General features: G+C 42.1%; 58 protein-coding genes (2 of these 58 cut by a window edge). 29 read left to right on the top strand and 29 right to left on the bottom strand.

Going from position 1 to position 57671, the window contains the following annotated elements; genetic code table 11:
- Positions 1-110, top strand: the final stretch of a protein-coding gene (locus H1A14_RS16440; protein WP_194777371.1) for an oligosaccharide flippase family protein. Its footprint begins 1378 nt before the window's first position; the window shows 110 of its 1488 coding nt (coding positions 1379-1488); its start codon lies off the left edge, out of view; the stop codon is at positions 108-110.
- Between the two features lie 296 nt (positions 111-406).
- Here H1A14_RS16440 and H1A14_RS16435 read toward each other — a convergent pair whose 3' ends face one another.
- A complete protein-coding gene (locus H1A14_RS16435) occupies positions 407-2794 on the bottom strand; it encodes an endonuclease MutS2 (protein WP_194777370.1) in 2388 nt (795 codons plus the stop codon).
- Positions 2795-2797: 3 nt separating this feature from the next.
- Positions 2798-3136 (bottom strand): DUF4296 domain-containing protein, encoded by a 339-nt coding sequence (locus tag H1A14_RS16430; RefSeq protein ID WP_194777369.1) that lies wholly within the window; start codon positions 3134-3136, stop codon positions 2798-2800.
- Between the two features lie 105 nt (positions 3137-3241).
- Between H1A14_RS16430 and H1A14_RS16425 the strand changes: the two genes are divergently transcribed.
- From H1A14_RS16425 to H1A14_RS16415, 3 genes are read left to right on the top strand one after another with little or no spacing between them, the layout of a single operon-like run.
- On the top strand, positions 3242-4120 hold the full coding sequence (locus H1A14_RS16425; protein ID WP_194777368.1) for a DUF58 domain-containing protein: 879 nt from the start codon (positions 3242-3244) through the stop codon (positions 4118-4120).
- Positions 4113-5009 (top strand): hypothetical protein, encoded by an 897-nt coding sequence (locus H1A14_RS16420; protein ID WP_194777367.1) that lies wholly within the window; start codon positions 4113-4115, stop codon positions 5007-5009. Before H1A14_RS16425 ends, H1A14_RS16420 begins: the two co-directional genes overlap by 8 nt.
- Positions 4996-6042: a vWA domain-containing protein gene (locus H1A14_RS16415; RefSeq protein ID WP_194777366.1), complete on the top strand. Its 1047-nt coding sequence runs from the start codon at positions 4996-4998 to the stop codon at positions 6040-6042. The genes H1A14_RS16420 and H1A14_RS16415 overlap by 14 nt, the downstream gene beginning before the upstream one ends.
- Here H1A14_RS16415 and H1A14_RS16410 read toward each other — a convergent pair.
- Genes H1A14_RS16410 through H1A14_RS16400 form a run of 3 tightly spaced genes read right to left on the bottom strand, consistent with a single transcriptional unit; the run spans position 6039 to position 8817 of the window.
- On the bottom strand, positions 6039-6641 hold the full coding sequence (locus H1A14_RS16410) for a DUF6992 family protein (protein ID WP_194777365.1): 603 nt from the start codon (positions 6639-6641) through the stop codon (positions 6039-6041). The genes H1A14_RS16415 and H1A14_RS16410 overlap by 4 nt on opposite strands.
- Positions 6638-7273 carry a LysE family translocator gene (locus tag H1A14_RS16405; protein WP_194777364.1) on the bottom strand — a complete coding sequence of 212 codons (636 nt, stop codon included), beginning with the start codon at positions 7271-7273 and terminating at the stop codon, positions 6638-6640. The genes H1A14_RS16410 and H1A14_RS16405 overlap by 4 nt, the downstream gene beginning before the upstream one ends.
- Positions 7270-8817 (bottom strand): GH3 family domain-containing protein, encoded by a 1548-nt coding sequence (locus tag H1A14_RS16400; RefSeq protein WP_194777363.1) that lies wholly within the window; start codon positions 8815-8817, stop codon positions 7270-7272. The genes H1A14_RS16405 and H1A14_RS16400 overlap by 4 nt, the downstream gene beginning before the upstream one ends.
- Positions 8818-8909: 92 nt before the next feature.
- On the opposite strand from H1A14_RS16400, the gene H1A14_RS16395 reads away from it, so the two are divergent.
- The 6 genes from H1A14_RS16395 to H1A14_RS16370 all read left to right on the top strand — a co-directional run bounded on the left by H1A14_RS16395 (position 8910) and on the right by H1A14_RS16370 (position 13827).
- Entirely contained in the window at positions 8910-9578 is a 669-nt protein-coding gene (locus H1A14_RS16395; protein ID WP_194777362.1) for a YggS family pyridoxal phosphate-dependent enzyme, read from the top strand.
- Positions 9579-9584: 6 nt separating this feature from the next.
- Complete coding sequence (locus H1A14_RS16390; RefSeq protein WP_194777361.1) at positions 9585-9980, top strand: DUF423 domain-containing protein; 396 nt, start codon at positions 9585-9587, stop codon at positions 9978-9980.
- Between the two features lie 5 nt (positions 9981-9985).
- The gene (locus H1A14_RS16385) at positions 9986-11299 is read left to right on the top strand and encodes a D-alanyl-D-alanine carboxypeptidase/D-alanyl-D-alanine-endopeptidase (protein ID WP_194777360.1); all 1314 of its coding nucleotides are present in this window, start codon (positions 9986-9988) and stop codon (positions 11297-11299) included.
- Between the two features lie 23 nt (positions 11300-11322).
- A complete protein-coding gene (locus H1A14_RS16380; protein ID WP_194777359.1) occupies positions 11323-12369 on the top strand; it encodes a S66 peptidase family protein in 1047 nt (348 codons plus the stop codon).
- 130 nt (positions 12370-12499) lie between these two features.
- Positions 12500-13126, top strand: a complete 627-nt coding sequence (locus H1A14_RS16375; RefSeq protein WP_194777358.1) for an SGNH/GDSL hydrolase family protein — start codon at positions 12500-12502, stop codon at positions 13124-13126.
- A complete protein-coding gene (locus tag H1A14_RS16370; RefSeq protein WP_194777357.1) occupies positions 13123-13827 on the top strand; it encodes a DUF4377 domain-containing protein in 705 nt (234 codons plus the stop codon). The genes H1A14_RS16375 and H1A14_RS16370 overlap by 4 nt, the downstream gene beginning before the upstream one ends.
- Positions 13828-13875: 48 nt before the next feature.
- On the opposite strand, the gene H1A14_RS16365 is transcribed toward H1A14_RS16370, so the two are convergent.
- Both H1A14_RS16365 and H1A14_RS16360 read right to left on the bottom strand, forming a co-directional pair.
- Positions 13876-14274: a DUF1573 domain-containing protein gene (locus H1A14_RS16365; RefSeq protein WP_194777356.1), complete on the bottom strand. Its 399-nt coding sequence runs from the start codon at positions 14272-14274 to the stop codon at positions 13876-13878.
- Between the two features lie 15 nt (positions 14275-14289).
- The gene (locus H1A14_RS16360) at positions 14290-15738 is read right to left on the bottom strand and encodes an ATP-dependent DNA helicase (protein WP_194777355.1); all 1449 of its coding nucleotides are present in this window, start codon (positions 15736-15738) and stop codon (positions 14290-14292) included.
- Between the two features lie 22 nt (positions 15739-15760).
- On the opposite strand from H1A14_RS16360, the gene H1A14_RS16355 reads away from it, so the two are divergent.
- The 4 genes from H1A14_RS16355 to coaD all read left to right on the top strand — a co-directional run bounded on the left by H1A14_RS16355 (position 15761) and on the right by coaD (position 18206).
- Positions 15761-16264: an NUDIX domain-containing protein gene (locus tag H1A14_RS16355; protein WP_194777354.1), complete on the top strand. Its 504-nt coding sequence runs from the start codon at positions 15761-15763 to the stop codon at positions 16262-16264.
- 57 nt (positions 16265-16321) lie between these two features.
- Positions 16322-16903: a hypothetical protein gene (locus H1A14_RS16350; protein ID WP_194777353.1), complete on the top strand. Its 582-nt coding sequence runs from the start codon at positions 16322-16324 to the stop codon at positions 16901-16903.
- Positions 16904-16977: 74 nt separating this feature from the next.
- Complete coding sequence (locus tag H1A14_RS16345) at positions 16978-17739, top strand: DUF3822 family protein (RefSeq protein WP_194777352.1); 762 nt, start codon at positions 16978-16980, stop codon at positions 17737-17739.
- 5 nt (positions 17740-17744) lie between these two features.
- Positions 17745-18206 (top strand): pantetheine-phosphate adenylyltransferase, encoded by a 462-nt coding sequence (gene coaD, locus H1A14_RS16340; protein ID WP_194777351.1) that lies wholly within the window; start codon positions 17745-17747, stop codon positions 18204-18206.
- Here coaD and H1A14_RS16335 read toward each other — a convergent pair.
- Entirely contained in the window at positions 18194-18880 is a 687-nt protein-coding gene (locus tag H1A14_RS16335; RefSeq protein ID WP_194777350.1) for an NUDIX hydrolase, read from the bottom strand. The genes coaD and H1A14_RS16335 overlap by 13 nt on opposite strands.
- An 82-nt stretch (positions 18881-18962) precedes the next feature.
- Between H1A14_RS16335 and pyrE the strand changes: the two genes are divergently transcribed.
- The gene (gene pyrE / locus H1A14_RS16330) at positions 18963-19613 is read left to right on the top strand and encodes an orotate phosphoribosyltransferase (protein ID WP_194777349.1); all 651 of its coding nucleotides are present in this window, start codon (positions 18963-18965) and stop codon (positions 19611-19613) included.
- Between the two features lie 20 nt (positions 19614-19633).
- Here pyrE and H1A14_RS16325 read toward each other — a convergent pair whose 3' ends face one another.
- The 6 genes from H1A14_RS16325 to H1A14_RS16300 form a co-directional block, all read right to left on the bottom strand.
- Positions 19634-20401 (bottom strand): TIGR02757 family protein, encoded by a 768-nt coding sequence (locus H1A14_RS16325; RefSeq protein WP_194777348.1) that lies wholly within the window; start codon positions 20399-20401, stop codon positions 19634-19636.
- Complete coding sequence (locus H1A14_RS16320; RefSeq protein WP_194777347.1) at positions 20401-20952, bottom strand: hypothetical protein; 552 nt, start codon at positions 20950-20952, stop codon at positions 20401-20403. The genes H1A14_RS16325 and H1A14_RS16320 overlap by 1 nt, the downstream gene beginning before the upstream one ends.
- A gap of 84 nt (positions 20953-21036) precedes the next feature.
- Positions 21037-22146, bottom strand: a complete 1110-nt coding sequence (locus H1A14_RS16315; protein ID WP_194777346.1) for a DegT/DnrJ/EryC1/StrS family aminotransferase — start codon at positions 22144-22146, stop codon at positions 21037-21039.
- The gene (locus tag H1A14_RS16310; RefSeq protein WP_194777345.1) at positions 22136-23419 is read right to left on the bottom strand and encodes a glycosyltransferase family 4 protein; all 1284 of its coding nucleotides are present in this window, start codon (positions 23417-23419) and stop codon (positions 22136-22138) included. The genes H1A14_RS16315 and H1A14_RS16310 overlap by 11 nt, the downstream gene beginning before the upstream one ends.
- A gap of 209 nt (positions 23420-23628) precedes the next feature.
- Positions 23629-24687, bottom strand: coding sequence for a linear amide C-N hydrolase (locus H1A14_RS16305; protein ID WP_194777344.1), 1059 nt, complete (start codon positions 24685-24687; stop codon positions 23629-23631).
- 332 nt (positions 24688-25019) lie between these two features.
- Complete coding sequence (locus H1A14_RS16300; RefSeq protein WP_194777343.1) at positions 25020-25517, bottom strand: VOC family protein; 498 nt, start codon at positions 25515-25517, stop codon at positions 25020-25022.
- A 484-nt stretch (positions 25518-26001) separates the two neighbouring features.
- Between H1A14_RS16300 and H1A14_RS16295 the strand changes: the two genes are divergently transcribed.
- From H1A14_RS16295 to H1A14_RS16280, 4 genes are all read left to right on the top strand, one after another.
- Positions 26002-27030 carry an App1 family protein gene (locus H1A14_RS16295; RefSeq protein ID WP_228527821.1) on the top strand — a complete coding sequence of 343 codons (1029 nt, stop codon included), beginning with the start codon at positions 26002-26004 and terminating at the stop codon, positions 27028-27030.
- A gap of 15 nt (positions 27031-27045) precedes the next feature.
- Positions 27046-27849, top strand: coding sequence for an SGNH/GDSL hydrolase family protein (locus H1A14_RS16290; protein ID WP_194777342.1), 804 nt, complete (start codon positions 27046-27048; stop codon positions 27847-27849).
- 143 nt (positions 27850-27992) lie between these two features.
- Complete coding sequence (locus H1A14_RS16285) at positions 27993-29396, top strand: 3' terminal RNA ribose 2'-O-methyltransferase Hen1 (RefSeq protein WP_194777341.1); 1404 nt, start codon at positions 27993-27995, stop codon at positions 29394-29396.
- Positions 29386-31962, top strand: coding sequence for a polynucleotide kinase-phosphatase (locus tag H1A14_RS16280; RefSeq protein WP_194777340.1), 2577 nt, complete (start codon positions 29386-29388; stop codon positions 31960-31962). Before H1A14_RS16285 ends, H1A14_RS16280 begins: the two co-directional genes overlap by 11 nt.
- 285 nt (positions 31963-32247) lie before the next feature.
- Here the strand turns inward: H1A14_RS16280 and H1A14_RS16275 are convergent, their stop codons facing one another.
- Genes H1A14_RS16275 through H1A14_RS16250 form a run of 6 tightly spaced genes read right to left on the bottom strand, consistent with a single transcriptional unit; the run spans position 32248 to position 38352 of the window.
- The gene (locus tag H1A14_RS16275; protein WP_194777339.1) at positions 32248-33582 is read right to left on the bottom strand and encodes a DUF58 domain-containing protein; all 1335 of its coding nucleotides are present in this window, start codon (positions 33580-33582) and stop codon (positions 32248-32250) included.
- A 2-nt stretch (positions 33583-33584) separates the two neighbouring features.
- A complete protein-coding gene (locus H1A14_RS16270) occupies positions 33585-34604 on the bottom strand; it encodes an AAA family ATPase (protein WP_194777338.1) in 1020 nt (339 codons plus the stop codon).
- A 6-nt stretch (positions 34605-34610) separates the two neighbouring features.
- Positions 34611-35819, bottom strand: coding sequence for a DUF4350 domain-containing protein (locus tag H1A14_RS16265; protein WP_194777337.1), 1209 nt, complete (start codon positions 35817-35819; stop codon positions 34611-34613).
- Positions 35816-36523, bottom strand: coding sequence for a DUF4129 domain-containing protein (locus H1A14_RS16260; RefSeq protein WP_194777336.1), 708 nt, complete (start codon positions 36521-36523; stop codon positions 35816-35818). The genes H1A14_RS16265 and H1A14_RS16260 overlap by 4 nt, the downstream gene beginning before the upstream one ends.
- A 31-nt stretch (positions 36524-36554) precedes the next feature.
- Complete coding sequence (locus tag H1A14_RS16255) at positions 36555-37397, bottom strand: hypothetical protein (protein WP_194777335.1); 843 nt, start codon at positions 37395-37397, stop codon at positions 36555-36557.
- Entirely contained in the window at positions 37375-38352 is a 978-nt protein-coding gene (locus H1A14_RS16250) for a stage II sporulation protein M (RefSeq protein WP_194777334.1), read from the bottom strand. Before H1A14_RS16250 ends, H1A14_RS16255 begins: the two co-directional genes overlap by 23 nt.
- 35 nt (positions 38353-38387) lie before the next feature.
- Here H1A14_RS16250 and H1A14_RS16245 point away from each other — a divergent pair, with 35 nt between their 5' ends.
- The gene (locus H1A14_RS16245; protein WP_194777333.1) at positions 38388-39104 is read left to right on the top strand and encodes an RDD family protein; all 717 of its coding nucleotides are present in this window, start codon (positions 38388-38390) and stop codon (positions 39102-39104) included.
- 208 nt (positions 39105-39312) lie between these two features.
- On the opposite strand, the gene H1A14_RS16240 is transcribed toward H1A14_RS16245, so the two are convergent.
- Positions 39313-39858, bottom strand: a complete 546-nt coding sequence (locus H1A14_RS16240; protein WP_194777332.1) for a hypothetical protein — start codon at positions 39856-39858, stop codon at positions 39313-39315.
- A gap of 289 nt (positions 39859-40147) precedes the next feature.
- Here H1A14_RS16240 and clpB point away from each other — a divergent pair, with 289 nt between their 5' ends.
- From clpB to H1A14_RS16220, 4 genes are all read left to right on the top strand, one after another.
- Complete coding sequence (gene clpB / locus H1A14_RS16235) at positions 40148-42760, top strand: ATP-dependent chaperone ClpB (protein WP_194777331.1); 2613 nt, start codon at positions 40148-40150, stop codon at positions 42758-42760.
- A gap of 145 nt (positions 42761-42905) precedes the next feature.
- Positions 42906-43088 carry a CPXCG motif-containing cysteine-rich protein gene (locus H1A14_RS16230; RefSeq protein ID WP_194777330.1) on the top strand — a complete coding sequence of 61 codons (183 nt, stop codon included), beginning with the start codon at positions 42906-42908 and terminating at the stop codon, positions 43086-43088.
- Positions 43088-43660 (top strand): pyridoxamine 5'-phosphate oxidase family protein, encoded by a 573-nt coding sequence (locus H1A14_RS16225; RefSeq protein WP_194777329.1) that lies wholly within the window; start codon positions 43088-43090, stop codon positions 43658-43660. The genes H1A14_RS16230 and H1A14_RS16225 overlap by 1 nt, the downstream gene beginning before the upstream one ends.
- Positions 43661-43674: 14 nt before the next feature.
- Positions 43675-44163: a peptide deformylase gene (locus H1A14_RS16220; protein WP_194777328.1), complete on the top strand. Its 489-nt coding sequence runs from the start codon at positions 43675-43677 to the stop codon at positions 44161-44163.
- Between the two features lie 22 nt (positions 44164-44185).
- Here the strand turns inward: H1A14_RS16220 and H1A14_RS16215 are convergent, their stop codons facing one another.
- The 8 genes from H1A14_RS16215 to rsmA form a co-directional block, all read right to left on the bottom strand.
- Positions 44186-45544: an acyl-CoA dehydrogenase family protein gene (locus H1A14_RS16215; RefSeq protein ID WP_194777327.1), complete on the bottom strand. Its 1359-nt coding sequence runs from the start codon at positions 45542-45544 to the stop codon at positions 44186-44188.
- A gap of 178 nt (positions 45545-45722) precedes the next feature.
- Positions 45723-47054 carry an alkaline ceramidase gene (locus H1A14_RS16210; protein ID WP_194777326.1) on the bottom strand — a complete coding sequence of 444 codons (1332 nt, stop codon included), beginning with the start codon at positions 47052-47054 and terminating at the stop codon, positions 45723-45725.
- Positions 47055-47124: 70 nt separating this feature from the next.
- Positions 47125-48294, bottom strand: a complete 1170-nt coding sequence (locus tag H1A14_RS16205) for an AIR synthase related protein (protein WP_194777325.1) — start codon at positions 48292-48294, stop codon at positions 47125-47127.
- 140 nt (positions 48295-48434) lie between these two features.
- Entirely contained in the window at positions 48435-50360 is a 1926-nt protein-coding gene (locus H1A14_RS16200; protein ID WP_194777324.1) for an OmpA family protein, read from the bottom strand.
- 50 nt (positions 50361-50410) lie between these two features.
- On the bottom strand, positions 50411-50902 hold the full coding sequence (locus H1A14_RS16195) for a hypothetical protein (protein WP_194777323.1): 492 nt from the start codon (positions 50900-50902) through the stop codon (positions 50411-50413).
- A gap of 61 nt (positions 50903-50963) precedes the next feature.
- A complete protein-coding gene (locus H1A14_RS16190; RefSeq protein WP_194777322.1) occupies positions 50964-51911 on the bottom strand; it encodes an NAD(P)-dependent oxidoreductase in 948 nt (315 codons plus the stop codon).
- A gap of 51 nt (positions 51912-51962) precedes the next feature.
- Entirely contained in the window at positions 51963-53330 is a 1368-nt protein-coding gene (gene mgtE, locus H1A14_RS16185; RefSeq protein WP_194777321.1) for a magnesium transporter, read from the bottom strand.
- Positions 53318-54100, bottom strand: a complete 783-nt coding sequence (gene rsmA / locus H1A14_RS16180) for a 16S rRNA (adenine(1518)-N(6)/adenine(1519)-N(6))-dimethyltransferase RsmA (protein ID WP_194777320.1) — start codon at positions 54098-54100, stop codon at positions 53318-53320. The genes mgtE and rsmA overlap by 13 nt, the downstream gene beginning before the upstream one ends.
- Positions 54101-54294: 194 nt before the next feature.
- On the opposite strand from rsmA, the gene pdxA reads away from it, so the two are divergent.
- The 5 genes from pdxA to efp form a co-directional block, all read left to right on the top strand.
- Positions 54295-55314, top strand: a complete 1020-nt coding sequence (gene pdxA / locus H1A14_RS16175; protein WP_194777319.1) for a 4-hydroxythreonine-4-phosphate dehydrogenase PdxA — start codon at positions 54295-54297, stop codon at positions 55312-55314.
- Positions 55315-55415: 101 nt separating this feature from the next.
- Positions 55416-55985 carry a YceD family protein gene (locus H1A14_RS16170; protein ID WP_194777318.1) on the top strand — a complete coding sequence of 190 codons (570 nt, stop codon included), beginning with the start codon at positions 55416-55418 and terminating at the stop codon, positions 55983-55985.
- Positions 55986-55997: 12 nt separating this feature from the next.
- Complete coding sequence (rpmF, locus tag H1A14_RS16165) at positions 55998-56189, top strand: 50S ribosomal protein L32 (protein ID WP_194777317.1); 192 nt, start codon at positions 55998-56000, stop codon at positions 56187-56189.
- A gap of 303 nt (positions 56190-56492) precedes the next feature.
- Positions 56493-57491 (top strand): beta-ketoacyl-ACP synthase III, encoded by a 999-nt coding sequence (locus H1A14_RS16160; RefSeq protein WP_194777316.1) that lies wholly within the window; start codon positions 56493-56495, stop codon positions 57489-57491.
- A gap of 21 nt (positions 57492-57512) precedes the next feature.
- On the top strand, positions 57513-57671 hold the start of the coding sequence (gene efp / locus H1A14_RS16155; protein ID WP_194777315.1) for an elongation factor P. Its footprint extends 405 nt past the window's final position; the window shows 159 of its 564 coding nt (coding positions 1-159); the start codon lies at positions 57513-57515; the stop codon falls past the right edge of the window.

The following is a 57671-nucleotide window of genomic DNA, read 5'->3' as shown; positions in this document are numbered from 1 at the left end:
TGTCCATTACCCTGCTTTATGGTTTAGGCATCTATTTTTTACGCATCACTCCCCTCCTTCAAGGGCAGCTATGGGAAATGATCTTGAAAAACATAGGGAAAAAAAGTTAAATAAACCCTATTCGTAATAAATGAAAGTGTATGTACACAATGATGCTAGTAAAATGGTAATTCAATAAAATACTCGCCTGGAAACTGAAATGTCCGCCACATCCCTTCCTTCCGAAAGGAAGGGGACTTCCGACTTCCGACCCGTTTGAAAGAAGGGGATAACCATATAGATGAATTTGGAAAACCGAGTACGCCCAATTCATGATTTTAGCTAAATTTGTGAACTCCACTTCATAAATTTAGCTAAAATTGTGAAGTTGAACTCAGGTTACACAAAACTTTAGAGTAATTACCTCCTACCCCTTCAAAGTCACCAAGGTCACCCCAGCTCCTCCCCGATCGGCATGTTCATCAGAAAATTGTTGCACACTGTTCATGTTTCTCAGCAGATTTCTGGTAATGTCTCGGAGGATGCCGTCACCTTTTCCATGGAGAATTCTTAAGTCTTTGATTCCTAGCATATAGCCTTCGTCTACAAAATTCTGAATCAACGAAAATACCTCTTCGCCACGCTTGCCTCTCAGATCCAAGTTGGTTGAAAATTCCATCATCTTGCTACTGGTATCATAACCGGTCCTCTTTGCAGCAGCTTTGGCTTCTTTTTTTAAGGTGGACTTGGAGATTTTTTCCAAGCGGTTGAGCTTGACATTGGATTTCAACTCTCCGATGCTGATTTCTACCTCCTTGTTCCTAATGCCAATCACCTCCGCCACTGCTCCGTTGTCCTTCACTCTCACCTGATCTCCTATTTGTATCTCTCCGCCCAATACCTTGATTTCAGGGGAGCTATGGACTACCTTTTCGGGTTTCACGGCCACCTTTAACTCTTCCAGCTCTTTTCTGGCTTTTTTGGTGACTTCCTTGTCTGCCTGACTTTCTTTGATGGTCTGTATGGTGGCTTCAATTCTCTTATTGGTTTGATCCAGCAGCGCTTTGGCCTCCACCTTTGCTTGCCTAAGCAATTCCTTCTTTTGGGTGTCTAAGGTATCTTTCAGTTGATTGTATTCCTGGAGTCGCTGTTGCAGTAGCCTGTCTTTTTTTTGTGTCTCAGCCAAAAGTTGCTCGTACTGGTTTTTTTCGTTTTCCAGCTTGTTGAGCAGCTTGTCATACCGTACCCGTTCTTCTCCGATATTGGCTTTTGCATAAGCCAAAATTTCTTTGGAAAGCCCGATTTTACCGGCAATTTCCAACGCAAAGGAACTGCCCGGTTTTCCTATTTCCAGTTGGTACAAGGGTTCTAGACGATCGACGTCATACCTCATCGCTCCATTGACCAGACCTTGGCTTTTGGCTGCAATTTGTTTCAGGTTGCCATAATGGGTGGTGATGATGCCATAAGTCCCGGATTTATTCAGAGCCAGCAGGATGGATTCCGCGATGGCTCCCCCAAACTGTGGTTCGGTACCCGTCCCAAATTCATCGATAAAAAGAATGGTATTCTTATCGGCAAACTCGGCAAAATGCTTCATGCTCATCAGGTGTGAGCTGTAAGTACTCAGGTCATTTTCTATGTTTTGTTCATCGCCAATGTCGATGAAAAACTGCTTGAACACCGTGCATTTGGAATGGGCATCAACAGGGATCAAAAGTCCGCATTGCAGCATGTATTGGATCAGGGCTACCGTCTTTAGGGTCACGGATTTGCCGCCTGCATTTGGTCCTGAAATCACCAAAAGCCGCCTGTTGTGGTCTAGATTAAGCTCCAGAGGAACGATTTTCTTTTGTTGCTGTTTGAGCACCGTCTCCAACAAAGGATGGCGGGCATTGTGCCATTCCATGGTTTTTATTTTTTCAATAGTTGGACGTGAAGCATTGATCTTTAGGGCAAACCTGGCTTTGGCCCGGATAAAATCCACCATGCCCAGAAACTGAAAAGCTTTGCGCAGTTCAGGAATAGAAGGGCGCATGCTATCAGTCAGCTCCGTGAGAATTCTCTGGACTTCCCTTCTTTCCATGTATTCCAAATCCCTCAGGTCATTGTTGATGTCCAAGACCTCAGCAGGTTCCAAAAACACAGTTTGACCTGTAGCCGATTCATCATGGATAAAACCCTTGATACGGCGTTTGTTTTCAGCCAGGACAGGCATGACCATCCGACCGCCTCTGATCGTGATAGAAGCATCATCGGGGGTCAAACCTTTGGCTTTGGCCTCCCTGAAAATTCTGTCCATGACTTTTCTCAGACGGGTCTCTTCGTAAAGAATCTGGGATCGAATCATGGCCAATTCCTTACTGGCATTGTTCTTTATTTTGCCTTTTTCATCCAAAACCCGCTCAATGCTTTTCAGCAGACTATGGTCAAGCTGTACCATTCCAATCAATTGAAACAGCTGTATGTAACTTTCTTGGTGTTTCTCAAAGAATTCAAGACAACCTTTAAGGGTCAGCAGTCCCAATCTGACTTCGTGAAATTCATCTTCATATAAAAATGTACCCGGAATCTTCCCTTTCTCCAGGTAGGGATAGATATTGATGAAGTTGGAGGAGGGAAAATATTCACCGGAAAGCAGAATCTGCCTGAATTCTTCAGTTTGATCCAGCAATTTGTTCAGCAGCTGAATGTCTCTTGAAAAATGAATCTTTTCAACAAAATCAATCCCTAAGGAACTGCTGCATTCGGATTTGATCAATTCCTTGATTTTATCAAAATTAATCTTGGATTCAAGATTATGGGGATAGAGCATGGTTTAGTTGTCTCCTATTTTTTCTCTAATGCTCAGGGAATCAATGGTACGACTGTAAATCCGTTCCATCTTTCGAGGACTGAGCATGTAATGTTCCAGACTTTTGGTGAAAACACTGTCATTGACTTGATGTTTTTTAAAAACCTCATATTCAAACATGGGATAGAGTTTTTTGGAAGAATCGTAGGAAATGGGGAAAGAACTCACCAAACCCTCCGACATGTGGATGTCAATAAGCACCTCCACCATTTTATCTTCAGAAATCAGCCACTTTGGGTCTCTGTCAGTGGTACAGGCTGCCAAAAGATACAGCCCTAGAAATAAGACAATTAAGTTTTTCACGTTTCAAAATTAGCTATTTTGGATGAAATTTAGGCAACTTGTTGTCCATTACCCGTTTTATTATTCAAACGAGTCCCTTAAATTAGCCGTTCGGAAAAAACCAAAATGAATCAGCTCCTCAAAAAACTAAGAAAATACGAAATCATGATCCGAAAGGTGGCCAATAACCACCTTCAGGGGGATTATCAATCCATTTTCAAGGGAGCTGGCCTGGAGTTTGACGACCTGAGACCCTATCAATACGGGGATGATGTAAGGACCATAGAGTGGAAAGTTTCTGCCAAAGGTCATGGGACCTTTGTAAAGACTTTCAAGGAGGACAAAGACCAATCGGTTTATTTCCTACTGGATATCAGTGGTTCTCAGGATATCGGAGAGGAAGGTCGAAAAAAAATAGACAAAGGAAAAGAGGTGGCTGGTGTTTTGACCTTAGCTGCCATTCATGAAGGCAGCAAAGTGGCCTTGATCTCTTATTCAGATGAAAAAGAAAAAGTCATCTTACCCGGAAAAGGACCGAGACAAGGTGTCAGAATCATTCAGGGTATTTTCAGCCACAAGAACAAATCCATCAAAACCAATTTGAATGAAATGTTTACCTTCGCCTTGAATTTGATCAAGAAAAGGAGCATCATTATCGTCATTTCGGATTTCATAGACGAGGATTACCAGCGGCCTTTTAAGGCTTTGGCAGAAAAACATGATTTGGTAGCCATTCAATTGACTGACCCCAGAGAGTCGGTTTTGCCTTCCTTGGGAATTATCCCTGTTTATGATAAGGAAGCCAATACCACCACATGGGTGAATACTGCTTTTGGAGCATTTTCCAAGAAAATATCTGAAACATTTACTTCAGAAAGATTGTCTCTAAAAGAACTTTGCAAAAAAAACCAGATCAATTACCTTCCCATGGATACATCTGAGGACATTGTTCTACCTTTGATTGAATTATTCAAGTACCGAAACAAATCCATGAAGCGTGGGTAAATTCAATTTAATCCTACTCAATGTATTCTTAGTATTCAGCCATTTGTCTTTTTCTCAAGAGATCAAGGTGGAAGGATATTTTGTAGAGGATTCTGCCCGGTTGGGAGAGCGGGTCAGTTATATTCTCAAAGCCACCTACCCCACCCAATTGGATGTCCTCTTCCCGGATTCTACCTATCAATATGGGGACTTTGCTTACCTTGGCAAACAAACCTTCACCACTTATACCCAAGACAGCCTTACTCTGGATAGTGCCGTGTATTTTCTTTCGAATTTTTCTTTGGATCCGATAAAATCCTATGCTTTACCGGTTTTTGAGATTCTCAGGTATGATAGTATCCGACATATGGCACCTGAAGACCAATTAGAACTTGTTTTGACGATAGCCGAGATTCCTGAACAGTTGCAGTTCAAGGAAAACAATGTTTACCAGCCTTTGAAGAAAGCATTTAATTACCCCTATTTAATGATCGGCTTGGCCGTCCTAGCGGTCCTTACTTTTGTAATTATTTACTTTTTGGGCAATAAACTTAAATCTCTCTGGCTGGCTTATTTGGAAAAAAATCGACACAACCGGTTCCTCAAAAATTGGCAGCAAGCGGTTATTGAATTTGAAGCAGACCCCAATCTTAATAAAGCGGACGAGTTGTTGGGGATTTGGAAATCCAGAATGGAACACCTCACCGGAGAACCTTATCCCGAATGGACCACCACAGAGATAGCGGAACACCTAGAAAAACCTACAATCCTGGATGACCTTCGTGAAATAGAACTGATCATCTATGCCAACCGACCTTCGCTCAAATTGCACCAGGCCTGTGAAAGGCTCAGCGGGGTTTGTGAGGAAATGTACCATCAAAAAATAAAATCTATCCATGAATACGCTTGATATCTCACAGTTGTTCTCATGGTATTGGTTTCTTCCGGATACTTTCCGCTCTTTTGAGTGGGAGAATTTCGGTATGCTGCATTTGATTTGGATAGTTCCCCTTCTGATGCTCTTGAGAAAATTTATCAAGGTACTCAAAAACCCTGTTTTGGAACTTTCCCTCCCAGGTTCTGTGGACAAAAAAAACCCTTGGACTTACCTGAGACTCATCCCAACATTTTTTTACCTACTCTGCTTGTGGATGGTAGTAATCGCATTGGCCAGGCCACAGCGGACCAATGAGCGGGTGGAACAATATACCGAAGGCATCGACATCATGCTGGTGATGGATATTTCTGAATCCATGGATCTTCAGGATTTTAAACCCAACCGACTCGAGGCAGCCAAAGAAACAGCTATAGATTTTATTAATGGAAGAATGGGTGACCGGATTGGGATGGTGATATTTTCCGGTGAAGCCTTTTCACTTGCACCGCTTACAACCGATTATGAATTGCTCTCTGACCTGATCAAAGACATCTCCTTTAATATGATGGATGCCAAAGGTACAGCGATAGGTAGTGCTTTGGCCACGGCCACCAACCGAATGAGGGAATCGGAATCCAAATCCAAAGTGATGGTCCTTCTCAGTGACGGAGACAACAACGCCGGAAATGTTGAACCAATTTTTGCGGCCCAACTTGCCGATGCATTGGACATAAAAATCTATACCATAGCGGTAGGGAAAGACGGTTTGGTTCCCTATGGAGAGGATTTCTTCGGCAGACCTCAAATGATAGAGAGTTACCTAGACGAAACTACCCTCAGGGAGATCGCAAGAATTGGTAAAGGGGAATTTTTCCGGGCCAATGACGACAACGCCCTCGAAAATATTTTTGAGCGAATTGATGAGTTGGAGAAAGCTGAAATCATCGAGTCCCGGTATCGGGAAACCAATGACTACTACAGGGCTTATCTCTTTTGGGGGATCATTTTCTTTTTCATTTGGCTGGCATTGAAAAATAGTTTTTTCAACAACTTTCTACTCGATTAAAAAGTCAACAATAATCCCAAACCGTTTTCAGTTATCCTGATACTTTCCAGAATTTTCGGTAACTCGACAGCATGATTTCTATGAAAAAGATACAAAATCACATCGAAGCTCATTAGAAAGGCTCCTTGCAAGACCACAGATTTACCAAAACCAATAAATTGGGGCTTATCCAGTCTCTTCCCCCTTTCCTGTAACCAAAAACCTCCCGCCATGTAGGCTACATCCAAGGCAGCATTGACCAACAGAATTTTTTCAATGCTTTGCTGGGCCTGAATGGTTTCCCAAAAATCCTGAGAGGGAATCTCTCTGGTGGCCCCATAATACCCAAATCCTGCAATCAAAAGATTCACAGAATTCCAATATAAATTCATTTGATGAAAAGCTTTGACCTCTCCATAAGTTTTGCCTGCCAGGGCCCCTCCTAAAATCATGTTCCCGACTGCCCAAGACCCTAGGATAAGCATTCCCTTACGGTTGTAGTCGAGCCTTTTTTGGTTAAAGGGAATCCACTCCTCGCCGTTTTGGGCCTGAACAGCTTGTGGCAAGGTCATCAGAAGTGCAAATCCAAAGATAAAGAGTAATTGATGCAGTATTTTCATAATAGAGGTTGGTTTTGTACCGCAAAGTAAATCATTCGGGTTCCGAAGAATACCAACACGGCAGCCACCAATCTGTTCAAATTTAACATCAGTTTAGGGGTGACGAATTGACTGAGCCTTTTGGCAATATAAGCTTTCAGCACATCGATCAGAAAAACGGTACCCAATATCCCCAGGTAATAAAACCAAACATCTTTTGCGCTATAGTCGACCTTCATGTTGACCAAACCTGCCACAGAAATCCAAAAGAGCAAAACAAATGGATTGATCCCATTCAGGGTAAAACCCTTGAGGAACCCTGTCCTTTTTTTGGATTTATCCTTCCCAAATCCTCCTGTATTCGGTCTACTAATGCCTTTTTTGACGAATGTGGCGATGCCAAACCCTATCAAAATCATGCCTCCTGCATAACCCAAAAAACCTTCAATCATGGGGTTTTTGGAAAATGAGGAAACCCCGTAATGAGAGATCAAAACATACATGCTATCACTGAGGAGGATACCAAGGGCCATAAAAACGGCATGTTTGAACCCATAGCTCATGCTATGCTGAATCAAGGCAAAAAACACAGGGCCGATGATCATGGACAGCACCAACCCCATCAAAATCCCTTCTGCCAAAGCTCCGGTCATAAGGAAGGTTGATTTTTCAGAAAATCGATCCAATTTTCCATTTTTTCGCCTTTCAATACCCGAGGAAATTTATTCTGCCCCCCTTCTTTTCCCTGAAGCCGAAGCCATTCATAAAAGTAATTCGGATTTAAAATGGTGACTTTGACTTCTTTCAACGCATGCTGTCTTTCGACCGCATAATCATCATTGATGATTTTGAGTTTCTCATCCAGCTTCTTACAAAAAAGGTCAGGGTCAACTTGATCGTCGGTTCCTATATACCAATGGTGGCCAAAAAGTGTCCCATGGGGGAAACCAACCACGGTATATTCGGATAGAGAAAGCTTAAGTTCTTCCCCTACCAGTTCAACTGCCTTGTTCATGTTGTCTACAGAAAGGTGTTCTCCGCAAAGGCTCAAAAAATGCTTGGTCCGTCCAGTAATGATGATTTCACACTCTGCTTTGGAAACAAAACGGATCACATCCCCAATCAGGTATCGCCAGGCACCTGCACAAGTGCTGATCAGAAGTGCGTAATCCACCCCTTCTTCTACTTGTTCAATATTTAGGGTTTGAGCACCTGCTTTAAGGTCTCCCTGTTCATCAAAATTGGCCTCATGAAATGGCACAAATTCATGGAAAATCCCATTATTGAGCACAAGTCTCATGGATCTCCTGTTTGGCAATGCCTGGAATGCCAAAAAGCCTTCGCTAGCCAAATAGGTTTCCATATAAACCAGGGGCTTGGCCAATAGCTTTTCAAAACCGCGCTTGTAGGGCTCAAAAGAAACTCCTCCGTGAACAAATATCATCAGATTGGGCCAGATGTCATGGATGGTTTCTAGCTGGTAGCGCTCTATGATTTTTTCCATGAGGATCTGAAGCCATGCCGGAACCCCCACAATGATCCCAATATCCCATTTTGGTGCATGCTCCACGATTTCCTCCAGCTTATCACGCCAGTTTTTGTTTTTGGATATTTTCTTGCCTGGTTTATAAAAACGCTGAAACCAAATAGGAAGATTACCGGTAGTGATCCCGCTTAGATCACCGGAAAAATAGGTGCCATTGAATTCAAGATCTGTGCTTCCCCCCAACATCAAAATACCCTTGCTAAAAAGACTTGGAGGCAATTCATATTTAGAAAGAGTAAGAATCTGTCTTACCCCGGTTTTACGGATGGCTTTCACCATCTCTTTGGAAATGGGGATATATTTGGATGAACTGCCTGATGTTCCTGAACTTAAAGCAAAATACCTGATTTTACCCGGCCAAGTCACATCACTTTCCCCTTGTTTGAGCAAGTGCCACCATTCTTCATATATTTTATTATAATCATAGATGGGAACCTGACTTTTGAAGGCCTCATAAAAAGCGTTCCCAGGAGATTTGAATGCGGACAGAATTCCTTTAAAATGGTATTTATCAGCTATTTTGGTGTTTCTTGCGGCAATCAATAGTTTTTGAAGTTCCATTTTTTGAAGCCCCAAAGGCGAAGTATATTCCTGTTCAAGGGACTCTCTTAAACGAATTCCTTTTTTCAATAATGTACCCAGAATGGCCATATCAATGATTTAGATTAAAATCTCACTCCCTGTCAAAAATACTTTGGCTGTTGACTATACAGCCGTATCTTTGGATTTGTAAATTAAAGATAATGCCAATTAAAGAAAACCTTGCCCAAATAAAAAAGAGTTTTATAAATCCCTCCTGTTTGCTGGTAGCTGTTACCAAAACCAAACCAACCACTGATATACAGGAGGCCTATGATGCGGGAATAAGGGATTTTGGTGAAAATAAAGTTCAGGAATTGGTAGACAAACAAGCTCATTTGCCTGAAGATATTCGTTGGCACATGATCGGCCACCTTCAGCGCAATAAAGTCAAATTTTTGGCCCCTTTTGTCTATCTCATACATGGAGTGGATTCCTACCGCCTGCTGAAAGAAATCAACAAGCAGGGAGAGAAAATTGACCGGGTCATTTCATGCCTGCTCCAGGTTCATATCGCCAAAGAGGAAAGTAAGTTTGGATTTGATGAACAGGAACTAAAGGAAATGCTTGATGATGAATTTTTGGTTCAATTGAATCACATCAAAGTAAAAGGATTGATGGGTATGGCCACCTTCACAGAGAACAAAGACTTGGTAAGGGCTGAATTTAAAGGACTTAAAACCCTTATGGATAAGCTCAATCAAATGGTGCTGCCCGAGACATTTGAATTAAAAGAAATTTCAATGGGAATGAGCGGAGATTACCTGATCGCCCAAGAAGAAGGAAGTACCATGGTACGAATAGGCAGCGCAATTTTTGGATCCCGAAATTAACGAAAGATGAAAGCCATCAGTAGCATACAAATAGCATGTATTTTGGGTTTACTTTCTGTTGGGATCGGAGCCTTTGGCGCCCATGGTTTGTCCGAAATCCTCGAATCATTGGGTAGGACAGAAACTTTTGAAACAGCCATTAAATATCAGTTTTACCACAGCCTAGCCATCTTGGCTGTTGGGATCATCCAACTCAAATTCCCCAATAACCGCATCTTGGGATGGGCCAACTCGATATTTTTGGCAGGTATTTTGATCTTTTCAGGTTCTTTGTTAGTGCTGTCTCTTTCAGGTGCCAATTGGCTTGGAGCCATTACCCCATTTGGAGGCATAGCTTTGATGACCGGTTGGTTACTGGTCTTCTTGGGAATCAATAAAGAAAAGAAACATTTTAACCCTTGATTTGCGTGAACTTAACCCCCAACAGACTCCTTTTAGTTTGCTTCCTAACTTTCTTTTTTTCACTGTTTTCACTGCCTTCACGCGGACAAGATCCTAGAGCCCGCTATTTTGGTTTGGACGAAAGGTTGGGAAAAGGATCTTTTTTTGATAAACATACCACTGGTTTCATGCTATATGACCTGGAGGAGCAAACGTTACAGTACGAAAAAAACAGCCACCTTTACTTTATCCCCGCCTCCACGGTAAAACTTTTGACATTCTATGGGGCGCTTATCGTCTTGGGAGACAGCTCTAATCTGATCAGGTATACCACCAAGGAGAATGAGATTACCTTTTGGGGCACAGGTGACCCCAGTTGGAAATATCCCAAACTCCCTCAACCGGCCTTGGATTCCTTTTTGAAAAAATTTGAATCCATCTATTTTTCTCAATCCAATTGGAAATCAGATGCCTTTGGCTTTGGATGGCAATGGGACGATTTTTTCTATTCCTTTTCCGCAGAACGGTCCTCCATGCCCATTTTTGGAAATTTGGTGACGGCAGAAAAAAAAGGCAACCAGCCTGTACTTTCACCTGCTTATTTCAGAAATTCATTGCAAGCCATGGATAGGGATGTTCGCAATGTACAGAGGGAATTTCATTCCAACCAATTCTATTACAATCCCAGAAGCTATAACGGAATGAAAATAGAAGTTCCGTTTATTACCTCTCCTGAACTTTTTGTGGATTTAGCGGGACAGGCGCTACAAAAAAAAGTGGTGTTATCTGCAGAGCGATTACCGGAAAAGCACCAAGTCCTTAAGGGGCTACCCACCCAGATTCTATATAGGGAAATGCTGAAGGAAAGTGATAATTTTATCGCTGAGCAACTGTTGCTTATGGTTTCTGATGTTTTGTTTAAAGAACTCAATCCTGAAAGAGCCATCGATTACATCCAGAAAACCCATCTTTTTGACCTACCGGACAAGCCTCTATGGGTGGATGGATCAGGCCTATCCAGGCACAACCTAATGACACCAAGAAGTATGGTCACTTTGGCTGAAAAAATCTATCGCATCGTGCCAGATCAAACTTTGTTTGACCTCCTTCCGGTAGGGGGAGTGGATGGAACGTTGAGGAATTCTTATAAATCCCTCACGCCATACATCCATGCGAAAACAGGCACCCTAAGCAACAACCATGACTTGGTGGGATTTATCAAAACCAAAAGCAACAAAGTGTATGCTTTTGCCTTTATGAACAACAATTACCCCTACAAAGCCAGTGTGGTGAGAACAGAGATGGAGAAGGTATTATTATATATTCGGGATAATTTTTAACTTCAACATCTAACTGAATGCTTATGAATAAAAGAGATTTTGTCAAGTCCTTGGGTTTGACCCTTGCTGTAGCGCCATTTTTGAGCATGCAGAAGAAATTTCAAGGGAAAGAAACTGTCCTTAAATTACTTCCGAATCGATTGAACAAAGGAGACCGAGTTGGTCTCATCAGCCCTTCAGCAGCTACAGCAGAAAGCATGCAGATTCTCTTTGCCAAAGAGGCTTTGGAAGCTTTAGGTTTTGAGGTAGAGACCGGAAAGCACCTATTCAACCGGCGAGGACACCTTGCCGGAACCGACACCGAAAGAGCAGCAGATCTCAACGAGATGTTTGCCAATCCCGAAATCAAAGCAGTCATCTGCATTAGGGGTGGGTCAGGTGCTGCCAGAATTCTTCCCATGATTGATTATGAGTCCATCTCAGCCAATCCCAAGCCCATCCTTGGCTATTCTGATGTCACGGCTTTGCACCTCGCCATCCATGCCAAAACAGGCCTGATCACCTTTCATGGTCCAAACGGAACCGGGAGCTGGAACAGGTTCAATGTAAAGCAAATTGAAAAAGTGTTTTTTGAAAGGGAATTGGTCAGATTTGAGAATGAATTGGTGAAAGGGGATGACTTGGTGATCAAACAGAACAGGATTCAAACCATCCGACCTGGCATTGCAGAGGGTGAAATTATAGGAGGAAACCTTACGGTCCTGACCGCATTGGCAGGTTCGCCTTATCTGCCCTCTTTTGAAGGAAAAATCTTATTTCTGGAGGATATCCGGGAAGATCCCTATAAAATTGACCGAATGATGAGTACTTTAAAGCTGATGGGGGCCTTGGATCAAATCAAAGGATTTATCTTCGGGCAATGCACGGATTGCTCTCCGAGTGGAGGGTATGGATCCTTGACTTTGGAACAAATCCTGGAGGATTACATCCTACCATTGAACATTCCTGCTTATCGCGGTGCCATGATCGGGCACGTGGACAAGCAATTTGTCATACCCGTAGGCGCAAGGGTGTCCATGGATGCTGAAAAGGGGTTTTTTGAGATGAAAGAGGAAATTTTTACCTCCTAATCTGATGATCTGCTTTTCTTCCTTCATAAAAAGAAATCTTAAAGACTTATACAGAGGTTGGTATGGCTGTGGAATCCTCCTGTTATTTTCATGTGTGGCCCAGCAAAACCCAGCCACAACACCAGATGACATGACAGACACCAAAATGACCTACTTGGCTTTGGGCGATTCCTACACCATCGGGGAGGGGGTACTTGAAGCAGAACGCTATCCCAATCAATTGGTAAAACTTTTGGCAGAAGAAGGAATAGACTGGGACCTAAAAAAAATCATAGCCCGAACTGGATGGACCACTGATGAACTACAAAAAGGCATAGATGATGCGGGAATCTCAGATCAAACCTATGATTGGGTGACGCTGCTGATTGGGGTAAACAACCAATACAGGGGCAGAGATGTAACCAATTTTAAAAAAGAGTTCGAGGAATTATTGGAACAAGCCATCACCTTTGCTAAAGGGAGGCACGATAGGGTCATTGTCATTTCGATTCCTGATTGGGGAATCACGCCGTTTGCAACCGGAAGAAATACAGACCAGAAAAAGGTGACCGGTGAAATTGATGCCTTTAATGCTTCAAAAGAGGCTATTTCAACCGAAAAAGGAGTGGTATTTATGGATATAACCACTAGGTACAGAGAAGTCGGCGCCTTGCCTGAATCTCTGGTTGAGGACCAATTACATCCCAGTGCCCTAATTTATGCAGAATGGGCAGCTGATCTTAAAGAAATCATTTCTAAACGAACTAGAATGCCATGAACCGGACAACAAATCTTAACCTTTATTTGGCTTCAATCCTTTTTTGGGGCATAGCTTGCCAAAACAACCAAGTTACCCAAGTGATTCCCGGAGGGGAAAAAGTGCTTTGGGTCAATAGTTACAAAGTGGATTGTCAGGGCGTGGGACCAATGTCCTGCCTCCAAACCCAGGAATCAGATGAAATTGAGTTTGGAGATTGGAAGAATTTTTACAGTAACATCGAGGGTTTTGATTACCAACCAGGCTACTTGTACCGCCTCAAAGTCAATGTGACACAGCGGGAGGCACCAATACCTGCAGATGCCTGTAGTTTGATATACAGTTTGGTAGAAATTATTGAAAAAAAACCTGATTTTTCTCTACGCATCACGGACATTTGGAAATTGATCGAAATCGAGGATGAGTTGGTAGAACATGATCAATATTCTAAAGCATTGGTTTTTGAAATGAATGCACGGGATAGAAATTTCTTTGGCTATGCAGGTTGTAATAATCTGAGGGGACAAATTGTAGACCTTGATGAGCGAAACATAAAATTTTCCAGTCCAGCCTCCACCATGATGGCTTGCCCTGAGATGCTCACGGAATCCAAGGTGGTAGATCTGCTCAAGGAAGTTCGGAAGTATGATGTTGCCGACCTTAGGCTGATTTTGCAAGATGAATCCGGAAAAAAATTACTGACCTTTATGAAAGTGGACTAAAAGAAAAAAACCGGTTTAAACCGGTTTTTTTTTGTAATGTTTCATACCTTACCTTCCTTTGGGCAGCACATTGGAAATCAAAGATACTTTTTCTATGGGTTCTGATGCATTGGAATAAATCCTGACCACTGAATTTTGTTTACCCATTTTTCCTGCTGAATTAAAAGTGACTTTGATTTCAGCAGAACTTCCAGGTGCGATAGGTTCTTTGGGCCATTTAGGAACAGTACAACCGCATGTAGCAGCCACATTGGAGATGACCAAAGGAGCTGAACCTGTATTTTTCAAAACAAAGGTGTGTTCCACTTTATCCCCTTGGGTAATGTCACCAAAATCCACGGATGTTTCATTGAAATCAATGACGGGGCCATTATTGTTGGAGGCGATCTGGGCGTGTACTGTGGCCGCCATTAGCCCGATAAACAGTAGTAGTGTAAATCTTTTCATCTTATCGTTATTTTGTTATAATTCCTTGTTTGATTCCGCATCGTTAACGTAAAACTTTGCATGAAAGTTTACCATAAATAGTTCTCGAGAAGCCCTAGTAACAGCCGTATACAACCAACGGATATATTCCTGATCAAGTTGGTCCTCTTGAAGGTAGCCTTGGTCCACAAAAACTGCGGCCCATTGCCCTCCCTGAGATTTGTGACAGGTCAACGCGTAGGCGAACTTAACCTGCAATGCGTTCAAATATGGATCTTTTTTTAGGGCTTCACTTTTTTCTTTTGAATTGCTTAGGTCCTGATAATCCTCCAAAACCTGTCGATACAGCGACTGATACTGTTCCCCACTTAGGGAAGGTGTATCCGCATAAAGGGTATCCAGAATAATTTTTGCTTCAAAGAACGGTTCTTCCGGGTAGTCAAGCAATCTCAGCTCGACAGTAGCAAATCTAAAGCCATAAATTTCCTCAAAAGAACGAATTTTTATGATTTCTACAAAATCACCGTTAGCCAAAAAACTGACTTTATCAGATTCCGCCATGTAGGTGTAATTGTTTTTGACAATCATCAAAAGATCCCCAACATCGATTTCATCCTCGAAAAAGTGAATGACTCGCCTTATATATTGGTTGTATTGGACTGCTGATTTATTGGATCGGGTAATGATAATGGTCTGATCCACACCGAATTTATCATAGGCATAGCGTAGTCCTTCTTCTAGTTTTTCCCCAGTCATCCGGAAAAAATCCCGAAAGCCTTTGGACACCAAAGAGATATTGGGTTTTTCCAGCATCACTTCCTGTCGAAGTCGTGTGGCATTATATAGAATACCTGAAGCCTGGTCCTGCCGCATGACTTCCATCAACTCAGTGCCGATTACCTCCAATCCATAATGTCTTACTAGGTGAATCTTATCCAATGCAGGGCTTTTTTGACTCCCTACCGGCGGAAGCTGTGCTGTATCCCCTACCAACAAGAGTCGGTTGGACTCCTGTTGAAAAACAAAGCTTATCAGGTCCTTGAGCAATCTCGCCCCCATCCCCTCATCAGCAAGCATAGAAGCCTCATCTACAATAAAAAGAGTGTCCCGATAATAGTTTTTTTGGATTTCAAATCCTGAACTGACTCCGTCAGTTCCCTGTTTGGGACGATAGATGATCTTGTGTATAGTAAAACCCATCCTTCCAGCATATGCACTCATGACTTTGGCCGCCCGACCAGTGGGAGCCAACAACAGGGATTTCAATCCTATGGCTTGTAAGGATCTGACTACCGCTGAAACCACCGAGGTCTTTCCTGTACCCGCATAGCCTCTAAGCACAAATGTGGGCTTTTTTTGCACGGGAATACCAAAAAACCGATCCATCAACTCAAAAAATCTTTCTTGACCTGGGGTTGGAGAAAAGGGGAAATTTCTTCTCAGGAAAACAGAGGGCTTTGTTTGGGCTTGTGTATCTTTAGGCATTAACAGCGAATCTACTTCTAATATGCCGGATTTAGAAAAGGAAATCAAAGAGAAATTCGGAGAACGCCTCCGTTTAAGGGTCAATGGGGTTTTGATAGAAAACAATGCCCTTCTTATGGTCAAGCACAACATGGGAAGAGGAAGGTACTTCTGGAATGTTCCAGGAGGAGGTATGCAGTATGGAAGTGATGCCATAACCAATCTCAAACGGGAATTTATGGAGGAAACCGGACTCCATATCCAAGTGGAAAACTATCTTTTTGCCCATGAATTGCTCAATCCTCCACTTCATGCTTTGGAATTGTTCTTTGAAGTACGCAGGACAGCCGGAGAGCTTACATTGGGTAAAGACCCGGAGTTATCGAATGACCATCAGCTGATGGAGGAGATAAAGTATATGGAGTTGGATGAATTAAAATCCATCCCCAATACCGAAAAACACCAAATGTTTTGGGGAATAAAATCCATTAAAGATGTAAGAATATGGAAAGGATATTTTAATTTTGAAAATAAATGCATAAAATAGCATTCTGTTTAAGAAAAAACCATCAACCTATATCATAGCAACAAATCAACCTAAAAAATGAATCTAACAAAAATCTTATCGATCGTTTTCCTACTCGGAGCCCTCGGATTGGGCTATGCCTTATACAAGAGTGTGGATAATGTCTTGGAAGAGGAAAAGCGGATTGCTAGAATCGAAGCCAGAGTCATAGAAAAACTGATCATGCTCAGGGATGCTCAGATTGCCTATCAGGCTTCCAACAAGGAATATGCACCCACCTGGGATTCCCTCAGACAATTCATTCAAGATGGTAAAATCTGGTTGGTTCAAAGAACTGAAGAAACCAAATTGCTGGAATATGGAAAAGAGGAAACAACAGTTACATTTGATACTCTTGGTTCTGTAGGAGTTATGGATTCACTTTTCAATGAAAGGAAATATCCTGATTTCAATCTTGAAGCTTTGGCGGTGGTTCCTGGTTCTGGAGGACTTCAATTTGAATTTTTTACCGACAAAGTAGAACGAAGCGGCAGACAGGTTTCTGTATTTGAAATCAGGGATCCTGCACCGGTAAATCCCAACCGAAGACAAAACAACAACGAAAAAGCCCTTCGCGTAGGGTCTAGGACAGACACCTCAACTTCGGGTAACTGGGAATAAGTTTGGACACGGGAGTTAAAAATATACCCAAAAAATATTACAGCGATAAGCTTGACTTGGATCACATCTCAAACTTGTCGCTGTTTTTGTATGACCAGGATTTAGTTATCATGGCCAAAAATGCCAACGATACGGTCATAGCTGTGCATGAATACTTCTTTAAAGATTCGACTGATTTCCTGAAATTTCTATCAGAGGACACCCTTTTAAATGCTTCAAATACACAGGGGAAACTTTTTGTTTTCAATGATGCATTCAATCTGGTGCCGGGGGTTTTGTTTGATCCCATGCAGAAATCCACCTATCTCAATTTCAACACAGATCTGGATCCTGACACCCAAGAAGTTTTTTATGATGGGGTGGACAGCAACAATATACAGGTGGTTGGTTCGGTTGATAAAACCTTGTTAAAGCTTTTGGATGAAATTTTACCAGATATGGAGGTTTATCATGGCGCTTTACCAGTATTGGATTTTCTTTTAAGACAAAGGCAGGACATGGTGGATCAGACCATCTGGATCATGGTTCACCAAAGCCATGTATTCTTGGCCAGTTTTAAAAACCACGAATTGGTTTTATTTAACCGGTTTCCAGTCCGAGATAATAAGGAGCTTTTAAAGTATTTGTTTATTGCCATCCAACAATTGGATTTTGATCGCTTGCATTGCAGAATCAATGTAATTGGTCCCTTGGAGCAAATTGGGGCCGATATAGATCATTTGAGGGATTATTTCAAGAACCTGCATTTCCCTAACCCCACGTCTAATCAAAATTACCTCCCGGGAGTCATAGAATTTCAGGAATCTAAACGGTTTGAGGCCTATTGGACGATCTGATCCCTATGAAACCAAAGAAAATAGCCATATTCCCGGGTTCCTTTGATCCATTTACGAAAGGTCACCATGATATTGTGATCAGATCCCTTCAGCTTTTTGATGAAATAATCATAGGAATCGGGTACAATTCAGCCAAAAAATCAAGGCATTTTGAGATCGATGATATGGTCTCAAAAATCAGAAGTGTTTACAAAGACATTCCAGAGGTCAAGGTTTTGGTTTACAATGAACTTACCTCAACTTTAGCCAAAAAACACAAAGCCAATTTTTTGATAAGAGGTCTTCGCAATACTACAGATTTTGAGTATGAGAATACCATTAGTCAGATGAACCGCTATCTAAATGAAGAATTGGAAACGGTATTTCTCATCACTTCACCGCAATTTGCTGCTGTCAGTTCTACGGTAATCAGAGAAGTACATCGCTATGGTGGGGATGTCCGAGAATGGTTGCCTTACGAGGTCTGAATTTTTGGCACCATCTTTAAAAAACACTTGTACAAGTACCGCATGGATGGATAAGAATTGACCAATGCGGTCTTTGCCTCATGATGGGTCAGCCATCGGATGTCTTCAATTCCCTCCTCTTTTTGGGGTTTCATGTTGGAGTCATTCAGGTTTTCCATCACGTACCAATAAGTTTTTTTGAGTATACTTTTTCTATTGTGCGTATAGGTGTGCCAGGTTTTACAGATTTCCGGACCAAGCTTAACTTGAATGGCGCATTCTTCCTCCACTTCCCTTAGAGCACAATCGGCAGGTCTCTCTCCTTTTTCGAATTTCCCTTTTGGTAGGTCCCACTTTCCAAGGCGATGGATAAAAAGCACTCGATCACCTTTGGTCACTACTCCACCCGCAGCTTTAATGATGGTAAATCGGGCTTTGATAAATTTTTTGAGTTCTGACTTATCTTCTGACACTAGGGTAACTGTATCAAGGTTTTTCAGTTTTCTCGTCCTCAAAAAATAAAGAACTTTGATGATGACATCTTTGGAAGGGTGCAGGATGAGTACATCATCATGAAAATCTGCATAGGGCGGAATATCCTGTGGATTGTCGTAGACACATTCATAAGTTTTATCAAGCGGCAATTCGTCAGGCGATAAAATATCGAGTGGCTTATCATTGATAAAAATCTTCATGTGCATCTGGATTTGATCCAAAAATGCATAAATTTTTTAGGCATCACAACACCCCTTTGTAATTTATCACTTAATTTTGACCATGCAAATATGGAATGACCTCACTGCAGCTTCAGTAGCTGAAAAATTATTGGAAATAAATGCCATCCGATTACATCCTCATCAGCCCTTTACCTGGGCTTCTGGATGGAAATCGCCTATTTATTGTGACAACCGCCTTTCCCTTTCATTCCCATCGGTTCGTACTTCGATCAAAAATGCTTTGGTCCAAGTCATAAAAGCCAATTTCCCTCAAACAGAAGCCATCGCCGGAGTAGCAACGGCAGGAATACCTCAAGGGGCTTTGCTCGCTGATGCCCTGAATCTTCCATTTGTTTATGTGAGGTCCAAGCCCAAAGGTCATGGAATGGAAAACATGATTGAAGGAAAAGTCGTCCATGGTCAAAAAGTGGTGGTTGTAGAAGACCTGGTTTCCACAGGTGGAAGTTCCTTAAAGGCAGTAGCTGATCTTAAATCAGCAGGTTTCGAAGTTTTGGGAATGGTAGCCATCTTCACTTACGGTTTCGAGGTGGCCAAAAACAATTTTGAAGAAGCAGGGATCAAACTTATCTGCCTGAGTGATTATGCCAAAATGTTGCCTATCGCCATTTCCAAATCTTACGTGACAGATGAGGACCTCAGATCCCTTGAAAACTGGCGGAAAGATCCGGCCAATTGGCAGGCAGAGCAATAAAGCCTATTCATGTGCACTTTTCAGTATTTTTCCATAATCCCCAAACCAAAAAGGGCAAAATCGTACCTGACTGGATCTACAGGGTCCAATTTTCTCAGGTTTTGGGTCAGCTCCATAGCCGTCCACCAATCTGTTTGTTTCCTGGTGATTAAACCCAGTTTTCTGGCTACCCGGTCCACATGCAAATCGCAGGGACAAATGAGCTGGTAAGGTTTTAGGATATGCCATAGCCCAAAATCCACGCCATTAGAATCCTTTCTCACCATCCATCTGAGGAACATGTTAAGCCGCTTGCAGGCGGACTTACGCTTAGGAGTGGCGATGTGCTTACGCGTTCTGTGAGGGGCATCTGGTGAACGAAAAAAAAAGTCATGAAATTGAATCAATGCCTTTTCCATTTGATCGGCAGCATCAGAATAATCGATAAGAAAGGCTTCTTCCAGACTTTCATGTTGTTGATAAAAATCCCTGAAAAACTGTATAAAGTAAAGGGTATCGAGGTCATTAAATGTTCTGTGTTTGAACTTTAAAAGCGGCTTAAGGTCCCATTCAGCATGATTGATTACAAAATCGTGAGGAGCATTGTCCATCATTGCCATAAGCTCCATGCATTTATTGATGATGGTTTTCCGCTGTCCCCATGCCAATATGGCCGCAAAAAACCCTGCTATTTCTATGTCTTGTTTCTTTTCAAACAAATGGGGAATGCAAATGGGATCATCCTTGATAAAGGAAGGCTGATTGTACAGGGTTGCTTTTTCGTCTAAAAACGCCTTGACATCCATCATCAGCGGGCGACCCTGACCTCCCCGCCTTGAATCCCATCAAACCATTTGAAATGAAGGCTTTTTTCCTCTTTCTCTGCCAAGTGCCAGTCAAAACACTTGATATTGGTTAATGGGGATAGGGTGTCATTGTCAGGATCATACAAACAAATATCGAAATTCGGTAATTCTTTGGAATCGGTGCTGTTCCACTTTTCCATGATCAGGCCTTCATCCAGCTTTTGGATTTTATTTCCAAAAAAATGGTCCTCCAAAATGGAAGGCACTCCATCGTTTCTCCTTATTTTATAACAGGTAGGACCAAACAAAATCTGTTTGAAAACCTTCACTTCCAGTAATTCAACACCGGGAAGGGTAGTCCATTCACTCTCCTTGCTGGACAAATCGGGCTCTTTGGAACTTAGTCGGGAGAATAAAGATGAAAGGGTAGAAAACAACCAGGTAATCCCTATAAAAATTAAACCGAAAGAAGCCAAAATGGGATAGGAAATCACAAAAATAGCATTCCAAATGAATCTGAAAATATGGTGAATGACGAGCTGTATTTTATTCATGTGGGCAATCTATTCTCCTACAAAAATAGGGTTTAAAACCTTAATATCAAACCACATTGAATCAGGACAAAATTCTCAGCCCATTTAAATTCCCCCGACCTTATTCAAATATGAAGTCAAAACCTGAGATATATAGGCTATGTCATCTTGTCGCATGTATGGGTGCAAAGGAAGCGATAAGGAGGTATCTGCCAACCTCTCAGCCACAGGGTAACCTTGAAGCTTTCCAAAAGCTGGCGTAGACGGGACTGTTTTGGGATAATGGATGGCCGTACCGATTCCGAACTTGAATAAATGTTTTTGTATCCTATCCCGATTTTCGGTCTGGATTTGAAATATATGGGCATTGTGACTGACATCCAATATTCCTTGAGGTAATTTAATCCCTGGAACATCCTTGAGCCCATATAAGTAATCTTTTGCCAGATCCTTCCTTTTTTCCTGCCAAGCTTTAAAATGATCCAACTTAACATTTAGAAAAGCAGCCTGAAGGGTATCAATTCGGCTGTTCCTACCTACTATCTCATGGTGATCTCTTTGGGCTTGTCCATGGTTTCTTAAATGAAGCAACTTGTCAGCCAAGTCTTTTCTATAGGTGGTGACCATTCCAGCTTCACCCAGTGCGCCTAGATTTTTGGTGGGATAAAAGCTGAAGCAGCCCATTTCTCCAAATCCACCAGCAGGCTGTCCATCCATGGAAGCTCCAAAAGCCTGGGCTGCATCTTCAATAACCCACCATCTTTTAAGCTCAGCCAATTGTTTTAAAATCGGCATTTTTACCATTTTCCCGTAAAGGTGGACTGGAATGACCGCTTTAATCCGTGGAGAATCAAGGCCCTGCAACAAATCCAAATCTATCAGCCCATTTTCATCTACATCAACAAAAACAGGTTTGGCCCCAGTCAAAACCACCGATTCGGCAGTAGAAACCCAAGTCAGAGCCGGTACCAAGACCTCATCACCCATCCCTATGCCCAAAACCCTAAGAGCAAGTTCAATGGCATCGGATCCATTGGCACAGGAAATAGCAAAAGGAGATTTCAACAAGTTGGACATCTTGGATTCAAAAATATCGACTTCTTCTCCTCCTGAGAAAATACCTTTTTGCAGCAGCTCCGAAAATTTAAATCCAAGGCTTTTGGAAAGTTCCCGGTGCATGGGAGCCAAATCAAGAAATGGAATCCTAATTTTCATCCAATAGGTCGGCTAATTTTGATGTTAAATTTTTTCTTTCGTATTGTTTCAAAGAAGCTTTGGGGTTGGGCTTGTTTTTGAGTTGCAAATCCAATAAAAATGCTTCTATCTCCTTCTCTTCACTGTGCTTAAAAACTTTCCCCGCATTTGCCTCCCTAATGATCTGGGCACTGTCCCCTTCAGGGTCACCCATTGCGACAATAGGGCGGCCGGTGGCAAGGTACTCAAACAGTTTGCCTGGAATATTTCCTTTGGCATTTTTGGTTTGGGTAAGGATCAACAGCAGAGCTGAAGCATTTTTGTAATAGGCAAAAACTTCCTGATGGGAAACATAACCGGTCAATTGAACATGGGATTTAAGCCATGGGTCCTCGGACACCTTTTCTTCCAGTCCAACACTTATTTTTCCCACAAAAGTCAGTTTTACTTTCTGAACAGAGGTCTGGAAGGCCCTTTTGAAAGCATTCAAGAAAGGGTCGGGGTTTCTTATAGAGTCTATAATCCCAATATAAACAACATGAAAAATACTTAGGTCCACATTTTCTGAATAAAAATCGACGGGCAAGTCATTGCTATCAAACCCGTTGGTGATAAGGTGTACTTTTCTACCGGATAACTCAAAAAGGTCCTGCTGAAAAGTTGGGGAGATGGTGATGATGTGGTCCGCAGCTTTCAGAACATTTTGTTCCAGTTTCTTGTGTCGGCTGAGTACGATAGGGGTAATAGGCAGTTTTTCCAAAAATTCCCAGGATGACCAAGGATCCCGGAAATCGGCAAGCCATTTGATCCCATACCTGCGCTTGAGCGCCAATCCGATCAGGTGCATGCTGTGTGGAGGCCCGGTAGTGATGACTGTAGTGATGCCTCTATCTCTTAAAAAAGCCCCCAAAAATCCTGTAGCTGGCCTAACCCAAAATACCCTGGGATCGGGTATTATTAAATTTGCTCTAATCCAAATGGCCAGTTTGTCAAATAAGGATTTCTCCCCTTGTTCCAGAATTGTGGATGGATTTTTTACTTTGGATTTCTTTGCCTTCCTGAACAACCCATAAGGTTCCCAAATGGGCAATTTTAGTACTTCTAATTCAACTGGGATTTCATTCAATAGGGAATAGTCCTTCAAATCAAAATCAGGATTTTCAGGGGTGAAAATTACCGGATTCCAACCATACTCAGGCAGGTATTTTGCAAACTTCAACCACCTCTGTACACCTGATCCGGCACTGGGAGGCCAGTAATAGGTGATGATCAATACCCCTTTTTTTTTCTGCATTGTCCAAATATAAGGAATTTAGGGATTCTAGGAATTCGGACAGGGTACCCTATTGAAAATAAGTTTGATGATATATATTGGCAGGAAAGGATAATAGGTCACAGAACCATATATCCTTTATGGCCTATTAAAATTATCCTGTGAATATATGGTGGATCAGGACTCTATTGAACTTCTAGCATAGCTATCTTCAGAGTTGCAAGGTGAGATTATAAACCGGCAAATTGAAAAGGCTCGGAAACTACAAAGTTTTTGAGTGCATCTCCAGAATACACCTCGTGGTTGGACACACTTAGCTTTTTAACTTTTGCATTTGGACTAAAGTCTGCTTTGCTGATGTCCACCCAAAAAGCATTGGGGGTCAGCGCTGTCTCGAAATAATAGGTGAGGTTTTTTTGGTCAGATACAGAACGCCATCTTGTCGAGGAAATATTAGGTTCGTTTTCTGTGGAAATTCCAAAAGGCACAGAACAGTTTCTGATCACGCTGAACATACTGGCTACTGCGAGCCGGCTATCAGAAGTTTGAGGTATGGCATCCACATAAAAAGAGGCACGTACGAAGCGATCAGCGGCCCTATTGGTTCCTGGAAGCATGGTGACGCCCCCTATTTGATTCCAGTATTCATTGAGCGCCAATTGCTTGCTAAAAACGGGAGAATTGGTCATTACTTTGTAAGCCTTATCATGGTGAATTTCTAATTTTCCATCTATGTATTCAAATATGGCATTATCTCCGGAGGCATCTGAAATTGAAAGGTGAAGGGTGGCAAACCGATCAGTACCTGGGATATTTTCAGACACAACCACGAATTCATTCTTTTCCATAGCCCGAACTGCCTCTTCAACTGTTTCAAAATTATCCAACATGTATTGGACCCAGGCAGCTACAGATAGCCCTTTTTTACTCTCATCGAATGGAGGATAATCAGATTCAGCCAACCACAATAAATTGGCCACTAAGCCTTTTTCGTTCATTCCATCTGTACTGGATATATCAAAAGCCGATGTTACAATACTTCCGTATTTAGAAGTCCACTTCACTGAGTTTTTACCCACAGCACCATCTCTTTTCATTCCTCTGGGAAACAGCCATATGTCAGCAGGGATTTCATCTTTCCAATCCATAGACCGAGCAGTGATCACCTGACCATCAGGCCCTTCGTAAACTACGCGGGTACAAGATAATACCTCATTTTCAGAACCGATTAGGAACAAAAGAATGAATGAAACAAAGCTTTGGCAAATTGATTTTTTGAAAGTATTCATGGTTCGATTCGATTTAAATAAACATTACATGTAAATAAGATACGACTTGACGGTAAAAGGCGCTGGATTCAGGGTCTTTCATGGTAAAACACAGACAATGAATTTCGAAACTGCTAAACTTATTCTGATTCACTCATTAAAAATAAGGTTTATGGTCTAAAAATTCTTAAATTTTATTGATTTTATGCTAAAAATTGAAGCATTCAAAAATAAAAGCCCTTATATGGATTAGCTGTTATTCAGGTTATCATCTGCGAATTTTTAAGTTTTCACCTGCTACAGGCAGAATTGGTATACATTGTTACCTCAAAAAACACTATGACATTTTTGTGTTATCGTAATTCATCTAACAAATCTGAAAGATCCAGGCCCTTGGTAAACATCTCCAAGGAACCTTCTTTATCTTTTGGCCATTTTTCCATCGGTCTGTCCCAATACAACTCTACGCCGTTCTGGTCAGGGTCATCCAGATAGATGGCTTCCGAAACCCCATGGTCAGAAGCTCCGGAAAGTGGATAGGAAGCTTTAAGGAGTCGGTTCAGTACTTCGGCCAAATCTTTTCTTTCAGGATAAAGGATGGCAGTATGGAACAATCCATCCCCATTTTTTGAAGCTGGGGGTCCATTTTTACTGTACCATGTATTCAAGCCAATATGGTGATGATATCCTCCCGCAGAGATAAATGCAGCATCTTTGCCATACCGCATGGTAATTTCAAAACCCAACAGATCACAATAAAATGCCAAGGACCGATTTAAGTCAGCACCCTTGAGGTGAGCATGGCCGATGCGAGTGGAATTGGGAATGGTATACTTGTCTGAATTTTCCATAATTGATGATTTGAATTCACATGTGGAAATTATTCAATGAATTTAAGCAGATTAGGCTCAATCAAAAAATCAAAACATTTTTCCCGAAACGATTTCACGCCTCGTATTAGAGGTACGTACGGTCAAAAGTGAATGGAGAAACGGAAAATTGAAAAAGTGGATTTGGAATAGTGAAGTAGATCAAGCATTTGAAATTAAAAATTGGTTAATTTGGTAAATTGATTCTCGCCAAACTTTCTGGTTTTTTAATTTAAAACTGTTCTAAACCAGAAAAACATTCATGAGCCACTAGGGAATAAGTTCTAAATGATCTACTGTATGATAAACACGTTTCTACAACTATCCATAACAGCTTTCCAATTGATGCTTCCTTTATCCTCCTATTTTGAAAAAATCCATTCTTCTCATACTCTTTAATATCAAGAGGGGCTACTCTTTCTTAAAACTCAAAATCGGTCTTAATTTGGGGTTGATACGATCCCTGATGATCCTACCCTACATGGGGTTTGGAAACAAAAAGGAAATCTATTTTTTGGGCAGGGTTTTAAGGGACCGCGGCATAGGGATTTCCCAGATCGAAGATAACCGATGGAGAAACTTCCGCACCATGTACAAAAGGTTTGCGACCTGGGAAATTCCCGGAGTAAAAGTTAAGGCCTCATTTGGTAGTCATGAAATGGTTGTCACTACTGATCCGGAAGGTTATTTTGAGGTAAGGATGCCCATAGAAAACTTAGTTGATGCATCTGGGCCTTGGCATTTTGTCCATCTGACTTTATTGGATCAAGTGATCAAAAACCAAGGAGAAGTAACCGCCACCAACAGCATTTTCATACCATCTACGCAGGTTGAATATGGAGTGATTTCCGATATTGATGACACCATCGTGCCTACTGGAGCCACCCGATTATGGGAAATGCTGAAAACAACTTTTCTGCACAATGCCCATACCAGACTCCCCTTTCCCGGTGTAGCCGCCTTTTACCAATCCTTGGCCAAAGGAATGGATGGCATCGAAAGCAACCCGTTTTTCTATGTATCAAGTTCACCTTGGAACCTATATGATTTTTTAATGGAATTTTTAGACGTCCATGGCATCCCAAAAGGTCCCCTTATGCTGAGAGACATTGGCTTATCGAGAGAACAGTTTATTGCAGGAAGCCATTCGGGTCATAAACTTCTCCAAGTCGAAAAAATCTTTGAGATAGAAAAACATCTGAAATTTATCCTGATCGGGGATTCCGGTCAGATGGATCCCGAGATCTACCTTCAGGTCATCAAGGATTTTCCCGGTAGGGTCAAAATGGTTTACATCAGAGACGTGGTGCAAAGCAGGCATGATGAAGTGGAAGCCATCAGCAAGGAAATCAAGGAATTGGGAGTAGAGCTATTGTTGGTGAAAGATACCGTAGAGGCTGCTCAACATGCTCTTGCAAAAGGCTGGATTTTGGCAGGTGAAGTTCAAGAAATTGCCGATGCAAAAACTAAAGAAGAAGAAGAAGAAGAAGAATAACTTTGACTTGAACCTATGCAAATTAAATATCTATTGGGTGCGGTGTTGGCATTTCCATTTTTGCCCCTCTTGTATTTCCAAGGCAAACACATCCGTACCAATATACCAAGATTACCGGAGGCCAAAGGGCCAAGGGGTGAGTCAGGATTGGAATTCAACCAAATTGTCCGGGTGATGTTTATCGGGGAAAGTACCATAGCAGGTGTAGGAGTGGAAACGCATGAGGAAGGTTTTGCAGGATCTTTTGCCCTTGAATTTTCCGATAGGATAGAGAAACAAATTTCTTGGCAGGTTTATGCGAAAAGCGGTTACACTGCACATCAAGTCCACACAAAAATTCTCCCTCAACTCAAAGGACCCAACCCTGACCTCATTGTGATAGGCTTGGGTGCCAATGATGCTTTTCGCTTAAGCTCACCCAAAAAATGGAAGCAGGAGGTCTCTGCGGTCATAAAAGGATTACAGGAAAGATTTGGGCATTGTCCCATCATATTTACCAACATGCCACCGATAAAGGAATTCCCTGCTTTTACCCCTTTGATCAAAACAGTGGTGGGCAATCTGGTGGAACTTTTAGGGCAAGAATTGGAGAAATTAGTGAAGCGATTTGACCAGGTGTATTATGAAGGAAAGCGGATAACCCTGAAGGACTGGAAAGTGCGGTTTCCTGATAAGGCTTCCAAAGGGGAGTTTTTCAGTGATGGAATCCATCCATCCAAACTTACCTATCAGATTTGGGCAAAAGATATGGTAGCCTTTATTATGGATAATCCTAAAATCGCCAGATTATTTAAAGACGAAAGTTACCGCCAATGCTAAAAGACAACGACAGTGAACAAAATGAACGATAGAAACAAAAAGCCAACCGCACATTCAGGCACTTTTGTTTGCCCCAATACACGGGCGACCGCTTCGCTAGCAAAAGAGCCTGAATTTTTGCCAACGCACCATAAAGACATAAGATGATTTTAAATATTACGACAACACATAAACCAGCGACTGACTTAGGTTATTTGCTACATAAACATCCTGACAAATTTCAAACTTTTGATTTATCCGTTGGGAAAGCTCATGTATTTTATCCAGAAAAGGGAGAAGGTAAGACAACTGTAAGCCTTTTACTCGACATTGACCCTATCGACATGGTCCGTGGTGCAAGAAATTTGGGAGGAGACGGTTTTGCACTTGGACACTATGTGAACGACAGACCTTATGTTGCATCATCATTTATGAGTGTTGCTCTTTCAAAAGCATTTTCATCTGCAATGAATGGAAAGTGCAAAGACAAACCTGAACTTGTTGATGTAAAATTGCCATTTGAAGTTTCAATTGCATCAATTCCCGCTCCAAAAGGTGGCGAAATTTTAATTAGAAAATTCTTTGAACCGCTTGGTTATAAAGTGGAATTGAAGCGACATACATTAGATGCTAAATTTCCTGAATGGGGAGACAGTAAATACTTCTCATTAAAACTTGAAAATACAATAACCACAAAGGAATTACTTTCTCACTTGTATGTTTTAATACCAACTTTAGATAACGACAAACACTATTTTGTAAGTGAAAACGAGATTGAAAAGCTACTTCAAAAAGGAGAAGGTTGGTTAAAAGTCCATCCTGAGAAGGAACAAATAATCAGACGCTACTTGATTAATTTAAATTCATTATCAAGACAAGCACTTGAACGACTAAGCGAAGGAGAAGAAATTGAAAATGCAATTGAAGAGCCAATTGAAAAGACTGAAACCGAGAAAAAGAAAGAAACCCTGCATGACAAACGAATAAAATTAGTGGCTGAAAAGCTTATTGAATCGGGAGCCGAAAGGGTTTTAGACTTGGGATGTGGAGAAGGAAAACTCATCAGACAACTACTAAAGCAAAAGCAATTCTCTGAAATTGCAGGAATGGACGTCTCCTACAATGAACTATTGAAAGCAAAAGAGAGACTTCACTTTGACGAAATGTCGCCAAAACAAAAGGAAAGAATCAACCTTTTTCAAGGCTCATTAACCTACAGAGACAAGCGGTTTGACGGTTTTGATGCCGCTGCGGTAGTGGAAGTCATTGAACACTTAGACTTAAACAGGCTTAAATCGTTTGAAAGGGTTTTGTTTGAGTTTGCAAAACCTAAAACCGTTATTCTGACAACTCCAAACAAAGAGTATAATGTAATGTGGGAAAAATTGGATGCAGAAAACATGAGGCATGACGACCACCGTTTTGAATGGACAAGAAACGAGTTTGCCGAATGGGCAAACAAAATAGGAAAAACTTTTAATTACAGCGTGGAGACATTTCCAGTCGGTGACGAAGAGGAAAATATTGGTGCTCCTTCACAAATGGCAATATTTAGATATGGAAATTAAAGTACCCGAACTTTCATTAGTTGTTTTAATCGGTATTTCAGGTTCGGGAAAAAGTAGTTTTGCAAAGAAACTATTCAAACGAACAGAAATATTATCGTCTGACGAATGCAGAGCATTAGTTTCAGATGATGAAAATAATCAGGCTTCAACCAATGACGCTTTTGATGTTTTGTATTACATAGCGGGCAAACGCTTAAAAAATGGCTTATTGACTGTTGTAGATGCAACCAACGTTCAAAAGGAATCAAGAAAAGGTCTAATTGAATTAGCCAGAACCTATCATTGTTTGCCTGTGGCAATTGTATTGGATTTGCCTGAAAAAGTATGCGAAGAAAGAAACCTAGGCAGACCTGACCGAAACTTTGGGGGACATGTGATTCGTCAGCAGGCTCAACAATTGAAAAAGTCAATCAGAGGATTAAAACATGAAGGTTTCAGACAGACTTATATTTTGAAATCTGTTGAAGAAGTTGAAGCAGTTCTTGAAATCAAAAGAGAAAAACTTTACAACGATAAAAAAGTTGAAACAGGTCCGTTCGACATTATTGGAGATGTTCACGGATGTTTTGACGAGTTGAAAGAACTTCTAATCCAACTTGGCTATGGAATAAATCATGTTGAAGCAAATAATTCTAATTTTGGTTTTGAGGTAATCGCTCCTGAAAATAGAAAAGCAATTTTTGTTGGTGACCTTGTTGACAGAGGGCCTGATTCGCCCAGTGTTTTGCGTTTGGTAATGAGTATGGTTAACTCAGGTGCAGCGTATTGCGTACCAGGTAATCATGACTTGAAATTGCAGAAATATTTGAATGGCAAGCAAGTTCAGTTAAAGCACGGTTTAGAAGTTACAGTACAACAATTAGAAAATGAAACTTCCGAATTCAAGAAATCGGTTGAACAATTTTTATACAGCCTGATAAGCCACTATGTTTTTGATAATGGAAAGTTAGTTGTTGCACATGCAGGATTAAAAGAGGAAATGCAAGGTCGTGGTTCGGGTGCAGTTCGTTCATTTTGTATGTATGGCGAAACAACAGGAGAAATTGATGAATTTGGTTTGCCAGTCAGACATAATTGGGCTAAGGAATACAGAGGCAAAGCAAAAGTTGTTTATGGACATACACCAGTTCCTGAAGCAGAATGGTTGAACAAGACAATTGATATTGATACAGGTTGTGTATTTGGCGGTAAATTGACCGCATTGCGTTATCCTGAAGAAGAATTAGTTTCAGTTCAGGCAAAACAAGTCTATTGTGAGCCAATAAGACCTATAGACTTCAACGATTCAGAAAATAAACTTAGCTCACAACAAGAATATGATGATTTACTGGACATTGAAGATGTAACAGGAAAACGCATAGTCCAAACTAGACTAAGAAACAATATAACAATCAGGGAAGAAAATTCTATTGCTGCCTTAGAGGTAATGAGCCGTTTTGCTATCAATCCAAAATGGTTGATTTATCTACCGCCAACCATGTCTCCATGTGCAACAAGTGAATTGCCTGAATTTTTGGAACACCCTTTACAGGCGTTGAATTACTACAAAAAAAGAGGCGTTGAAAAGGTTGTTTGTGAAGAAAAGCACATGGGTTCTAGAGCTGTTTTAGTAATATGTAAAGATGAAGCAACAGCTATAAAACGCTTTGGAATTGAAAATGAAGGCATAGGAGTATGCTATACACGAACCGGTAGAAACTTTTTTAATGATTCAGAAATTGAGAAAGCATTTATAGAAAGAGTCAATCAATGCCTGACAAACACAAACTTTTGGGATAAATTCAATACAGATTGGGTTTGCTTAGATACTGAGTTAATGCCTTGGTCTGCAAAAGCACAGGCATTATTAAAAGACCAGTACGCCTCTGTAGGTTCAGCAGCAGGTGGCGCATTACCAGTAGTTGAGCAGGCATTACAAATGGCACTTAACAGAGGAATTAAAGATGCTCTGCCGTCTTTAGAAAAGTTTGCCACTAAGAATAAAGCTATAGACAAGTATGTGAAGGCTTATCAAAATTACTGTTGGACAGTTGAAAGCATAGATGACTACAAATTAGCTCCGTTTCATATTTTAGCAACAGAAGGACAAGTTCACGTTGATAAAACACATGAATGGCACATGACTAACATTAAAGAAATTTGTCAAGGCGACACCAAACTTTTTATGGCGACACCCTATAAAATAGTTGACTTAAAAAACCAATCAAGTTTTGACGAAGCAGTTCAGTGGTGGCTTGACTTGACAGGTAAAGGTGGAGAAGGAATGGTTGTAAAACCTTACGATTTTGTTGCTTATGGTTCGGACGGACTTTTGCAACCAGCCGTAAAATGTAGAGGAAGTGAATATTTGAGAATTATTTATGGACCTGAATATGACGCTCCTGAAAATATCGACAGACTAAAAAACAGAGGACTTTCAAGAAAACAATCTTTAGCACTAAGAGAATTTGCACTTGGTGTTGAAGGTCTTGAACGGTTTGTGAAAAATGAACCATTAAGACGAATTCATGAAAGTGTTTTCGGAGTATTAGCATTAGAAAGTGAAGATGTTGACCCAAGACTATAACCCAACCCTTTGCAGCCATACACATTGGCAAGCCGCTCAAGCCAACGCACTATCCAAAGCTTGCCAAAGAGTATGTCTGCCCAACCGCACGACTGAAAGAAAAACGGACGAAGAAAAAGAAGCACTAGGCGGTAACATCACCTATACGCAAGCAGGGGTTTCGTTCTTCGTTGGACAGGAAAGTGATAAATTTAAAGTTCAGTTCTTCGTAGGAAGTTTAGTGGTTAAAATCCCTGCCTGCGTATAGCTGAGAAACGAAAAGCTTAAGCAACTTGGAGGAAAAATCTACAAGATACCTCTTGATTTGATTTCAAGGTATTTGTTGATGGTATTGACTGTGAGGTTTTCAGGAGCTGTGAGGATGGTTTGGATGCCATGTTTTTCAAGTTCCTTGACCATCAGTCTTTTGTCATAGTCAAATTTCTGGGCAATGGTTTTCTGGTAAATCCCGGATAGATTTTGTGCCTCTTTATCCAAGAGTTGTTTCAGTTCTGTGTTGTCAAAAAATATCACCACCAAAACATGTTGTTGGGATAGTCCTTTCAGGTAGGGAAGCTGCCTTTTCAATGAACTGATGTGTTCGAAATTGGTGTAAAGCAACAAAAGGCTCCTGTGGGTGATTTTTCGTTTGATTACCCCATAAAGCAATCCGAAGTCACTGTCAAGGAATTTGGTATTCACATTGTAAAGCATATCCGAGATGCTGAGTAAGTAAGACTTTTTGCTACTTGCAGGCAAACTTTGGTGGATTTGATTGGAAAAGGTAAGCAGGCCTACCTTATCCTGTTTTTTCAAGGCAATATTGGAGAAAGCCAACGTGCTGTTGATGGCATAATCCAACAAACTGAGGCCATTAAAAGGCATCTTCATGACGCGCCCCACATCGATGATGGAATAGAGCGGTTGCGATTTTTCATCCTGAAATTGATTGACCATCAGCGCCCCTTTTTTGGCCGTAGCTTTCCAATTGATGGTGCGAACATCATCGCCGGGTATGTATTCTTTGATCTGTTCAAATTCCATGGTATGGCCCAGCCTCCTGATTTTTTTCAGACCGAAATTGGTCTTCCGATGGTCAATGGATAAAAAATCATACTGTTTCATTTGAATAAAAGAAGGATAAACCTTGACCGATTGGTTTTGGTCAAAACTGTATCTTCGTGTAATCAAACCGATGGGGCTGGAAACATACAGATGCAAATAGCCAAAAATATACTCCCCACGCTGCCTTGGAGTAAGTTCATAGGTAAAGGTTTTTGTTTCATTTGGAGCCAATTGCATGGTTTTGATAAAATCCCTTTTCTGAAACTGTACAGGAATTTCATCAATAATGACCAAATCCATCCTCAACCGGTAATTGTTGGTCACCTGAACAGGAACAGGATTGGGATCTGAATTTGAAAACTTCTCAGGCAGTTTCCGAACAGCTAAAATGGCTTCATTAGGCTTATACAGGAGGAGAATGTCCAGCAAGACGGTCAAAGAGATCGCGAAAAGCAATAAGCTGGTCCATAAAAACAAGAATGTAAACCAATAAGAAAACAGGAACAGCACCGACAAAATAGCCAATGCATAAAAAAGATTGGTGTTAAGGAAAAGGGATTTGAAAAATCTGACCAAAATTACCTTGGGATTTGAGTGGACTGCACAATAATGTCAATGACCGACTCAGGGGTCATGCCTTCCATTTCCCGCTCAGGTGACAAAATCAACCTATGCCTCAGGACCGGCACCACTGATTTTTTGACATCCTCAGGAATCACAAAATCCCTTCCTGCGATGGCTGCAAAGGCTTTGGCGGCATTCATGATCGCAAGGGAAGCCCTTGGCGAGCCGCCCAGATAGAGGTGGGGATGGTTTCGGGTTTTTACTACCATTTCAGCTATATATTGGATGATTTTCTCTTCCAAGACTACATTGGCGGTCAAGGTCCGAAATTCAAGTAATTTATTCGGTTCCATTACTTCTTGAATCTGATCCATGATGGCTTCTCCTTTCCGGCCATGGTGGGTTTTTAAGATCAATATTTCTTCCTCTAAGGAGGGGTAATCCACCTTGATTTTGAAAAGAAACCGATCCAGCTGGGCTTCAGGCAAGGCATAGGTCCCCTCCTGCTCAATAGGGTTCTGGGTAGCCAACACCATAAATGGCGCCTCCATGGTATATTTTTGTCCATCAAGTGTGATTTGCCGCTCCTCCATCACTTCAAACAAGGCAGATTGGGTTTTTGCAGGAGCCCTGTTGATTTCGTCTATCAGAATTATATTGGAGAAAACCGGTCCTTTCCTGAATTCAAACTGGCCACTTTGGGCATTTAACACAGAAGTGCCTAGGACATCACTAGGCATTAAGTCTGGTGTAAACTGCAATCTGCTAAAGCCTGTTTTCAGGGTTTTTGCAAAGAGTTTGGCTGTGATGGTTTTGGCGATCCCCGGCACCCCTTCTATCAGCACATGGCCGTTTGCCAACAGTGCCACGATTAACAACTCGACAAATTCATGCTGTCCGACGATAATTTTCTCGAGTTCGGATTTGATCTGATCCACCGCTTCTTTCAAAGCTCCCAGGGGTAGCCGGGATTCGAAATCAAGGTTGTCTTCCTTGGATTCCTGTCCAAATTGACCTTCGTTTGCTTCTTCCATTACTTTTTATTTTTTAAATGCTTCTATTTTTTTGTTCAAATGAATCAAAGTGCCTTCCGCTATTTCCCGTTCGGCTTCGATCCTGTCGATATATTCAAAAAGATCACGGGTGAAATCCTGTTCGTTTTGGCTTTTTTCCGCTACCCTCCTCACCCAATCGGCCCCTCTCTCTTCGGTGGAAATGCGCAAGTGGTTGCGAAGGTATTCCATAAAATGATTGATTTGATGGGTAGCCATGGTTTTGTGGGCTTTTTTTTCCAAATACATCCCGGCTATGGTCTGAGTGAATGCCAAAGTCTGATTACGGACCGGAGGTATGACTGGAATGCTCTTTTGTTTTCTTTTCCCTTCAAAAATCACCCACAACAAAGCCATGACCAACACCAGGTAATAGGCCATCCTCAGGTACCTGTCATTGAGCAAAACATACAGTGGAGAACTGAAAAAGGATTTTCCGTCCTTATAATGGTTGTCATAATAAATGGCACCTTCCTCAGGCAAATAGGCCAACAAACCCTCCATGTAAGAAAGGTTTTCTCCTTTCATGAGAAAATAATTGCTGAAGGCTGCAGGAAAGGTGTGGAAATAAACCTGTCCTTTACCCATTTCCTTCCGGATAAAATTCACCTTTGGTGCGGCTATTTCCCAAAAGTCCTCTTCATTGCGAACATCAAATTCTCCCAAAACCAACGAATTGGCCGTATCCATTCTGGTCAGTTCCATTAGGTCAATGTCTTTGTCAAAATGAAATGGCTTTTCTTGTTTGAGTCTTGGATTGGTCAATTGGAAAAGGGGTTGATTTTCCAGCTGATCCAGACTGATCAAAGGCCTAAGTTCCAACCCTAGACTATCCATCAAGGTAGGGCTGATGAAGTGTGCGGAGATAAAAAGCGTATTGCCTTCCTCCACCCAATTCAGGATTTTTCTCGTTTCTGATTGGTCAAAATAAACAGAAGAGTTAAAGAAAAAATAGGTTCCAGGCTCAGGATCAGAATCAATGAATTCGTAAGGGGGTATGTTGATCTCTTCAAACCGACTTGCACCGACCCAATTTTTAAAGGTTTCGTAAAACACAAAACCACCCATAGGTATTTTGTCCACCTTGTGGTAACTGCTTCCCCAATTGATATCAGGCTTTTTGGAAGCCTCCAAAACAATGAGAAACATCAGGACAAAAGCCACCATTCCGACTCCTATGTATTGGCTTTTCTTCATAGGGCGTTTTTCAATCTGTCAAAAGTCTGCATGGCCCTACTGTACTTTATTTCGTCCAACTCAAAATTTCCATACCAGATAAAATCATACATATTGGTGATTTTGGCAAAATCGGATTTCAAGGCAGCTGACTTCAATTCCCTGAGGTAATCATCGTTGGTTTTCTGGTCCTGCCATTTGATCAGTTCCTTTTGAGAAAGTTGTTGAAGGACCAAAAGGTAAGAATAGCGGATGGCCAGACGGTAATTTCCAGTCGAGACAGCCTCATTGACCAGAGATTGAAGGTCAGTATGTTGGATCAATTCCTCATCGGTTTTCAGGTTGATGCCATTGCCCAATACCTGTTTTTGGCTGATCCGATTTTCCTCCATTTTCGACAACAACCACACCAGCAAACCCAAAAGCGCTGCCATCAACAAATAAGGAAGCAATTGAATCACAACCTGGAAGAATTTGGAGGTGGACTTACTGCCCAACAGCCAGCGCCAGAAACTAGTCCAAAGATCGTAAAGCCATTTTCGGATTCTATCCAGCCTGCTTTCTTCTACTTCCACCTCTAAGTAATTAAAAGCTTTATCCTGTCGATATAGAGCCAATTGATCGGTATCCAAGGCAACACTTTCCCTTTCCTTTAGGTCATACCTTAGCTGAGGTTCAGTTTGAGGTAAGGTATCCGAGTCTGCTAAAGCCGGTAGCGAAAGCATGAATAGGAAAAAAAGGAAAAAAAACAGTTTTTCAGTCATTGGCTTTTTCCAGAGTTTCTATCTTTTCAAGCAGACCGGTTCTGTTTTTATATTCATTGAGGTCAAAGTAAATGAAAGCCGCGGCGACCATGGCTACCACCGAAATAAGGTAGCTGGCAATATTGGAAATCAAATCGAGAAAGATGGCGATAAAATCCAAACCTGCCCCACTTGCCGAGGAAACTTCATCAGCTACCGCGAAAGTGCGCACCAACAAATAAATCATAGCCGGCATCTGAAAGACATAACTGATGATAAACAGCACAATACCGATCACCATAATTGTCCCGAAAGTTACCCACCATCGGTCACTTACTAGATTAAATCCTGCTGAAATGGCTTGCAGAGCTCCTAGATCCTTGAATATGATCATGGTAAATGCCAAGTATAGGGGCACATAAAAATAAATCCCTGGGATAATGAAAAACATTAACCCAAAAACCAGCATAAACAAGGATACCAAAGTAAAGGCAAGCAAGGTACCTGAATACTGGAAGGAATTAGATACAACCGTGCTTTCCTCCACAGTTCCCCCTGAATTGATGTATGTTTTAATGTAATTCAATACAGTACTTCCCATCAAAATATAATAGACCAAGGAGGAAATCCCCATCAGAAAAAGTACAGGTATCGAAGCGGAAGAAAAAGGTTCGGTACCTCCTTGGGTCAGGTGGGTGTAATACCCCGAAAATACCAACAAAAGCAGAAACGGAATGCCTGAAGTTTTAATCAGTACCCTAGCCAAAGGCTTAAAATGGATACGCATAAATTTAAAGGTGTCAGACAACATGCTGCCCAATTCCCTTTGTTTTTTAAATTGAATGAACTCGTTCATAAAAAACTTGACGGTTTAAGTGAATAGGTAAATAAACATAATAAAAAAGAATCAGTGCCAATGAAGACAAGATGATGAAAATTGCCATAAAATCAGGCATTTGAGTGTATCGGGTCACAAATCCCTCCAGAAACCCTGCTATCACAAAGAAAGGCAAAGTACTGACTACGATCTTAAGACCTGCTTTTAAGCTCCTCTTAAATGACTCCAATCTGGTGTAGGTGCCTGGAAACAAAATCCCGTTGCCTGCTACCAATCCTGCGCAACCCGCCACAATGATCACAGAAATCTCAATCGTTCCATGGATCCAAATGGTCCTGGCGGACTCCCAAAGCAGGCCTTTGTCATAAAAGAAATACTGAAATGAACCCAACATGATCGCATTGTTCATCAGGATGAAAAGTGCCCCGATGCTCAGTAGGACGCCAAACACAAATGCCAGTAGCGCAACCCTGATGTTGTTGATGGTGATCCCGAGAAACATGTCTACCTGACCCATTTTCTTATACACGGCCATAGGATCTTCTTTTTCTATATTTTCCAAAGTCATGTTGACATAGCCATCTCCCAAAATACTTCTGACAAATGCCGCATCCGTAGCAGCACTGAACACTCCTACTAAAGTAAACAGTGCAAAAGTGAGAAAAGCCACCAAAAGGTGGGGCTGGTATTGCTTGAACATCAAGGGAAACTCCTTGGTATAAAAGTTCAATACTCGGTTTGTGGATTCCTTTTTGGTTTTATAGATGATTTGGTGAGACTGGGAAGCAAGCTGATTGAGGTATTGGGTAGTGTTACTTTGAGGGTAAAAAGTCTGGGCATAACTTAGGTGGTCAGTGACCTCCACATATAGGTCAGCCAGATGGTCCGGAGAAATTTGTTTTTTATTCTGGAGAACATTTTCAAATTCTACCCATTTGTCTTTATTTCGCTTCACAAAGGCAGCCTCACGCATACGCTCAAATTAATTTGATCAAATAAAAAGAATAAATGGATAACTTTCAAATAGAAACCGCCCAAAATATTAGTATCAACCAGCGAGTGGCCGGACTGGGGGAGCGTTTGTTGGCTTATCTTATTGATATACTGATTATTATCGCTTATTGGTTGGTGGTCATCTATTTGATGGTAAAGTTGAAACTGGATGACCCGGGCAAGTATTGGTCGTTTTATATGGTGCTCGGTCTGCCAGCTTTGATGTACAGCTTACTTTTTGAAACTTTTATGGACGGTAAAAGCCCTGGGAAGTCAGCCATGAAACTCAGAGTCGTTAAACTGGATGGTAGCAAACCAACACTTGGAAGTTATTTTATCCGCTGGATTTTGAGGATTGTGGACATATCCCTTTCCAGTGGGGGCATTGCGGTGCTCACCATCCTGCTCAATGGCAAAGGTCAGCGGTTGGGTGATTTGGCTGCAGGCACGGCAGTTATCAGCGAAAAGCCCCATGCCAGTCTTTCGGATACACTATTGGAAGAACTACCCATTGACTATCAACCCCTGTATCCTCAGGTAATGGCACTCAATGATGTGCAGATCCAAACCATCAAGTCAGTTTACCGTGAAGCCCTCAGCCAGGAAGATTTTAGGGTAATTCAAAAATTAGCCGAGAAGGTCGCGGAAATGGCCAATATCCAACATGAGCAAAAATCAATGGCCTTTTTGGAACAGGTCATCAAGGATTATAATTTTTATACCCAGAAGTGAAAGGCCTTTTAACATATTTTCTTATTGGAAATTCGGATTTCAGCCAATAGGCAAATTTTTCCGAAAGAGAAAATTTTAATAGAAAAATGGAGTATCGACCTAGGATGGAAAATTTTTTATATACTTGATCCTAATTTCAATTCCCAATTCATCATTCATCATTCAAAAAAAGCTCCCTTTCTAATCATAGGAAGGGAGCTTTTTTGAATTAAGGCCTAGGATCTTCCACTTCAGGGGTCTTACTTTCAACTTCTCTGGTGATTTTACGCGTACCCTCCAATCTTTCTATGGTTCGCAGTTGTTTGGCTGCTTCCGCATCTGCTTTGATAATGTCTAGGTCAAGTTTCTGTAGGTTTAGTTCCTTTTTGGCAAGATCGCTATCGGTAATCTTTCCCTTCACTTTCAACTTCTCCAGTTTTATGGATTCAGATGAATATTTAATTTCGGCTTTTTCCTTTTGACCAATGGCCTTATCATAGGCCTTTACCGCATTTTCCAGATCTTTGAGCCTTTTAGTTTCTGCTTTTTCCTCGGCTAAGCGCTGCTTTTCGGCCTTTTGTTCAGCTACCATAGCTGCCTTTTCTTCCTTGGCAACCATTTTCTCTTCCTTCAGTCTGGCTTTTTCCTCAGCTGCCTGTTTCTTGGCATCCAAAATTTCCTGTTCGGTTTTGGTTTCCTTTTCTGTCTGAGCAGCCAAAGGCAAATACAAGAGGCTCATACAGATGATGAACAAACAATATGTAAATTTTCTCATACCTGATTTCTTTTGGTTTGTACTTCTAAAGTAATGTTTTTACATTATAAGTTACTAAATTCGGTGAATAAAATTTTTCTGTTTATCCTGAATTTTGGACTAGAAAAGTGCTAAAAAACAACTTGAAATACTGCCAAAAAGTCCAATTATTTCTACAAATATTAAATATTACTGCCACTTTTTCAGGCTTTTAAACGAAAAGTAAATTGGTGAAACTTTTGTGAACTGCATCAAAGCCGGGTTCACAAGATCTCGCTTTATAACATAGCAATCAAAAAAAACACGATAAATGGATTTTAAACAATTTACCATCAAATCCCAGGAAGCGGTGCAGAAAGCCGCTGAATTGGCCATGGCTGCCCAACAACAAGCCATCGAGCCTGGCCACCTGCTGAAAGGAGTCCTGTCTGAGGATGAGGACGTATCTGGTTTTGTGTTCAAAAAACTGGGCATCAACAAAGCTTTAGTGCTTCAAAAGCTAGACGAACTCATTCAGTCTTATCCCCGGGTAAGTGGTCAGCAACCCTATCTTTCAGGATCAAGCAATCAGATCATGGCCAAAGCAAAGGATTATTTAAAAACCTTTGATGATGAATATGTGGCCATCGAACACCTGCTTTTGGCCATATTGGCTGGAAGTGATAAAGCCTCCCAACTGCTCAAAGACCAAGGCATGGCCGAAAAGCCATTGATAGAGGCCATCAAGGAACTCAGAAAAGGCAGTAAAGTCACCGACCAAAATGCCGAGGCCAAATACCGGTCCTTGGAAAAATATTCCAAAAACCTCAACGAACTTGCCAAAAAAGGCAAGATTGACCCTGTCATCGGAAGAGATGAAGAAATCAGGCGGGTTTTACAGATTTTGGCCCGAAGGACCAAAAACAACCCAATACTACTGGGTGAACCAGGTGTGGGTAAAACCGCTATAGTGGAAGGTTTGGCCCAGAGGATCGTTAGTGGTGATGTCCCTGAAAATCTGAAAACCAAAACCCTTATTTCTCTTGACATGGGGCTGTTGGTAGCAGGAGCCAAATACAAAGGGGAGTTTGAAGAGAGGCTGAAGGCAGTCATCAAGGAAGTGACCGATTCAGATGGTCAAATCATCCTGTTCATTGACGAGATCCACACTTTGATAGGGGCTGGAGGCGGAGGCGAAGGAGCCATGGATGCTGCCAACTTGCTGAAACCTGCTCTCGCCAGAGGTGAGCTTCATGCCATTGGTGCCACCACGTTAAAGGAATATCAAAAGTACATCGAAAAAGACAAAGCCTTGGAGCGGAGATTTCAGGCTGTGATAGTGGATGAACCTGATGTGGCCGATGCCATTTCCATTCTCAGAGGGATCAAAGACAAATACGAACTTCACCATGGGGTGAGGATCAAAGATGATGCAGTAATCTCTGCTGTAGAACTTTCCCACCGGTACATCTCTGACCGGTTTCTTCCTGACAAGGCCATTGACTTGATGGATGAGGCAGCGGCCAAATTGAGGATGGAAATTGACTCGCTTCCTCAGGAACTGGATGAACTTAACCGTAGGATCATGCAGCTGGAAATAGAGAGAGAAGCCATCAGAAGGGAAAAAAACAAGGACAAAGAAACCGTGCTGAGCAAGGAAATCGCAGACCTTTCGGAAAAACGCCAAAGTGTAAAAGCCAAATGGGAAAGCGAAAAAGCGGTCATCATGGGCATTCAGCGAGAAAAGGAAAACATTGATAAGTTCAAACTGGAAGCTGAACAAGCGGAAAGATCGGGTGATTTCGGTAAGGTAGCCGAGATCCGGTATGGCAAAATCGTGGAGTCCGAAAAGAAACTCGAGTCTTTCAAAAGCCAGCTTATGGAAATGCAACAGGGCTCCCCTTTGTTGAAGGAGGAAGTCGATGCAGAAGACGTCGCAGCTGTAGTGGCCAAGTGGACTGGCATACCGGTTTCCAAGATGCTTCAGAGTGACAGGGAAAAACTGCTACACCTGGAGGAGGAACTAAGCAAACGGGTGGCTGGACAACATGAAGCCATTGTAGGCCTATCTGATGCGGTAAGGAGAAGCCGTGCAGGATTGCAGGACCCCAAGCGTCCCATTGGATCCTTTATCTTCATGGGTACGACAGGGGTAGGTAAAACCGAACTGGCCAAGGCCCTTGCTTCCTATCTGTTCAATGATGACAACGCAATGGTGCGGATAGACATGTCCGAGTACCAGGAAAGGCATGCAGTCAGCAGACTGGTGGGAGCACCTCCAGGCTATGTAGGCTACGATGAAGGAGGACAGTTGACAGAAGCGGTGCGTCGTAAGCCTTACTCTGTCATACTCCTGGATGAAATCGAAAAAGCCCATCCTGATGTGTTCAACATCCTCTTGCAGGTGTTGGACGACGGAAGGTTGACCGACAACAAAGGAAGGCTGGCCAATTTTAAAAACACCATCATCATCATGACCACCAATATCGGGTCACACCTGATTCAGGAACGTTTTGCTGAAATAGAAGACTGGAACAAAGAGGAAATCATGGAAAAAACCAAAGCGGAGGCTTTTGAACTATTAAAAGGATCTGTGAGGCCTGAGTTTCTCAATCGGGTAGATGAAGTGATCATGTTTGAACCACTCAGTAAGGACATCATCCGTAAAATCGTCGACATCCAATGGCGTGAAATCCAACAGCGATTGTCCGAAGCCAACATTGAGATAGAAGCTACCAAGGAGGTTTTGGATCATTTGGGAAAAGTCGGTTTTGACCCTCAGTTTGGAGCGAGACCATTGAAAAGAGCCATGCAGCGGATAGTTTTGAATGAACTGTCCAAGCAGATTCTGGCCGGCTACATCAAGAATGACGCAGCAGTATTGGTGGATCTCGACGCGGATCAACAGGTCTACTTTAAAAATGTGGAAAGTATTGAGGTCTAAATTTAGGCCTTGAAAACCCGAAAAGAGATAGGAATAATTTTTTGGAAAAAGCGTTTGGAGCAATCTGTTCCAAACGCTTTTGTTATTTTTGAAGTGTCTAGGAAACCTAAAGACCCGGAAGTGGTTATTCAAATAAACTCAAACCATGATAGAGCATTTGTTTACCTGCCCTTATTGTTTTGAAGAAATTTCCATGCTCTTGGATCCTTCCGTATCGAGGCAGAGTTATATTGAAGACTGTGAAGTTTGCTGCAATCCTATGGAAATCCAGTTTGAAGTGGAAGAAGGGGAAGTGGTTGCTTTTGCAGCTTTATCCATAGAACAGTGATGCTAATCAAATCCTCAGACAGTCTGGATGCTGTTTTTCAAACATTAAAGCATGAATTGCACCGCGGGGCTTTGGATTCCAAGCACCCGTTTCGATTCATGACACTGGCCACAGGAGCTGGACAAAACCTTAGTGCTAGATATGTGGTGTTAAGAAAGGTGGATGAAGATTTGAACTTCTATTTTTTTTCTGACCTTCGTACTGACAAAATCAAGGCTCTCAGATCCAATCCGGGGACAGCCTTGGTTTTTTATCATCCCAACAAAAGGGTACAGATTCGAGTAAAAGGAGAAGCGGTGTTGCACCATGGAAATGATGTGGCCAAGGGGTTTTGGACTCGCATACAAGGTGATGCCCAAAATGCCTATCAACCCATTTATGCGCCTGGTGCTATCATTTCCCATCCCGAAGCGGCCTACCATTGGGAGGGAAAGTTTCAAGATCACTATTTTGCGGTAATCCAAATCATTCCTAAACATATGGATCTGCTTCAACTCAATGGGCAAACGCATATCCGAGTTGGGTTTGAAAAAACTGGAAAAGATTGGCAAATAAACTGGTTAGCTCCATAAAAGTTTAAGTATTCATGAAAACCACTGCTGACATATTAAAACTGGGAGATCCAAGACTTTACCAAATCTGTGACCCGGTCTTGGAATCCGAACTTCCCCTTGTCCAAAGCTGGGTGAGAGAGTTACAGGAAGCCATGTTGGACATCCGACAAAAGTATGGCTTTGGAAGGGGCATTGCAGCTCCTCAGTTGGGCATTATGAAACGCTTGTTTTATTTGGATTTGGATCGGCCCTACACCATCATCAATCCCGAAATCCCCTGGTCCAGCGCTGAAATGTTTGAGGTATGGGATGACTGCATGAGTTTTCCTTCTTTACTGGTAAAAGTAAAGCGACACCAAAGCCTCACATTGGAGTACAGAGATGAGAACTGGACTAAACAAACCTGGAAAGTAGAAAACGACCTGTCCGAACTTATTCAGCATGAATACGATCACCTCGATGGCATCCTTTGTACCATGCGGGCCATCGACGATAAGTCATTTCAATACCGGGAATTTTAGAATGGATATCAGTTCGCTGTTCTCAAACAAATGCACTATGTCCGGTTATCGCTCTGCCTACAATCAGGCTGTTGATTTCTTTAGTGCCCTCATAGCTGTAAATGGCTTCTGCATCCGCCACGAATCTTGCAATGTCATATTCCAGCAGGATACCATTACCTCCAAACAACTCCCGGGCATGATCCACAATATCACGCATCCTTAGGGTACAAAATACTTTTGCAAGAGAGGCGTGTTCATCTTTTAAGAACCCATCGTCCTGAATCTGGGACAGACGGAAGACCATGCTTTGCATGGCTGTCAGGTCACCCAGCATGGTGACAAGTAGATCCTGCACCAACTGAAACGAGGCGATGGGTCTTCCAAACTGTATTCTTTCATTGCTGTATTTCAAGGCGGCCTCATAGGCTCCCCGTGCACAACCCACGGCTTGCCAGGCAACCCCTGCCCTAGTCATCCTCAGCACCTTTGCCGTATCTCTGAAAGAGTTGGCTTCCTGAAGGCGGTCACTTTCCGGAACCCTGCAGTCTTTCATGGTGATCAAGGCATTCTGAACCGTCCTAAGTGCCATTTTATTCTCCATTTTATCTGCCTTGAATCCCGGGTTGCCCTTTCTTACAATAAAACCTTTGACCTGTTGATCTTCCAAATCCCTGGCCCAGATCACTGTGATGTCTGAGAAGGTGGCATTGCCGATCCATTTTTTCTGGCCGTTGAGCACCCACTCGTCACCCTCTCTTTTGCAAGTGGTGGTCAAACCACCTGCTACTGCAGAACCCACTTCAGGCTCAGTCAAACCAAAAGCTCCGATCGTCTCCATTTTTTGCATTTTCGGCAGCCATTCTGTTTTTTGTTCCTCGGAACCACAAACGTAAATGGAACCCATTGCCAAGCCACTCTGAACGCCAAAAAAAGTGGACATAGAAGTATCTACCCTTGCCATTTCCATCGCCAAAAAGCCTTCGAGCAAGGCTGAGTGTCCCGGACATCCGTATCCTTTGTAGGTCAGGCCTGCCACATTCAGTTCGGCCATTTTTGGGATGATATGCATGGGAAACTGGGCTTTGTTCCAATAATCATTGGCAATGGGCCTGATTTCCTTTTCCATAAACTCCCTTACTTTGAGTTGGATTTCCCTTTCATGGGGTGGTAAGGTCTTTCCCAATTCGTAAAAATCACCGTTGATTGCAGGAATGGTTTTTGGCTTACCCCCACTTTTCATCATCTTCATCAACTTGCTCAAATCCTCCTCACTCATATTGGACACCACGCCCATCATTTCATTCAGATCAACCTTTTGGGACAATTTGTTCAATTTTTCAAGATCCAGGTTTTTGATCAAAGATCTCATGCCTGATATGGATTTGAATATTTTTTTCATGGGTTTGGTTTTTTGGAGAAAAAAGATTTTAGAATGGCATTTGTCAACAAAAGGTAAATTCTGTATCTAAGCGTCTACACTAATATACCTAAAATAACCTGAGATGGTTGCAAGGGTTTTAAAAAAACCATTGAGCCACCCATGGTTGATCAGGAGCAACTTAAAAATTGGAATGAAATCAATTCGAAGCTTTCAGTATCATGGCCTTGATCAATTCATCAAAATAAGCCCCATTATAAGGTCCGAACCAATTCATTTCCCTCACCTCATGGAAGCGGTAGTTGTAAAATTCGTCAGGTGTGATGTAACCGATATAATTGCCATTAAATGTCGTAATCATCAATTCTAGCCCTTGGGACTGGGCTATGGCTTCCCACTGCTCATAAAAAACACCGGAGAGCTCACCACTGGAAGAAATAAGCAACAAATCCCCCAGCCTCACCACATCAAAATGGGCATTCATTGAACCAAATAACCATTCGAAAATCCAGGGTCTCAGCCTCCAATTTTCAGAAATCCGGATATGCGGTGACCTTAGAGAAATTGGGACTTTTTGAAAGGAAAAATTATTGCCGGAAATTTGCTTTTCAATTTCCACATTTACCTTAATTAAACTATCCAGGCGATGGGCATACTGCTGCGTAGCCAACACATCATTTCCATCCCTTACCGGACGATGACTGCCTACCGTTCCTGATGCGAAAAGGGCGAAATCCGATTCTTCCTCAAGTTGTTGCATCAAGTAGTGGGGATAATCACCCGACAAACCCATAAATTTAGAACTAAGACAAGTTGAATGCGCGCTAAAACTCACAAAAACGCCTGTTTCCCCAGTAGTCTTCTCCAGTTTCAACTGCCTCAAATAAGGATCAATAGGGCCATCAGGAATAAACCTGTTCTCCACAAAATCAGCCCCCTTTATCCTATTGTAGGAAAGCTTAACCGTATCCTGAGATGCAAGTGCCGCTTCCAAAGCAGCCAGGGTTTTTACTTTTAAATCATCCATGATGGCTTGATCAAGGCCGCCAAAAACCAATCGGCCTGCCAATCCGGGCATGTAGCCTCCCATCCCGCTGTGGGTATGTGTGGCGGTAAAGTACAACAAATCGATAGGCAAATCCTTTGCTTTGACTGCTTCCCGTATCTGATCAGCCAAGTGAGGATGAACAAGCAACAATTCATAGCCCAAAAATGCAATCCTTTGGCTCCCATTGCCCAAAACCAAGGCCCTTACATGGCTGCTATCCTGGACAAATTCATATTTGCCTCTGGGTTTGTACCCTACCAAAGGAGTTGGCTCTTCGGGGGTATGATTGGCCTTGGCCCATCCAGCGATCCAAAAGTCATCACTGTGTTCGGATTCAAAATCCAATGCTTCCAATGAAGCCATGGTGTCTTGGTAGTAGGCACTTTCCCGGTAATCCCTCCAGTCGACCCTGGTAATGATCAGCAGGGCAAGTAAAAGAAAAAGGCCCGTCGTCCAGGCCAATATTTTTAACAGTTTTTTCAATTCGAAGTCCAAATGAAAGATTGTGTCAAATTGAATTGAGTAAGAGGATTAAAATTCATTTTAAATAAAATCAAGACTTGTATTCAAAATGTCCATGCTTACTCTGAATGGTCACTTGTTTGCCTTCATGAGGCACCACCCTACCGATGATCTGTGCATCCACACCATGAAACTCAGCAATATCCATCACCTCTTCTGCATACTTTTCTTCCAGGTAGACTTCCATTCTATGCCCCATGTTGAATACCTTATACATTTCTTTCCAGTCCGTCCTGCTTTCTTCTTGGATGATCTGAAAAAGTGGTGGGGTTTCGAATAGGTTGTCTTTGATCACATTTAATCCTTCAATAAAGTGCAATACTTTGGTTTGTGCACCTCCACTGCAATGAACCAAACCGTGTACTTTGGGCCTCAGGTACTTGAGCACCTCAACCATAATGGGGGCATAGGTCCTGGTAGGTGACAAGACCAGCTTACCCATGTCCAAGGGAGTGCCGGGAGCAGGATCTGTTAATTGGTATTTTCCGGAATAAACGAGGTCCTCCGGCACAGCTGAATCAAAACTTTCGGGATATTTGGTCTTTAGTATTTTGGCAAAAACATCATGTCTGGCGGATGTCAATCCATTGCTGCCCATACCTCCATTGTAAGCAGTCTCGTACCTTGCTTGTCCAAATGAAGCAAGACCCACCACCACATCTCCGGCCTGAATGGCATCATTGGAAATTACTTCATTGCGGGGCATTCTTGCCGTTACGGTACTGTCCACGATTATGGTTCTCACCAAATCCCCCACATCTGCGGTTTCTCCTCCCGTCAAAATAGCATTGACTCCATTGTCCCTGAGGGTTTGAAGCACCTCTTCGGTTCCCTGAATGATGGCAGAAACCACCTCACCGGGAATCAGATTTTTATTGCGGCCTATGGTGCTTGATACCAAAATGTTATTGATTGCGCCTACGCAAAGTAAATCATCAATGTTCATGATAATGGCATCCTGAGCGATTCCTTTCCAAACCGAAAGGTCACCCGTCTCCTTCCAATACATGTAGGCAAGAGAAGACTTGGTCCCAGCCCCATCGGCATGCATGATATTGCAAAAATCAGGGTCATTGCCTAAGGTATCCTCCACTATTTTACAAAAAGCTTTGGGGAACAAGCCTTTGTCCAGGTGGGCTATGGCTTGGTGTACATCTTCTTTGGATGCCGAAACGCCCCTCTGCATGTATCTTTCACTCATGGAATCATATTTTGGTCTCTGTCCTCACAAAGGTAAGGAATAGAAAGGGAAACCGGGGAGGAATAAATAGGAAATTACTCCCTGTAGAAAGTTTGACTAGAAAGTATGATCTGACAATCCATTTTAGGCAAAATCAAACCTTAATCCTCTATCTCGATCACTTTAAATTCAGTTCGCCTGTTGACCTGATGGTCTTCCTCAGTTTGGGCATTGGGTATGATGAGCTGACGCTTACCATAGCCTTTGGCTACCAAACGGCTTCTTTCTATGCCTTGAGAAACAATGTAGTTAACGGCGGATTCAGCCCTTCTCTGGGAAAGGGCGTCGTTGTAGGAATCACTTGCCCTGGCATCCGTATGAGAACTGAGTTCGATGCGTATGGACGGATTGTCTTTTAAGATCTGCACCAGCTTATCCAGTTCAAGGGCAGCATCAGGTCGAATGTCAGCTTTATCCAGATCATAGTAGATATTTTCCAACACAATGGATCTTTCAAGCACCAACTGGTCCAAATACAGGGTGGTATCCAAGGTAATGTTGGTCACATCTTGAATGAGTTCCTCCTGCCGGGGTGTTTTTCCAACTGTACTGTAAGGCACACTTTTGGTAAAATATCCACTCTTTGAGGCGATAAAAGAAAAAGTGGCATCAGGTTCCAGTTTGAATCTCACCAATCCTCTTTGGTTGGTATTGTCTCCCCCCAGATTTCGGTTTTGGCTATCATATAATACCACTCTGGTCTGAGGCAGAATGTCTTCCGTACCGTCTTCTTTGCGTTCTTTTACAGTCAGGTTCAAGAACACATTGACCAATTTGGGCTTGGGTGTCTTGTCTTCAAAAAAGTAGATGTCATCATCCCCCACTCCACCTTCACGATTAGAGCTGATAAAGCCTTCTTTGGGGTAGTTGGTAAAGAAAATGGCAAAATCATCCGCGACGGAATTGATGTTTTCCCCTAAGTTGATTATTTGCAGGCCCTCGTCGGCGGGTTTTGCCACAAAAAGGTCAAGTTTGCCATAGCCGGGATGTCCGTCAGAAGAGAAGTACAGGTTTCCGTTGGCCACTGGCCTGGGAAAAAGCTCATTTCCGGGTGTATTGATTTTTGGGCCCAAATTCTGAACATTTCCAAAGTCCCCATTGGCCATTTTGCTTGCCTTGTAGAGGTCGATACCACCATATCCACCGGGACGGTTGGAAGCAAAATATAACGTTTCCCCATCAGGACTGAATGCCGGGGTAGAATTCCAGTAGGTTTCGTCATCATTGACCTGCATCCAGATGGGTTGTGTAAAGCCTGCACCTCGAAAATAGGATACAAAAAGGTTTACTTCCGGAAGATCTCTCTTGGAAAGAGAATTGCCTCTTGCATACACAAAAGTATTGCCATCCGGACTGATCGCCATAGCAGCCTGATTCAATCCCTCCTCATTCCTGAATTCGGGAAGTGCCTGTACATTCTGCACATCAACTTTAATACCCTCTGCTTTTGCCCTAAAAAGTTTGGTGTACGACTGGCCTGTAGCATTGTAGATACCCCCTCCCTCTCTGGAACTTGTAAAATATATGAAACCATCATTTACTACTGGGGCATAGTCCATGCCTCTGGTATTCAGAAGCTCATAATTTTCCAATACATGGTTGGGCCAATAAGCTTCGATTTGATCTAACTTTTGAATTTTTCCTATTTCAAGATCTGCTTTTCCTACAAGCGAATCTACACTGGTATACGCTTTGGCTTGTTCAAAAGCCTCCATGGATTCTTTGTATTGACCTTTGTGCCGAAGACTTTCGGCATACCGGAAATAGTGGTCGTAAGAAGGGTCTCCCTCCACTAATTTTTCATAATAATCAGTGGCATTTTCTATTCTATTGCTGAGTCGATAACTTTCAGCTACAATGCGGTTGGCTTCTATGTTGTCAGGATCCTTTTCCAGGATTTCAGAAAATGAACTGATAGCCAATTGGTATTCACCCGCATCAAATTGATTCATGGCTTTTTGCTGCAAACTCGAGCAGCTTTCAAAAAAAAGGCCTATTAATACAACAAATAGGTAATTCCACTTCATATTGATATCGCTTATCCGTCTTGGCTTCTAATATATGACTTTTATAATAATTAATTGTCAAAGTATTTGTTCAACCAACTTTCCTTTGCTGGAATGATCCATTTTTTGTCTAAATCCTGCTTTTGGTTGACAATGGGATTTAAAACTAGGGTCTCTGGTTTCAAAAGTCCATCATGAATGGCTGATTTGATTCCTGAAATGGAATTTACCGAGACTTTGTCCGAATCTGAAAGGTAAGACACCTTACCTTGATTGACCAAATCCACACCCAAAGCGGCTTCAAGCTCCCTAAGCACCTTAACAGAACTGTCTATCGAACAACCGCTCGCTCCCAGTTTGGATTCATCTACGGCTAAAACGATGATTTGATCGAATTTAATATCAAAAGATGTCGACAAATTACTGCCATGGGTACCCCATTGCTCGCAAAATGCTTTGAGTCTATCTTGAATTATGGCTTTTTCTTCAGACAAAAATTCCCGGTCAGCCTGGTAGATCCAAACCCTGGACTGGGAGGACATTTTTTCAAAGGGCATATACATGATGGAGTTGGTTTACGTATTTTTCGTTTAACAGTTCTTGTTTCATTTAAATTTCTAAGGTTCAATCCTTCAAACTGAAAGTATGGAAATGGGCTTTGATTTTTTGTACCAATACCTGGTTTATTTTTTCATAGGACTGGAAAGTCCATCCTGCAATATGGGGTGAAAAAAGCACATTTTCCCTTTCAGTCAATTTCAGAAAGGAATGCTTTTGTGCAGTACTTAAACTGTTTAATCGCTCATTCTCCAGCACATCCAAAAGGGCCCCTTTCAGAATCCCCCGTTGCAGGGCTTCGTTAAGGGCATCAAAAGTGATTACCTCTCCTCTTGCTGTATTGATGAGATAAAAAGACTTCTGAAATTGCTCTAGGACCTGGATACTAAAAAAGCCTTTGGTTTCATCGGTTAAGGGAACATGAATGCTTAACACATCAGCTTCTTGTTGGATTTGTTCAAAACTGGCTTCAGACACAAAATCGTCTCCATAATTCCGCAAGTATTTATCATAAGCCAAAACCTTCACATCAAAGCCCCTGAGTTTCTTTGCAAATGTCTTTCCCATGTTGCCATAACCAAAAATACCTATGGTTTTGCCAGCGAGTTCTTCGCCTCTGTTTTCCTCTCTGTGCCAGATTCCTTTTCTGACCTGCGCATCTGCTTTGCCCAGATGATTAAACAAGGCCAGGAGCATGGCAATGGCATGTTCCCCTACTGCATCTCTATTGCCTTCAGGAGCGTGAAAAAGGGCTATGTCATTTTCCCTTAAGTAATCCAAATCAATTTTGTCTAATCCTGCACCTGCCCGTCCGATAAATTTTAACTGATTTGCTTTTTCGAGCAGCTCCCGGTCCATGGGCGTTTTTGACCGGATGATCAATCCATGAAAATTCGGTATGATTTCTATGATTTCCTTTCGGGAGATATCTGGTTGATAAGCAACTAGGAATCCTTCATTTTCCAATAAAGGAATGATACTTTCATGCATTTCATCTATGATCAATACATTCATAGCTACTGATGGGGCAGGATAAAGTCTATAATAAATATCTGATAAATTAACCTAAAGTTTCAACAGCAACATGGCCACCATGAAATAAACGGCTAAACCCACCAAATCGTTTGCCGTGGTGATAAAGGGTCCCGAGGCCATGGCTGGGTTGATGCCGATTTTATCAAGTATCAATGGTGTCATGGTACCCATAAAAGAAGCCAAAAGCACTACGGCAAACAAGGCCAAACCGACTGTCAGTCCAAACATGGGCTCAAACCTATAGATGAAGACTACTACCAAGAAAACAAAAATTCCCAAGGCGATGCCATTGACAATGGCAACCAAAAAGACTTTTAAAAACCTTTTGGCCAGTGAGTCCTCAAAAACAGATTTGGCGGCTAATGTCTGCACCACCAAGGAAGAGGACTGAATGCCTACATTCCCTCCTGTAGCAGCGATCAGAGGGATAAAAGAGGCCAATGCAATCACCTTGTTGAGGCCCTCTTCAAAAAATGCTATGATCTGTGCCCCCATCAAACCTCCCACCACACCAATAAACAACCAAGGAAGCCGAGCTTTGGAAAGTCTGAATACACTATCGGATTCTTCCACATCTTCAGATATACCAGTCATGGCCTGAATATCCTCTTCAGATTGTTCCCTGATCACATCGAGGATGTCATCTACGGTGATCCTACCCACCAGTTTGTTTTTGACATTGACTACAGGTACTGATTCCAAGTCATACTTCCGCATGATTTCCGCCACTTCTTCTTCATCCATATAGGTAGGCACCGAGATGAGATCATCTTCGTAAATGTCTGCAATTTTGGTGTTGGCGGATGCCAGAATGATTTTTTTTAGAGAAACCCTTCCCAACAAATGCTGTTTGTTGTCCACCACATAGATGGAATATATTTTTTCAACATTTTCGGCCTGCCTTCTGATTTCCTCTATGGTCTGAATGACATTCCAGTTTTGGTTGGCTTTGATAAATTCTTTGGCCATCAACCCACCTGCACTGTCCTCCTCGTAACGCAGCAGATCAAGAATATAAGCTGACTTCTCCTTCTCTTGTAAGTTGCTGATCACATCCTCCCTGTCTTTGACGGGCAGCAGGTTGAGGATATCCGCCGCGTCATCGGATTCCATTTGGTCTATCAGCAAAGCCAGTTCGGAAGGCTCCATGGACCTGATGACTTTGGTGAGGATATCCTCATCAAATTCAATCAAAATATCTGCGGAAAATTCCGGATCCAAAAGACGCAGCACATAGAGGGCCTCATCCATGTTGAGCTCATCCAGTATGGAGGCCACATCGGCTTCATTGGCTCCATCCAAGGATTCCCTGATGAAATCATTGTTCTCTGTTTCTATAGCTTCTCTGAGGCTCTCCAGGTATTCTTTGGAGAGTTCAAATGTTTTTATTGGTTCCAAGACAATGCTATTTTATGGGTTAAACTGACAAAGTCAGCCACACTCAGTTGTTCTGCTCGCTTATCCAGAATGGCCTCACTTTTGAGCTCATCTGACAAGCCTAGCGGTTTGAGCGAATTCCTTAGGGTCTTTCTCCGATTGTTAAAGCCCTGTTTGACTATCCTGAAAAACAGTTTTTCATCACAATCCAAATTTTTGACCTCATTTCTTGTCAATCTGATGACGCCACTGTGGACCTTCGGGGGAGGGTTGAAAACCTCCGGAGGAACAGAAAACAAAAACTCTATGTCGTAAAATGCCTGCAAGAAAACACTTAAAATTCCATAATCCTTGTTCCCTTTTGGGGAAGCAATCCTTTTGGCCACTTCTTTCTGCAACATGCAAACCACCTCCGTCACCTGATCCCTTTCCTGCAAGACCCTGAAGAAGATCTGAGAGGAAATGTTGTAGGGGAAATTTCCTGCAATGATGTATTGATCAGGAAGCACCTGCCTGAAATCATGTTTCAAAAAATCCCCTTCAATTATTTTACCGGCCAGTTGGGGATACTTTTGGGTCAAATAAGCGACGGACTCCCTGTCTATTTCAACAAGGTATAGATCCAACTTGGATTGCAAAAGAAAGTCAGTAAGTACTCCCATGCCAGGACCGATTTCCAAAACCTTTTGGGCACCCTTATGACCCTTCACCGATTGGGCGATTTGTTCGGCGATGTGGAGATCTGTGAGGAAATGTTGGCCGAGGTGCTTTTTAGGTTTAACTTTTTGCATGGATGTACTCTGATAAAAATATCATAAATTGCATGTCAAAATTAAGACAATATAAGTGAACTGCCATAGGTTTGTAAAACTTGACAGAAATATAACCTGAATTACCCGAAATATGCCAAAGCGGTGATTCCAAGTAAACTTTTGGCTTTTCTCCTTTTCCTCAATCGATTAATCAATTCTTTAGACCTCACAGCATGAGCATCAAAAAAAATAAACCCATCATAGGCATCAGCATAGGCGACATCAACGGCATCAGCGCTGAAGTCACCATGAAGGCCTTGTTGGACAACCGCTTGCACAAAAATATCACTCCCGTCATCTATGCCCATGGCAAAGCCCTGACTTTTTACAAAAAGCTGCTCAACCTGGAAGATTTCAACTTCATGCAGATCCGCAATGTGGACGAGGTCAACCACCGAAAAAACAATGTGATCAATGTGCTGGACGACTCTCCAGAAGTTTTACCGGGAGTAGAAACCCAAGAGGCCGGCAAATTGGCCCTTTATGCGCTTCGACAGGCTACCGAAGACCTAAAAGCCAATAAATTGGATGCTTTGGTCACTGCACCCCTCAACAAAAACAACATCAATTCCCCAGAACTGAAATTCGTCGGACATACTGAGTATTTGACGGAGGCCTTTGGAGCAAAAGAAAGCCTGATGTTTATGGTCTCTGAGGACATGCGGATCGGAATGGCAAGTGGACATGTGCCGCTTTCCGAGGTTGCTGCTGCCATCACGCCTGAAAATATCCGGAAAAAACTGGACATCATGATTCATTCTTTGGTAACTGATTTTGGAATCAACAAACCTAAAATCGCAGTTTTGGGACTTAATCCACATGCAGGAGAGGATGGCCTACTCGGCAGAGAGGAAGAAGAAATTCTGAAACCCCTGATCAGGGAATACAAAGAAAAAGGAATCATGGTCTTTGGTCCCTACCCCTCTGATGGCTTTTTCGGGATGCTACACCACAAAAAATTTGATGGAATATTGGCCATGTACCACGATCAAGGACTCATCCCTTTCAAAACGCTCCATTTTGAGGATGGGGTGAACTTCACTGCCGGACTTCCATTTACCCGCACTTCCCCGGACCATGGCACAGCCTACAACATTGCCGGCAAAAACATTGCCGATGAAGGATCCATGCGGGCTGCCATCCTTATGGCTTATGACATTATCGTTCAAAACAAAAACTGGGAAGAGGGTTAATCCCCTCCGCACCGGAGTTATATATGAAATTATTCTCAAGCAAATTTTATTATTCTAAAATACTTCACTAAATTTGCGGTCTTAATTTAAGAGGAGGAAGCGTGAAACTCTGGAGAGCTTACGAAATTGAGGTCATCAAATTAAATGAAGGCCAACATGAATTCACCTTTGAAATATCAGATCCTTTCTTTGCTTTGATCAAAGAAAACAATCTGATCCAAAAAGGTAGCCTGACAGCACTTGTAGCAGTCAACAAGCTACCCAACTTAATTGAGACCCAATTCAACATCACCGGAACGGTTAGATTGACCTGTGATCGGAGTTTAGAAGAATTTGATCATCCATTGGAAACAAGTCAGAAGGTCTTGTACAAGTTTGGGGCGGAGGAAAAGGAAATCAACGAAGACATCTTCATGATCACCCGAAACACCCCAAATATCAATGTGGCACAGTTGATTTATGAATTCATCATTTTGGCGCTACCGGCCAAAAAAATCCATCCTGATTATCTGGAAGAAATGGATGAGGATGAATTTGAAGGTGAAGGTGAAATGGTCTATGTATCCGAAATAGAAGATGAATCTGAACCTTTGGATAAAGCGGATGAGGAAAACCCGGATAAAACAGATCCCAGGTGGGAAATTTTAAAAAAACTAAAGAACAAATCTTAAAATCATATAGCGATGGCACATCCTAAACGAAAAATTTCAAAAACCAGAAGAGACAAGAGAAGAACGCACTATAAGTTGTCTGCTCCTGGTCTTGCCAAATGTCCTACTACCGGAGAATTCCATTTGCCTCACAGGGCTTTTTGGTTAGACGGTAAGCTTTATTACAAGGGCGAAGTGATCATAGAAAAAGAAGTTTTGGCATAATGTACTACCAGATTTCAGGTTGGGTTTTTGCCTTAGTGCTGACCAATCTGCAATAAATCCATCCGACGAGCCGGGTGGATTTTTTGATTTAAAATGGCTAGAGAATTCATTAAGCCGCTAAAAACCTTACATTTAGGATTCTAGTCGCAAAAAGACTTGGCGGAGCGGGACATTTTAAATAATTTTGGAAACTTAAATCCGATCTTAAAATTTCTCTTTCGCCTATAAAACAGAAATTGAAGAACAAAAATGGAAACCTTGATTGCTTTCGGGAAGCGACAGGTTTATCCAAATAAGAATTTCATGAAAAAAACAAGAGCTGTCATTACCGGAGTGGAAGGATGGGTTCCAGATTATGTTTTAACCAACAAAGAACTGGAAACCATGGTAGAAACCAATGATGAGTGGATTACCTCCAGAACCGGGATCAAAGAAAGAAGGATTTTAAAGGGGGAAGGACAGGGAACTTCTGTGATCGGAACCGGAGCAGTTAAAGGACTACTGGAAAAAACCAACACAGATCCTTCGGAAATTGATTTAATCATCTGCGCTACCGTCACCCCAGATATGCCTTTTCCTGCGACAGCCAATATCATCGCTGATAATGTGGGTGCCAAAAACAGTTACAGTTTTGATGTATCCGCCGCCTGTTCGGGATTCTTGTATGCGCTGACCATGGGCAGCCAGTTCATTGAAACCGGTATGCACAAAAAAGTGATCATCGTGGGAGCGGATAAGATGTCTGCCATTGTAGATTACACCGATAGAACTACTTGTATTATTTTTGGAGACGGTGGAGGTGCCGTATTATTGGAACCTACCGACGAGGAAGTGGGGGTGATGGACAGTCTGCTTCACACAGATGGCAGCGGAGCACCATTTTTACACATGAAAGCAGGAGGTAGCCGTAAGCCTGCCACAGCGGATACAGTTGCCGCCCGTGAACATTTTGCCTATCAGGAAGGATCCACTGTATTCAAATTTGCAGTGACCAATATGGCGGAAGTAAGTGCCAGAATCATGGCCCAAAATAACCTGAAATCAGAAGATGTTGCTTGGCTAGTACCTCACCAAGCCAATAAAAGAATCATTGATGCAACGGCCAACCGGATGGGAATCGGTCCCGAAAAAGTGATGATGAATATAGAAAAGTATGGCAATACCACTGCCGGAACACTCCCCTTATGTCTTTGGGATTACGAATCACAATTAAAAAAAGGAGACAACATCATCCTCGCTGCTTTTGGAGGCGGATTTACATGGGGGTCAATCTATTTAAAATGGGGCTATGACCCCAAATAACCTTTACTAAAAGCAAAATGAATGGCTAGTACTGCGGATTTTAAAAACGGTCTTTGTTTGGAATTCAATCATGATATATATACCATCGTGGAATTCCAACATGTCAAACCGGGGAAGGGAGCGGCTTTTGTGAGAACTAAGCTAAAAAGCCTGACCTCAGGAAAAGTATTGGAAAAAACC

This window comes from Pararhodonellum marinum, assembly GCF_015354735.1.
GTDB classification, from domain to species: Bacteria; Bacteroidota; Bacteroidia; order Cytophagales; family Cyclobacteriaceae; genus Pararhodonellum; species Pararhodonellum marinum.
This window is presented reverse-complemented; position numbering and strand designations above follow the sequence as displayed.

Excerpts from the sequence above, each read along its gene's own strand:
- H1A14_RS16350 (WP_194777353.1), top strand. The coding sequence starts at position 16,322 with ATGAATCTAACAAAAATCTTATCGATCGTTTTCCTACTCGGAGCCCTC.
- H1A14_RS16295 (WP_228527821.1), top strand. The coding sequence starts at position 26,002 with ATGATCCTACCCTACATGGGGTTTGGAAACAAAAAGGAAATCTATTTT.
- H1A14_RS16265 (WP_194777337.1), bottom strand. The coding sequence starts at position 35,819 with ATGAAGAAAAGCCAATACATAGGAGTCGGAATGGTGGCTTTTGTCCTG.
- clpB (WP_194777331.1), top strand. The coding sequence starts at position 40,148 with ATGGATTTTAAACAATTTACCATCAAATCCCAGGAAGCGGTGCAGAAA.
- pyrE (WP_194777349.1), top strand. The coding sequence starts at position 18,963 with ATGCAAATATGGAATGACCTCACTGCAGCTTCAGTAGCTGAAAAATTA.
- H1A14_RS16370 (WP_194777357.1), top strand. The coding sequence starts at position 13,123 with ATGAACCGGACAACAAATCTTAACCTTTATTTGGCTTCAATCCTTTTT.
- H1A14_RS16380 (WP_194777359.1), top strand. The coding sequence starts at position 11,323 with ATGAATAAAAGAGATTTTGTCAAGTCCTTGGGTTTGACCCTTGCTGTA.
- H1A14_RS16305 (WP_194777344.1), bottom strand. The coding sequence starts at position 24,687 with ATGAATACTTTCAAAAAATCAATTTGCCAAAGCTTTGTTTCATTCATT.
- H1A14_RS16285 (WP_194777341.1), top strand. The coding sequence starts at position 27,993 with ATGATTTTAAATATTACGACAACACATAAACCAGCGACTGACTTAGGT.
- H1A14_RS16290 (WP_194777342.1), top strand. The coding sequence starts at position 27,046 with ATGCAAATTAAATATCTATTGGGTGCGGTGTTGGCATTTCCATTTTTG.
- H1A14_RS16200 (WP_194777324.1), bottom strand. The coding sequence starts at position 50,360 with ATGAAGTGGAATTACCTATTTGTTGTATTAATAGGCCTTTTTTTTGAA.
- H1A14_RS16315 (WP_194777346.1), bottom strand. The coding sequence starts at position 22,146 with ATGAAAATTAGGATTCCATTTCTTGATTTGGCTCCCATGCACCGGGAA.
- H1A14_RS16365 (WP_194777356.1), bottom strand. The coding sequence starts at position 14,274 with ATGAAAAGATTTACACTACTACTGTTTATCGGGCTAATGGCGGCCACA.
- H1A14_RS16225 (WP_194777329.1), top strand. The coding sequence starts at position 43,088 with ATGCTAATCAAATCCTCAGACAGTCTGGATGCTGTTTTTCAAACATTA.
- H1A14_RS16205 (WP_194777325.1), bottom strand. The coding sequence starts at position 48,294 with ATGAGTGAAAGATACATGCAGAGGGGCGTTTCGGCATCCAAAGAAGAT.
- H1A14_RS16400 (WP_194777363.1), bottom strand. The coding sequence starts at position 8,817 with ATGGCCATTCTGGGTACATTATTGAAAAAAGGAATTCGTTTAAGAGAG.
- H1A14_RS16240 (WP_194777332.1), bottom strand. The coding sequence starts at position 39,858 with ATGAGAAAATTTACATATTGTTTGTTCATCATCTGTATGAGCCTCTTG.
- H1A14_RS16375 (WP_194777358.1), top strand. The coding sequence starts at position 12,500 with ATGACAGACACCAAAATGACCTACTTGGCTTTGGGCGATTCCTACACC.
- H1A14_RS16425 (WP_194777368.1), top strand. The coding sequence starts at position 3,242 with ATGAATCAGCTCCTCAAAAAACTAAGAAAATACGAAATCATGATCCGA.
- H1A14_RS16245 (WP_194777333.1), top strand. The coding sequence starts at position 38,388 with ATGGATAACTTTCAAATAGAAACCGCCCAAAATATTAGTATCAACCAG.
- H1A14_RS16270 (WP_194777338.1), bottom strand. The coding sequence starts at position 34,604 with ATGGAAGAAGCAAACGAAGGTCAATTTGGACAGGAATCCAAGGAAGAC.
- rpmF (WP_194777317.1), top strand. The coding sequence starts at position 55,998 with ATGGCACATCCTAAACGAAAAATTTCAAAAACCAGAAGAGACAAGAGA.
- H1A14_RS16410 (WP_194777365.1), bottom strand. The coding sequence starts at position 6,641 with ATGAAAATACTGCATCAATTACTCTTTATCTTTGGATTTGCACTTCTG.
- H1A14_RS16415 (WP_194777366.1), top strand. The coding sequence starts at position 4,996 with ATGAATACGCTTGATATCTCACAGTTGTTCTCATGGTATTGGTTTCTT.
- H1A14_RS16325 (WP_194777348.1), bottom strand. The coding sequence starts at position 20,401 with ATGATGGATGTCAAGGCGTTTTTAGACGAAAAAGCAACCCTGTACAAT.
- H1A14_RS16300 (WP_194777343.1), bottom strand. The coding sequence starts at position 25,517 with ATGGAAAATTCAGACAAGTATACCATTCCCAATTCCACTCGCATCGGC.
- H1A14_RS16190 (WP_194777322.1), bottom strand. The coding sequence starts at position 51,911 with ATGAATGTATTGATCATAGATGAAATGCATGAAAGTATCATTCCTTTA.
- H1A14_RS16255 (WP_194777335.1), bottom strand. The coding sequence starts at position 37,397 with ATGAACGAGTTCATTCAATTTAAAAAACAAAGGGAATTGGGCAGCATG.
- H1A14_RS16310 (WP_194777345.1), bottom strand. The coding sequence starts at position 23,419 with ATGCAGAAAAAAAAAGGGGTATTGATCATCACCTATTACTGGCCTCCC.
- H1A14_RS16215 (WP_194777327.1), bottom strand. The coding sequence starts at position 45,544 with ATGAAAAAAATATTCAAATCCATATCAGGCATGAGATCTTTGATCAAA.
- H1A14_RS16395 (WP_194777362.1), top strand. The coding sequence starts at position 8,910 with ATGCCAATTAAAGAAAACCTTGCCCAAATAAAAAAGAGTTTTATAAAT.
- H1A14_RS16320 (WP_194777347.1), bottom strand. The coding sequence starts at position 20,952 with ATGAATAAAATACAGCTCGTCATTCACCATATTTTCAGATTCATTTGG.
- H1A14_RS16280 (WP_194777340.1), top strand. The coding sequence starts at position 29,386 with ATGGAAATTAAAGTACCCGAACTTTCATTAGTTGTTTTAATCGGTATT.
- H1A14_RS16160 (WP_194777316.1), top strand. The coding sequence starts at position 56,493 with ATGAAAAAAACAAGAGCTGTCATTACCGGAGTGGAAGGATGGGTTCCA.
- rsmA (WP_194777320.1), bottom strand. The coding sequence starts at position 54,100 with ATGCAAAAAGTTAAACCTAAAAAGCACCTCGGCCAACATTTCCTCACA.
- H1A14_RS16230 (WP_194777330.1), top strand. The coding sequence starts at position 42,906 with ATGATAGAGCATTTGTTTACCTGCCCTTATTGTTTTGAAGAAATTTCC.
- H1A14_RS16390 (WP_194777361.1), top strand. The coding sequence starts at position 9,585 with ATGAAAGCCATCAGTAGCATACAAATAGCATGTATTTTGGGTTTACTT.
- pdxA (WP_194777319.1), top strand. The coding sequence starts at position 54,295 with ATGAGCATCAAAAAAAATAAACCCATCATAGGCATCAGCATAGGCGAC.
- coaD (WP_194777351.1), top strand. The coding sequence starts at position 17,745 with ATGAAACCAAAGAAAATAGCCATATTCCCGGGTTCCTTTGATCCATTT.
- H1A14_RS16250 (WP_194777334.1), bottom strand. The coding sequence starts at position 38,352 with ATGCGTGAGGCTGCCTTTGTGAAGCGAAATAAAGACAAATGGGTAGAA.
- H1A14_RS16355 (WP_194777354.1), top strand. The coding sequence starts at position 15,761 with ATGCCGGATTTAGAAAAGGAAATCAAAGAGAAATTCGGAGAACGCCTC.
- H1A14_RS16360 (WP_194777355.1), bottom strand. The coding sequence starts at position 15,738 with ATGCCTAAAGATACACAAGCCCAAACAAAGCCCTCTGTTTTCCTGAGA.
- H1A14_RS16405 (WP_194777364.1), bottom strand. The coding sequence starts at position 7,273 with ATGACCGGAGCTTTGGCAGAAGGGATTTTGATGGGGTTGGTGCTGTCC.
- H1A14_RS16435 (WP_194777370.1), bottom strand. The coding sequence starts at position 2,794 with ATGCTCTATCCCCATAATCTTGAATCCAAGATTAATTTTGATAAAATC.
- H1A14_RS16260 (WP_194777336.1), bottom strand. The coding sequence starts at position 36,523 with ATGCTTTCGCTACCGGCTTTAGCAGACTCGGATACCTTACCTCAAACT.
- H1A14_RS16220 (WP_194777328.1), top strand. The coding sequence starts at position 43,675 with ATGAAAACCACTGCTGACATATTAAAACTGGGAGATCCAAGACTTTAC.
- H1A14_RS16195 (WP_194777323.1), bottom strand. The coding sequence starts at position 50,902 with ATGTATATGCCCTTTGAAAAAATGTCCTCCCAGTCCAGGGTTTGGATC.
- H1A14_RS16335 (WP_194777350.1), bottom strand. The coding sequence starts at position 18,880 with ATGAAGATTTTTATCAATGATAAGCCACTCGATATTTTATCGCCTGAC.